Raw genomic sequence first — 56,290 nt, forward strand, 5'->3', positions numbered from 1 at the left:
GGATGCGTACGGAGGATGCCATTTATGGCGGGGAAATGAGCGCGCATCACTATTTTCGTGATTTTGCCTACTGCGACAGCGGGATGATCCCGTGGCTGCTGGTGGCGGAGCTGGTGTGCCTGAAGGGGCAGTCGCTGGGTGAACTGGTCTGCGACCGGATGGCGGCGTTCCCGGCGAGCGGGGAAATCAACAGCAGGCTGGCGGAGCCGGCGGCAGCCATTGCGCGGGTGGAAGCGCACTTTGCGGAAGAGGCGCAGGCGGTGGATCGCACGGACGGTCTCAGCATGTCATTCCCGGACTGGCGTTTCAACCTGCGCTCGTCGAACACCGAACCGGTGGTGCGCCTGAATGTGGAATCACGCGGCGATATTCCGCTGATGGAAGCGCGAACGAAAGAAATTCTTCAGCTACTCAATTCATAAAAAGCAGCCCTTCTTTATGGAGGGCTAACTTTTCGGATATTCTCTAACCAATTCGTAGTATAAAGCCAATAAATATTAAGTGTGTTTGATTGTTGTTGGTTTCCATTTCTAATAGATATAAGGCTTTCGCTATGTTCTTTTCGGACAGTATAAATAATCATTGATATAATTATTTATTTTACCTTCCTGGTAATATTAATTATTATGGGGCTAATAATAATTGATGTAATCCTGTAACTTCCCACGAATATTTATTTACTTTAAGTTTACATCCGGAAAGTAAAAATGCGAACTATAAAAGCGATTAACAACTTTAAAGTTGATTTATTTATTACTTTTTTTCTTATTGCGCTAGGATTTTATCTTCGAACTATATTTGTCTCTAAGATGGGCGCTGATTTAACAGGTGTGATGTTGTTATTTACACAACTGACTGCTTATTTAAATCTCGCCGAGCTTGGCATAGGGGTAGCTGCGGCAAGCCTTTTATACAAGCCGCTGAGTGAGGGGGATTATGCAAAAATAAAATACTTAACTTTATTGCTGTCTACAATCTATAGATATATCTCGTTTTTAGTTTTATTGATAGGTATAGTAATTGGCTTTGGTATTTACTTTTTCATCGATTCTGTTAATGCAGTAAGTCACGTTTTTATTTATTGGGCATTTTTTGTAATAAATACATCTTTAACTTATTCTTATGCAAAGCATTCAACTCTATTAACTGCAAATCAGCAATATTCAGTAGTCCGTAAAATACAGGGTGGCGGGAAAATATTAATTATTGCGCTGCAAATATTGTTATTAGTCACCACACATAATTTCTTACTCTATTTGCTCGTTGAAACTATTGGCGTGATAGTACAGTATTTTATATTTAAAAATATTATTAATAACGACATCCATTTTAAGGTAGTTCCACAATCTATTAGCGATGATGAAAAAACAACATTAAAAAATGAATTAAAAATAAAAATAAAAAACATGTTTTTTCATAAGATTGGTGGTGTGTTAGTTTTAAATACTGATTATTTGCTAGTTTCAAAATTTCTTAATTTAAGCTACGTCACGATTTATGGAAGTTATATGATGGTCTTCCAGGTTGTGACTGTGCTTATGTCCAGTTTTGTTAATGCTATTACAGCTAGTGTGGGTAATTTTTTAATCAATCAAAATGATGATGAAGTTACCAGTATTGCAAAGCAATTTAACACAGTATTTATAGCATTGGCTACCTTCATTTCTTTGAATATGTATTTTTTGGTTAATGACTTTATTACCAGCTGGATAGGCGAAAAATTCATACTAGGTAATGGTATTGTTATATTAATGCTTGTTAATGTATTTATAAGTGTCATTAGAATTCCTTGTGATATTTTTAAAAACGCAACTGGTTTTTTTGGGGATGTATATTATCCTTTGCTTGAGGGAGTGGTTAATTTATTTTTTTCCGCGCTCCTGGCTTTTTATATTGGTCTTCCCGGTATTATTATTGGCACGATTATATCTAATGTATTAATTACATTAATTGCAAAGCCATTATATCTATATGGTAAAATGTTTGGTAGATTTAATGCATTAAAAAAGTACTTGTCATTTGTACTGAAACCTTTAATATTCTCATTTGTTATTTTTGCTGTTTTTTATTTTACAAGAGAACAAATAATTTTCTTTAAAGTTTCCAACTGGTTTGACTTTATAAGTAAGCTTACTATTGTATCGCTGGTAAGTATGATTATAGTTTTTGCGGTTTTTTATGCAGATGCTAACTTTAGGTCTTTTGTTAAAAGAATTTTACGCGTGGTATTTTAAGTTAACCAAGCGGGAAAATATCCGCCGAACCACAATGTGCTATTAATGGACAAGTATTTAATATGCTTTACGCTGTAAAATTTGTAGCACATAATGGTGAAATATATGTAACTTCCACACCTGACAGGAGTATGTAATGTCCAAGCAACAGATCGGCGTCGTCGGTATGGCAGTGATGGGGCGCAACCTCGCGCTCAACATCGAAAGCCGTGGTTATACCGTCTCCGTTTTCAACCGCTCCCGTGAAAAGACCGAAGAAGTGATTGCCGAGAATCCCGGCAAAAAGCTGGTGCCTTATTACACGGTGAAAGAGTTTGTTGAATCCCTCGAAACGCCTCGTCGTATCCTGTTAATGGTGAAAGCGGGCGCAGGTACTGATGCAGCTATCGATTCGCTGAAACCGTATCTGGAAAAAGGCGATATCATTATTGATGGCGGTAACACCTTCTTCCAGGACACAATCCGTCGCAATCGCGAGCTGTCTGCGGAAGGTTTTAACTTTATCGGTACCGGTGTTTCCGGTGGTGAAGAGGGCGCGCTGAAAGGGCCATCTATCATGCCTGGCGGTCAGAAAGATGCCTATGAACTGGTGGCGCCGATCCTGACGAAGATTGCTGCTGTGGCGGAAGATGGCGAACCGTGCGTGACCTATATCGGCGCCGATGGTGCTGGTCACTACGTCAAGATGGTCCACAATGGTATTGAATATGGCGATATGCAGCTTATCGCTGAAGCTTACTCCCTGCTGAAAGGCGGCCTGAACCTCAGCAATGAAGAGTTGGCGAACACTTTTACCGAGTGGAATAACGGCGAGCTGAGCAGTTATCTGATCGACATCACTAAAGACATCTTCACTAAAAAAGATGAAGACGGAAACTACCTGGTGGATGTCATTCTTGATGAAGCCGCCAACAAAGGGACCGGTAAATGGACCAGCCAGAGCGCGCTGGATCTGGGCGAACCGCTGTCGCTGATTACCGAATCTGTCTTTGCGCGTTACATCTCTTCGTTGAAAGCGCAACGTGTTGCCGCATCTAAAGTGCTCTCCGGGCCGAAAGCGCAACCGGCAGGCGACAAAGCGGAATTTATCGAGAAAGTGCGTCGCGCGCTGTATCTTGGCAAGATCGTCTCCTATGCGCAGGGCTTCTCACAGCTACGCGCCGCGTCTGATGAATATCACTGGGATCTCAACTACGGCGAGATTGCTAAGATTTTCCGGGCGGGCTGTATCATTCGCGCTCAGTTCCTGCAGAAGATCACCGATGCTTACGCAGAAAACGCCGATATCGCTAACTTGCTGTTAGCGCCTTACTTCAAGAAAATTGCTGATGAGTACCAGCAGGCGCTGCGAGATGTCGTGGCTTACGCGGTGCAGAACGGCATTCCGGTGCCGACATTCTCTGCGGCAGTGGCCTACTATGACAGCTATCGCGCCGCAGTACTGCCAGCTAACTTAATTCAGGCGCAGCGTGACTACTTTGGTGCGCACACCTATAAACGTACTGATAAAGAAGGTGTTTTCCATACCGAATGGTTGGAATAATTTCTGCAAAATGTTTAAGCCCGGTTTAATACCGGGCTTTTTTTTATCTCTATTCTTATTGATTTATCGCTTTTGCTTAATATTAACTTAATAATCTGTGTTTATCGTAATGAAGATAATCTGAATTGTTTTCGTCTGCGTTGCACTTTATATACTCAGGCGTTAAAACTTTAATATCTTATCAGGATGCGAAATACATCATGATTCATAATTAAGTTAATTCTGAGAGCGAATAATGAAAATCACGATATCCGGGACGGGTTATGTTGGCTTGTCTAATGGTTTGCTTATTGCACAACATCATGATGTGGTGGCGTTAGACATTGTTCCTTCCCGTGTTGAACTGTTAAATGATCGGATATCTCCGATTGTTGATAAAGAAATTCAGCAATTTTTAAAGGAAGATAACATCAGATTCAGGGCAACGCTGGATAAGTTTGATGCGTACCAGAATGCAGATTACGTCATTATTGCTACGCCTACGGATTACGATCCCAAAACCAACTATTTTAATACGTCCAGTGTGGAATCGGTCATTCAGGATGTGATCAGCATCAACCCCGCAGCCGTGATGATTATTAAGTCTACGGTGCCGGTTGGCTTCACGGCGGCAATGCGTCAGAAGTTTGCGACAGAAAATATCATTTTCTCTCCGGAGTTTTTACGTGAAGGTAAAGCCCTTTACGATAACCTTTATCCCTCCCGTATCGTGATTGGGGAACAGTCTGAGCGCGCCAGAGAATTTGCCGCATTACTCCAGGAAGGCGCTATTAAACAGGAGATTCCAACGCTGTTTACGGACTCCACTGAGGCGGAAGCTATTAAACTTTTCGCCAATACTTATCTCGCTATGCGAGTCGCTTATTTTAATGAATTAGACAGCTATGCTGAAACGTTAGGATTAAATACCCGACAAATTATTGAAGGGGTGTGCCTCGACCCGCGTATTGGCAATCATTATAATAATCCCTCTTTTGGTTATGGCGGATATTGTTTGCCAAAAGATACCAAACAGTTGCTGGCCAATTATCAGTCGGTGCCTAATAATATTATCTCCGCTATCGTTGAAGCAAACCGTACGCGTAAAGATTTTATTGCCGACGCTATCCTCGCCAGAAAGCCTAAAGTGGTGGGCATTTATCGCCTGATTATGAAGAGTGGCTCCGATAACTTCCGCGCCTCATCGATTCAGGGGATTATGAAGCGCATTAAAGCGAAAGGCGTAGAGGTCATCATCTATGAGCCGGTAATGGAAGAAGATACTTTCTTTAACTCACGTCTTGAACGTGATTTGCACTGCTTTAAACAGCAGGCGGATGTCATTATTTCCAACAGGATGGCGGCAGAGCTTTTGGATGTCGCTGAAAAAGTGTATACCCGCGATCTTTTCGGTAGTGATTAATAAGGCAATCGGGGCTGATGAGTCCCGATGATTTATTGACCAAATGGAAATAATGTCTGATTTTTATCATTAATCCTATGGCATATATTTGCTTTATGACTACACTGTCTCCAGCTTCATCCTTTTTTTAGTTAGGGTATCTATGACAGTGGATAGTAATACGTCTTCCGGGCGTGGGAACGATCCGGAACAGATTGATTTGATTGAGTTATTGCTACAGTTATGGCGTGGGAAGATGACCATTATTGTAGCCGTTATTATCGCCATTTTGCTGGCCGTAGGCTACCTGATGATAGCCAAAGAAAAATGGACATCCACGGCGATTATTACCCAACCTGATGCCGCGCAGGTTGCCACCTATACCAATGCGCTCAACGTCTTGTATGGCGGGAATGCCCCCAAAATCTCTGAAGTGCAGGCGAATTTTATAAGCCGCTTTAGCTCTGCGTTTTCCGCATTATCGGAAGCGCTGGATAATCAGAAAGAGCCGGAAAAGCTCACCATTGAACAGTCGGTAAAGGGGCAGGCGCTGCCGCTCTCGGTTTCTTATGTGAGTACTACCGCTGAAGGCGCGCAGCGTCGGCTGGCGGAATATATCCAACAGGTGGATGAAGAGGTCGCTAAGGAACTGGAAGTTGACCTGAAAGATAACATCACGCTGCAAACTAAAACGTTGCAGGAGTCCCTTGAGACGCAGGAAGTTGTGGCGCAGGAGCAAAAAGATCTGCGTATTAAGCAAATCGAAGAAGCGTTGCGCTATGCGGATGAGGCAAAAATCACGCAGCCGCAGATTCAGCAAACCCAGGATGTTACCCAGGACACGATGTTCCTGTTGGGGAGCGATGCGCTAAAATCGATGATACAGAACGAAGCGACGCGTCCACTGGTCTTTTCTCCGGCCTATTTCCAGACGAAGCAGACACTGCTGGACATTAAAAATCTGAAAGTGACTGCCGATACGGTGCACGTCTATCGTTATGTGATGAAGCCGACGCTGCCGGTCCGTCGCGATAGCCCGAAAAAAGCCATTACCCTTGTGCTGGCTGTATTGCTGGGTGGGATGATCGGTGCCGGGATTGTGCTGGGACGCAATGCGCTACGTAGCTATAAGCCAAAAGCCTTGTAAGCTTCTTTGCCGGATGGCGGCACAAGTGCCTTATCCGGCTACGACAGGTAAAATTTCTCATTAAAAAACCGGGCATTGCCCGGTTTTTTTACGCTTATTGATGACGCTTACGAAGATTGTCGATCACGGTGGTGAGGTTGAGATCCTGATCCTGCAACAGCACCAGCAGGTGGTACATCAAATCAGACGCTTCATTGGTCAGCTCAACACGATCGTTAACGGTGGCCGCCAGCGCGGTTTCCACACCTTCTTCGCCAACTTTTTGCGCAATACGTTTAGTACCGCTGGCGTACAGTTTCGCCGTGTAAGAGCTGGCCGGATCGGCGGTTTTGCGCTCTGCCAGTAGCTGCTCCAGTTGATACAGGAATAACCACTGATGGCTGGCGTCGCCAAAGCAGCTGCTGGTACCTTTGTGGCAGGTCGGCCCGACAGGGTTTGCCAGCACCAGCAGTGTATCGTTGTCGCAATCCGGCGCAATGCTGACGACATTCAGCACATGGCCTGAGGTTTCGCCTTTGGTCCATAAACGCTGTTTCGTGCGTGAGAAGAACGTAACATGGCCGGATTCAATGGTTTTGTCCAGCGCTTGTGGGTTCATATAGCCCAGCATCAATACTTCGCCGGATACCGCATGTTGCACGATGGCTGGCATCAGGCCATCGGTTTTTTCCCAGTCCAGCTCGCGGCGTTGTTGCTCTGTTAACATATCCTGATCTCCACGCCCTGGCCTGCCAGGTACGCTTTTAATTCGCCAATATTGATGATTTGCTTGTGAAAAACGGAGGCGGCAAGCGCGCCGTCGACATCGGCATCACGGAATGCCTCAAGAAAGTGTTCCATCGTGCCCGCGCCGCCGGAGGCGATCAGCGGCACGCGGCAAACGTCACGGACTTTTTTCAACTGCGTCAGATCGTAACCGTTACGCACGCCGTCCTGGTTCATCATATTCAGGACGATTTCCCCCGCGCCGCGCTGTTGTACCTCTTGCACCCAGTCCAGCGTCTCCCACTGCGTCACGCGGGTACGGTTTTCATCGCCGGTATACTGGTTAACATGATATTTCCCCGTGGCGTCGTCAAACCAGGTATCAATCCCGACGACAATGCACTGTACGCCAAAACGGTCAGCCAGACGGGTAATCAGCGTTGGGTCAGCCAGCGCCGGGGAGTTGATAGAGATCTTATCCGCCCCGAAAGAAAGAATTTTGGCGGCGTCGTCAATTGACCGGATGCCGCCCGCTACACAAAACGGAATGTCGATCACCTCGGCAACGCGCGCCACCCAGCTTTTATCGACTACGCGACCATCGCTGGAGGCGGTAATGTCATAGAACACCAGTTCGTCCGCGCCTTCGTCGGCATAGCGTTTGGCCAGCGGAACGATATCGCCAATGATCTCATGGTTGCGAAACTGTACGCCTTTCACCACCTGACCATCACGAACATCCAGACACGGAATTATACGTTTTGCCAGCATTGGATGGCCTCCTTAACGGTAAATTTCCCTTCTAACAGAGCGCGTCCGACAATCACGCCGCGCACGCCGGTGCCGCGCAGGGCGGCAATATCATCGATATCGCCAATACCGCCGGAGGATTGAAAGGCGATCTGCGGATATCTGGCGCATACCTCTTCGTACAGCGAAACGTTAGAGCCCGCCAGCGTGCCGTCGCGAGAAATATCGGTACACAGTACATGTTTCAGGCCGACGGGGAGATAGGTCTCCACCAGTTGTTCCAGCGAGACGCCGGAATTTTCCTGCCAGCCGCTAACCGCCACCTGCTTGTTGCCGTGTTCGTCTATGCGAACGTCCAGCGCCAGCACCAGCGCCTGCGCGCCAAAACGTTCAAACCAGCCTTTCACCACGTCAGGGGATTTCACCGCCGTTGAACCGATGACCACACGGGCAACGCCAGCTTTCAGTAATGCCGCAACGTCTTCTTCGGTACGCACGCCGCCGCCGACCTGAACAGGCACGTTCACGCCCGCGACCAGGGTTTTAATCAGCGGTATCTGTCGCTTAGCCGGATCTTTAGCGCCGGTCAGATCTACCAGATGCAGCACCCCGGCGCCCTGGGCGGCGTAATCCTGCAAACGGGGCAGGGGATCGTTACCGTAATCCCGCTGCCGGGCGTAGTCGCCCTGGTGGAGACGCACCACGGTGCCGTCAATTAAATCTAATGCCGGAATAATCATTACATCTCCAGGAAGTTTTTCAGCAACTGTGCGCCCGCCGCGCCCGAACGTTCCGGATGGAACTGTACGCCGAAGAAATTATCTTTCTGTACCGCCGCGGTAAACGGCTCGCCGTAATTGCACTGGGCGATAGTCCACGGGTTGACCGGCATCGCGTAGCTGTGAACAAAGTAAAAATAGGCGCCATCTTCAATGCCCTGAAACAGCCGGTTGCCCGCCTGCGGATACACGCGATTCCAGCCCATGTGCGGCAGCGGCAGACCAAAGTCGGTCATTTTCGGCACGTCTTGTTCGATAATGTTCAGCAGATCCACGCCGCGCGTCTCTTCGCTGCGACGACCCAGCAGTTGCATCCCTAAGCAGATACCCAGTACCGGCTGAGTACACGCTTTAATTAAGTCTATCAGTTCACGTTCGCGCAGTTGATCCATAGCGGCCTGCGCCGTGCCGACGCCGGGCAGAAAGAGTTTGTCAGCGCGTAATACGATTTCCGCTTCGCGGCTGACCACCGGGGTGTAACCGTGGCGCGCCACGGCGGATTTTACCGAGCTTAAATTGGCGCAGCCGGTGTCAAGGATGACGACGTTCATCACAGCACTCCTTTCGAGGACGGTAATGTATCGCCCTCCACGCGAATAGCCTGGCGTAGCGTCCGACCAAAGGCTTTAAACAAACTTTCGACACGGTGGTGATCGTTTTTACCTTTAGTCTTGAGATGCAGAGTGACGCCCATCGTGTAAGAGAGTGAGCGGAAAAAGTGTTCAATCATCTCTGTGCTCAAATCGCCCACACGCTGGTAGGTAAATTCAGCTTTATATTCCAGATGCGGACGACCGGAAATATCCAGCGCGCAGCGCGCCAGACATTCATCCATCGGTAGTACAAAGCCAAAACGGCAGATACCGCGCTTGTCGCCGAGTGCCAGTTTTAATGCCTCACCGAGCGCCAGTCCGGTATCTTCTACCGTGTGGTGATCGTCGATATAGAGATCACCCTTAACGGTAATCTCCATGCGAAAGCCGCCGTGGGTGGCGATTTGATCGAGCATATGGTCAAAGAAGCCGACGCCGGTATTAATCTTGCTGTTGCCTTCGCGATCCAGCCAGACGCTGACATCAATCTGTGTTTCTTTGGTGTTGCGGACCACATGCGCATAACGATCGCGTTTCGTTAGCTGTTCGCCAATCATCGTCCAGTTCAGCGTTTCACGGTGATAGCGTAAACCAGTAATGCCCATATTATCAGCGAGCTGGATATCGGTCGCACGATCGCCAATCACATAGCTGTTAGCGCTATCCATCGCTTGTTCCGCAAGATAACGCTCCACCAGCTTCACTTTGGGCTTGCGGCAGTCGCAGTCGTCTGCGGGCAGGTGAGGGCAGATCAGCACCTCATCAAAGCATACGCCCTGAGAGGTGAAAATCTGCATCATCAGGTTGTGCGGTCCGTCGAAGTCCGCCTGCGGGAAGCTTTGCGTGCCAAGTCCATCCTGGTTAGTGATCATCACCAGCTTAAAACCGGCTTTTTGCAGCTTCAGCAATACGGGAATCACCTCTGGCTCAAAGGCCAGTTTATCAAAGCGGTCTACCTGAAAATCGCTCGGCGGTTCGGAAATTAAGGTTCCGTCCCGGTCGATGAAAAGATACTTCTGACTCATACTGGCTCCGCACGTAAGGCGTCAATGACGCGCTGGTTTTCCTGGCGGGTGCCGACCGTAATCCGCAGGCAGCCGCTTAAAGAAGGTTGTTTATTCTGATCGCGTAAGATAATGCCCTGATCCCATAAGGATTTAAACACGCTGCTGGAGGCGGTAAACCGCGCCAGAATATAGTTGGTTTCAGAGTCAAAGACGTGTTCTACGCAGGCGGTCTGTTGCAGGGCATTCACCAGATACTGACGTTCCTGCACTGTCTGCGCCACGCGATCGCGCATTGCGTTTATTCCCTGCGGGCTCAGCGCCTGGGCGGCGATATCCGCCACTGGCGTAGAAAGCGGATAAGGGGCGATCACTTTTAATAGCAGGTTGATCACCTCTTCATTAGCCAGCGTAAAGCCGCAGCGCAGACCCGCCAGCGCAAAAGCTTTCGACAATGTGCGCAGGATAACCAGATGAGGATATTCAACCAGCCAGCCTGTCAGCGTGGCCTGTGGGCAAAACTCAATATAAGCTTCGTCGGCGACGACTATCGCTTTACCGCGTGTCAACTCCAGCAGCGTGCGCAGATCCTGCGGGTTGATAAGTTGTCCGGTAGGATTATTGGGGCTACAAACGAACACCACTTTTGTGCCGTCAAGGTTGTCGGAAATCCCCTGTAGATCCAGCTGCCAGTTTTCAAGCGCGGGAACCGTCCGGCGCTCTACGCCAATGGTTTCGGCGCTGACGCTGTACATACCATAAGTGGGCGGACAGTAGAGAATGGCGTCTTTCCCCGGTTCGCAGAAGGCGCGGATCACCAGTTCGATCCCTTCATCCGCGCCGCGGCTGACCAGCACCTGCTCCGGCTTTACGCCAGCATATTGCGCGTAGTTTTCAATCACGGCCTTTGGCTGGCATTCCGGGTAGCGGTTAAGCGTTTGTTGGGTGAGCTGAAACTCCACCGCTGTCGGGAATTCATTCGCGTTCAGCCAGACATCGCCGTTACCGCCCAGACGGCGGGCGGACTGATACGGTACCAGGTTGCGGACATTTTCACGGGCTAAGTCAGCGACGCTGAGAGTGTTTTCAGTGCTCATGCTTGCTCCTTGAGGGCGTTTACGCGCAGGGTAACGGCATTTTTATGGGCGGTCAGACGTTCTGCCGCCGCCAATGTTTCAATGGTTGATGCCAGAGCGGAAAAGCCCGCTTTCGACAGTTCCTGAACGGTCATCCGTTTCTGGAAATCCGCTAACCCAAGGCTGGAACAGGTAGCAGTATAGCCATAGGTCGGTAAGACATGGTTGGTTCCGGAAGCGTAATCACCGGCGGATTCCGGCGACCAGTCGCCGAGAAATACCGAGCCTGCGCTGGTAATCGCATCCACCAAATCGCGCGCATTGCGCGTCTGGATAATTAAGTGTTCCGGCCCATACTGATTAGAGATGGCGACGCACTGCGCTAAATCTTTGGTCACAATCAGACGACTGGCGCTCAGGGCCTGCCGGGCGGTGTCCGCGCGCGGCAGCTCCGCCAGTTGACGTTCTACCGCCTCCGCCACCTTGCGGGCAATGTCAGCATCAGGCGTCAGCAGGATCACCTGCGAATCCGGACCGTGCTCAGCCTGGGAGAGCAGGTCAGAAGCGACGAAATCCGGTGTTGCGCCGCTGTCGGCGATCACCAGTACTTCAGACGGCCCGGCTGGCATATCGATAGCCGCGCCGTCGAGGCGCTGGCTGACCTGACGCTTGGCTTCGGTTACAAAGGCGTTGCCGGGGCCAAAAATTTTATCCACTTTCGGTACGGACTCGCTGCCGAAGGCCAGAGCGGCAATCGCCTGCGCGCCGCCGACGTTAAAGATTTCCTGCACGCCACACAGTTGCGCCGCATAGAGGATTTCATCAGCGATGGGCGGCGGCGAGCACAGAACCACGTTCTGGCATCCCGCAATGCGCGCCGGCGTCGCCAGCATCAGCACCGTTGAGAAGAGCGGAGCCGAGCCGCCGGGAATATACAGACCGACAGACGCGACGGGACGCGTAACCTGCTGGCAACGCACGCCTGGCTGGGTTTCCACATCTACAGGCGGTAGCGTCTGCGCGGAATGGAACGTTTCAATATTTTTGACGGCAGCGGCCATCGCCTGTTTTAATTCGTCGCTCAGACGCGCGCCGGCGGCGGCGATCTCTTCAGGGGTGACGCGTAGCGCTGTCACTTCTGTTTTATCAAATTTAGCGCTGTATTCACGCAGGGCATCGTCACCGCGCGTTTTTACATTATCCAGAATATCGCTGACCGTCCGGGTAATACTGTCAGAGGCGGAAATCGCCGGACGCGTCAGCAGCGCACGCTGCTGTTCAGGGCTACAGCTGTTCCAGTCAATCAGGGTATTGAAGCTCATGGTCTTTACTCCATCACAGGGTTCCGCCTTATCCGGCCTACTGAACCCAAAATATCAACGCATTACGTAGGCCTGATAAGCGCAGCGCCATCAGGCGTCAGATCACTCCATCATCTTCTCGATCGGCAGTACCAGAATCGAGCTGGCGCCAAGCGCTTTCAGTTTCTCCATGGTTTCCCAGAACAGCGTTTCGCTGCTGACCATGTGCATCGCCACGCGCTGTTGCTCGCCCGCCAGCGGCAGAATTGTCGGCCTTTCGGCGCCTGGCAGCAGGGCGATAACCTCTTCCAGGCGTTCACTTGGCGCGTGCATCATGATGTATTTCGATTCGCGCGCCTGAATCACACCCTGAATACGGGTCAGCAATTTATCGATCAGCTGTTGCTTGCTCTGTGCCATCTCACCGTCGCGCTGAATCAGACAGGCTTTAGAGCGGTAGATAACTTCGACTTCACGCAGGCCGTTAGCTTCAAGCGTCGCGCCGGTAGAGACCAAATCGCAGATAGCGTCGGCCAGCCCCGCGCGCGGCGCGACTTCGACAGAACCATTTAACAGACACGATTTAAAAGAGACGCCTTTCTGGTCGAGGTAGCGTTTGAGGAGGTGCGGATAAGAGGTAGCGATACGTTTACCGTCCAGCGCCGCCGGGCCGTCCCAGGCTTCGTCAACCGGCGTTGCCAGCGATAAACGGCAGCCGCCGAAGTCAAGACGGCGCAGGGTAAAATAGCGCGGATCTTCGCCCTGCGCGCGGCGGTTGAGTAGTTCTTCTTCCAGCACGTTCTCGCCGATAATGCCGAGATCGACCACGCCATCCATCACCAGACCCGGAATGTCATCATCACGCACGCGCAGGATATCAATCGGCATGTTTTCCGCCATCGCAATCAGGCGCTGAGTGTGTAAATTAATTTTTATGCCGCAGCGGGCCAGCAATTCTCGTGAATCATCGCTTAAACGGCCTGATTTCTGAATAGCTATGCGTAAGCGGGTGTTGTCTAACATTCTGCGTTCCTCTTTATCCTGTCTGAACCGGTCTGTATCGCGCGCCAAAAAAAAAGCCCCCGGAAGATGATCTTCCGGGGGCTTTCTCATGCGTTCATGCACCACTGGAAGATCTGAATGTCTTCCAGCACACATCGCCTGAAAGACTAGTCAGGATGATGGTGATGATGGTGGTGTTTAAATTGAACGCGTGTCATAAAAATTCCGATGAATGCTTATTCATTTGATACCTTTTAACCTAAACCACTTTTACGCCTTAAAGCAAGCGCTTTTTTCATTTCGCATTTATAGTATGAATTGTCAGTCACGGCGGGCTGGCGTAGCCTTATGTATAAGGCGTTAAAGTCAGGAGAAAATGGATGAAAAAGGTCGCAATTGTCGGTTTAGGTTGGTTAGGCATGCCGCTGGCAATGTCGCTGGCAGCGAGAGGCTGGCAGGTTACCGGCAGCAAAACCACCCTTGACGGGGTGGAAGCGGCCCGTATGAGTGGAATTGAAAGCTATCCGCTGCGTCTGGAGCCGGAGCTGGTCTGTGAGGCGGACGATCTTGACGCTCTGCTGGATGTCGATGCGCTGGTGATAACACTGCCCGCGCGCCGTAGCGGTCCGGGAGAGGATTTTTATCTGCAGGCGATGCAGGAGCTGGTCGACAGCGCGCTGGCTTATCGTATCCCGCGTATTATTTTTACCAGTTCGACGTCTGTTTACGGCGAGGCGCAAGGCGTGGTGAAAGAGAATACGCCGCGTAATCCGGTCACGGCCAGCGGGCGTACCCTGAAGGAACTGGAAGATTGGTTGCATAATCTGCCGGGCACGTCAGTGGATATTCTGCGGCTGGCGGGGTTGGTCGGGCCTGGACGCCATCCCGGTCGTTTCTTTGCCGGAAAAACCGCGCCGGATGGTCAACACGGGGTCAATCTGGTGCATCTTGAAGACGTGGTTGGCGCAATTACCCTCTTGCTACAGGCGCCGAAAGGAGGGCACATCTATAATATATGTGCGCCGGCGCATCCAGCCCGCAACGTGTTTTATCCGCAAATGACGCGCTTGCTGGGAATGGCGCCGCCGCATTTTCGTGACGCACCGGACAACGGCAAAGGGAAGATTATCGACGGTAGCCGGATTTGTAATGAGCTGGGATTTGAATATCAATATCCCGATCCGCTGGTGATGCCGATGGAGTGAGTCGCTGTCCAGCAGGTGGTCGCCATATAGCGCAAGGGGACGAGTATGAAACCACTGCTGGACGTTCTGATTATTCTTGATGCGTTAGAAAAAGAAGGCAGCTTCGCGGCGGCGTCGGCAAAATTATTTAAAACGCCGTCCGCCCTCAGTTATACCGTTCATAAGCTGGAAAACGATCTTAATATCCAACTGCTCGACCGTAGCGGGCATCGCGCGCGATTTACGCGAACCGGTAAAATGCTACTGGAAAAAGGCCGTGAAGTGCTGCACACCGTTCGCGAGCTGGAAAAGCAGGCGATTAAACTGCATGAAGGCTGGGAGAACGAACTGGTCATCGGTGTGGATGATACCTTTCCCTTTTCTCTTCTGGCCCCGCTTATCGACGCTTTTTATCAACGCCACAGCGTGACGCGCCTTAAATTTGTCAATGGCGTTCTCGGCGGTTCATGGGAGACGCTGACGCAGGGAAGGGCGGATATCATTGTTGGCGCCATGCGCGCGCCGCCGCCTGACACCGGCTTTGGCTTTGCAAGACTAGGCGATCTTGAACTGGTGTTTGCTGTCGCTCCGCATCATCCGCTGGTTCATGAAGAGGAACCGCTTAGCCGCCAGACGATCAAACGTTTTCGCGCGATTGTGGTTGGCGATAGCGTCCATTCCTCGCGATCAATAGGGTCTGAACTACTCGACGCTCAGGAAGCGATTACCGTGTTTGATTTTAAAACCAAGATGGAGCTGCAAATTAGCGGCCTGGGATGCGGCTATTTACCGCGTTATCTGGCGCAGCGATTTTTGGAAAGCGGCGCGCTTATAGAGAAGAAAGTGGTGGCGCAAATCGTCTATGAACCGGTGTGGGTTGGCTGGAATGAACAGACCGCCGGGCTGGCCAGCGGCTGGTGGCGGGATGAAATTTTAGCAAATAATGCTATTGCTGGGGTGTATGCAAAATCGCCGGTTTAAAAATCAATCGCTTATGAAAAATAATTTTTTGAACGCGCTCGCATTCTCTTGTCATTTCACTTCAATTTAGGGCAGAATACGCCGCTTGCAAAAAATGACACTAACCGACGTTTTAATACGCGTCGGTTATTTTTTTGCTTCAAACACATCATTCAATACCAAGAGGCCGGGCTTCGTACCGGATAGATACTTACTTAAAAATCGACAGTTGTTGTCGCTGAGGAATCCAGAAAATGGGGCAATTTTTTGCTTACGCGACGGCATTCGCCGTAAAGGAGAATGACCATGTCGCATAACGTTACTCCAAACACCTCTCGCGTGGAATTACGTAAAACGCTTACGTTAGTTCCGGTTGTAATGATGGGTCTTGCCTATATGCAGCCGATGACGCTGTTCGATACATTTGGTATCGTTTCAGGCCTCACTGACGGTCACGTACCGACGGCGTATGCATTCGCGTTAATCGCGATTCTGTTTACGGCGTTGAGCTACGGGAAACTGGTGCGTCGCTACCCTTCCGCGGGTTCGGCGTACACCTATGCCCAGAAATCCATCAGCCCGACCGTTGGCTTTATGGTGGGTTGGTCTTCTCTGCTCGATTATCTGTTCGCGCCGATGATCAACATTCTGTTGGCGAAAATTTATTTTGAAGCGCTGGTGCCCTCCATTCCGTCATGGGTGTTTGTCGTGGCGCTGGTGGCCTTTATGACGGCCTTTAACCTGCGCAGCCTCAAATCGGTCGCTAACTTCAACACCGTGATTGTAGTGCTACAGGTGGTGCTGATTGCGGTCATTCTGGGCATGGTGGTTTATGGCGTATTTGAAGGCGAAGGCGCCGGTACGCTGGCGAGCACCCGTCCGTTCTGGTCCGGCGATGCGCACGTTATCCCGATGATTACGGGAGCGACGATCCTGTGCTTCTCCTTTACCGGCTTTGACGGCATCAGTAACCTGTCGGAAGAGACCAAAGATGCTGAGCGCGTGATCCCGCGTGCGATTTTCCTGACCGCGCTGATTGGCGGCCTGATCTTCATCTTTGCAACCTATTTCCTGCAATTGTACTTCCCGGATATCTCTCGCTTTAAAGATCCGGATGCGTCTCAGCCGGAAATCATGCTGTACGTGGCGGGTAAAACCTTCCAGGTGGGCGCGCTGATCTTCTCTACTATCACCGTACTGGCTTCCGGTATGGCTGCGCATGCAGGCGTAGCGCGCCTGATGTACGTAATGGGGCGCGACGGCGTATTCCCGAAAAGCTTCTTCGGTTACGTTCATCCGAAATGGCGTACGCCAGCGATGAACATCATCCTGGTCGGGGCGATCGCGCTGCTGGCGATTAATTTTGACCTGGTGATGGCGACGGCGCTGATTAACTTTGGCGCTCTGGTCGCGTTTACCTTTGTTAACCTGTCGGTGATTTCGCAGTTCTGGATCCGTGAGAAGCGTAATAAAACGTTGAAAGATCACTTCCAGTATCTGTTCCTGCCGATGTGCGGCGCGCTCACGGTTGGTGCGTTGTGGGTTAACCTGGAAGAGAGCTCAATGGTACTGGGCCTGATCTGGGCGGGTATCGGGCTGATTTATCTGGCGTGCGTAACTAAAAGCTTCCGCAACCCGGTTCCACAGTACGAAGACGTCGCGTAATCGCACGTATTATCGGCAATAGTAAAACCGGAGGCACTGCCTCCGGTTTTTTGTTTGTCATCCAGCATGTTTACCTGATGGCGGCGTCACTCTTTATCCGCTCTGGATTAACAATGCTCGTCAGGCATTGGTCAATTACACAATCTCAGTTGCGTACTGCCACAGTGATTTCAGCAACCCCAGCTTCGTTTTATCTTCCGCATACTGCTGAGAAAGCATCTGCAATTCATTGGCATACTGTTGTAAAAACTCCGGCGTCAGCACCTGACGGCGATGCTCTAGCCAGCGCTGCTGCTCTGTGTCATCCAGCGTACCGGGAAAATTGCGTGCGCGGTAATTAAACAGCAGCTTCTCAATGCGCTTATCGACAAAGGTAATGTCCAGCGCGGGCAGGTTACGCGGCTCGGTTTCGAGTACGATTTTCATGGCTGCGCGATCGGCATCGCTGAAAAAACCATCATAGAGCTGGGCATCAACGTTATCCGAGGCGGCAAAAGGTTCGGCTTCGGCAAAAATCGCCACCACTTTGTCGCGGACCTGCGGGTTTTCACGCAACACTTTCAGGTTATCCAGGCAGTGCTGGCGGTTAATTCCCAGCCGGTCGGCATCCTCCGGGCGCAAGGTATTCGCCTGCGCCAGTACCGGACATTTATTGATATGCACCAGCTTTACCGGCACTGCGACGTGATCGCCAAGATCGGCTTTGGCCGTATAAAGCCGCTCGCGAAGGGTGTCGCTGTCCAGCTCAAGAAGAGGAGAAATATCGCCTGCTAAATCGACCATGATCACCGCGTTACGGTTTTCAGGATGCCACGCCAGCGGCGCGACCCAGCTTGTATTACCGCGCCACGCGCCAAACATGCCGGAGACATGCACCAGCGGCTTCATCTGCGGAACGTCAATCAGCGCCGCCAGTTTATGTTTACTGCGGTGGCTATAAAGATAATCAAACAGTCGCGGCTGGCGTGTTTTCACCAGTTGCGCCATCGCAATAGTGGCGTAGACATCCGCCATCGCATCATGCGCGTTGCTGTGTTCGATCCCGTTCGCCTGGGTTAAATGTTCCAGACGAAAGCTGGGCAGGCCGTCGTCGTTTTCCGGCCAGTTAATTCCCTCCGGGCGCAGCGCATAACAGGCGCGCATGACATCCAATAGATCCCAACGTGAATTATCATGCTGCCAGCTCCAGGCATAGGGATCGTAAAAGTTGCGATAAAAAATATTGCGCGTGACTTCATCATCAAAGCGCACATTGTTGTAGCCCACAACGCAGGTTTTAGGAACGGTAAACAGCGCATGAATGCGTCTGGCGAAAGCGGCTTCGTTTTCTCCTTTCTCACGCGCTTCCTGCGGCGTGATGCCGGTAATCAGCACCGCGCCGGGCTGCGGTAGATAATCATCGGCGGGTTTGCAATAAAACACCTCCGGCTCGCCAATAACGTTGAAGTCGTTATCCGTACGGAGCGCGGCGAATTGCGCAGGTCTGTCGAGGGCCGGATGCGTACCGAAGGTTTCGTAATCGTGGAAGAGGAATGTGCTCTGTATGCTGTCGTTTTTAACTGTCACTTGATGTACACGCCTGATGTTATCTGTATATGAAATATTTTATTCTTTTATTTTGTCGTTGATTGATTGTATTTGTACACCAATTGATATTGTTGCTAATGTTCGTACATGCGATGGTGAGTACATAAACATTAAAATCATTGAGTACAAAATACTAAAATGACCATCAGCGACACTAAACTACGCTCCCTCTATGGTAAACCATATTCCGGTCCATCTGAAATTACTGATTCTGATTTAGTACTGTATGGAATTTAGGCCAGGGGCAATCTGGCCGGGATCTCAAAAAATGCATGGACTAAAACGGGTCTATGTACAGAGGGACACAACGCTGTGTCCCTTAATTTCATGCGGGTTGAGGCTGGACTAGGCCCAGGCCAGTGGCAGGATGGATGACAGAACACTCGGGAAATATTTTCTGGCATGACGTTGCATACTATCCGCCACAACGCTGGTACAGGTAAAGGCGCCATGGAGGCCGTGAAAACGGTCGGACCAGTCGGTAAACTGTTCGCTGGACGGGAAGATCGCCGGAGACAGCTCCCAGGCTTTCTGCATCAGCGCCTCCGCATAGCCTCTCAGGGCCGGCGGAGAGTCATGCTCAGTGCCGAAAATGGCGCTGGAGGAATAGCGTGCGAATGCGGTACTGAGACAGAACAGGGTTTCCGCCTGCTTCTGTGGGGTGGCGTCAGTCAGGTGATAAGCACTGAGGATGTGCTGGTAGTGTGCCGGGCTGAGTTTGCCTTCAGGAAGCAAGGGGTCAAAAATGCTGGTCAGACGCGACACTGAGGCATCATCAATCAACTTTACGGTGGAATGTTTCTGGTTCGTGGCGGCAATAAACTGCTGGTTCAGTTCCCCGTGCTCTTCAGTGCTGAGGATGATATCAATCAGTTCCCCAAAGCGTCGCTGCACGGCCTGCTGATTAAATGCGGCGAGAAACACCGGAAAGTCATGACGGAATAACTCTACCGGAGAGATTTGCGCAGTGGAAACGTTCTCTCCGGCTCGCAGCAGGTAAAAGTTGTCCCATGTGGTGTCAGGAGTAGGGTTTAGCATTGTTAACAGCGTGTCAGTGGAGAGCATCATCGCCGTGTCTGAATCTTGGGAGGAAAGCAGCAGGAAATTATCTGCAGCGCGGGTTGTCCAGTCCGGGCTGCCGTCATAATTGCCGAAGAGCCCATTATGGATGTGGGGAGACACCGCCGGGTGAGCAAGATACTGTTCATAAAGCGCTGCAGCTTTCTGGCGGGTGCCATCAGTGCAGTCCACGCCTGTCATACAGTGTAAAATCACCTGATTAAAGAGTCCGCTGTGAGTGGTCATGGCGGCGCTGTTCCTGTCAAACGAATCCAGCAACACAGGCAGTATGCGCTGCTGATAATATGTGTCAGGAGCCGGCAGGGGAACGTCATTATAGGTCTGGCACTGGTGGGCAAAAAAACGTTCCTGAACAGGCCCGAGCCACTCGCTGATAAGCGCACTTTGCGTATAGGGGGGGTGGGCCAGTACGCTTACCAGCGAACTTTCAACTGGCCGGATACATGCCTCTGTTAAGCGGCCACCCCGCAATGACTTAACCAGGTTTTCCATTGCCTGGACTTTTTCCTGACTGTATTTATCGGGCAGGCTGTCAATGGTCATCAGAATACTTTTACCATTATTGTGCTCATGATTTAAAAATCCATCCACAGCGTTCTCAGTCCAAAGGAGTGGCATTTGCAGCCAGATATCACCTAGACGAATAAAATTTCCGCCCCCTGACACTGACGGAGGTGATGAATTATCCGGTTCATTTAAAATAACGCCAGAGAGGTTGGCTTTGTGACGTATAAGCGTATTTTTTAATGTTGTATCAATAAAAGAGGGCTGTTGTTGTGTAGTAATTGAATACTGTAAAACCACTTCATTCATGTCTGAATTACTAAATTTCGTATTACTGCAGACTACATCACTCAGTGTCGAGTAAGTGAATCGGCATTCGTCAAAATGTAAATGAGATATATCAGAATAAGTAAATTTTGAATTTGAAAAGTTGAACCCCTTAATAATATCGCCGTCTCGCTCCATGAAGCTGGGGGGCAATATTTTGCTGAATGTAATATTACGGAAATCTGCGTTTGAAAAATCGCGATCTGCGGCCGTAAGGGTTTCTCCGGCTTTCTGTCGTAAAACTGCATCCGTGAGTTTCTTAGCCCAGTCGGCAGGTGATGACGGGGAAGACGTAGCCTGAAGTGAGAGGGAGGGGGATACTGGTGGTGTTCTACCTTCAGAAACCGTGGGCCTGTTATTGGCTGATACAGAGACTCCACCGGGGAGCGGGGCCGCACCTGTCATTCTGTAATTATAATCACATGTTTGATTTGCAATATGCTTACGCATGAATGCTGCATTCATTTTTGAGACATCTTCTGCTGAAATATTTTTTCTTGCCTGCATTATTTGTATCTTTAATATTTTTAACAGTAATCAATGTTTTGTTTAAGGTGTTTTTATCTTTCGGCTGAAAGAAGTCTTTTATTTTTTGTGGTAACGCGAACTCAATCGGTGAGTCCTTTCCTGTTTTAAATTTTTCATTTAAAGATGTATGCGTGTTTTTAACACTGGTTATTTTTGAGGTGAGCCCGTTTTTCGTATGTTCACGAATAGAGGTAATTAATTTTTTAACCTGGTTAGGAATAGTAGAAAAATTAATTGCGCCTGATGATATCTTCATTAGAATTCCTTATCAACATCATTATGGAAAAACGGTCTGGATTTTTAACGCCTTAAAAGTAAGCTTCATATGTCGGTATGGCGATGGAGATCACAATTCACCATGTTATCTGGCAGGTTTCTTTCAGAAAGTGTCCATCCTGTCATCATGTCACCGTATTGTGGGACGCTGACGTATCTGCGGAAAAATCAAGGCATAAGGGAGCGGGTCGGGTAACGAAGCCCGTGTGCACGCAAAAGTAAACCCGCTTCGATGCGCAACCAGCGTTTTTCGCCGGCATTCGGGATATCGTCGGCGGACGTTCCGGCGCGTATGAGAAAGAACTGCGTAAAGCGCGTGAAATCGCTTTTCAGGAAATAATCGTTTTCTTTTAAATATTATTACGTGTTATTGGAATTGTATCATTTTTATAATTAACAGCGGGTTGTTTGGTAATTCTGCTGATTATTCAATGACAGTCCATGTGCGTGTTCAGGAAATGTAAAATATTTATAAAATAAAAGGTCTTATCGTGTTGGCGTGTTCATTTTAACAACTATTTCAAATTGTGATTGAAGCCGACATTTCATAATACAAATTAAATATAATCTTCAGCTATATCTAATAACAGGAGGTTATATGAGCATTAGTCGTCGTTCTTTTTTGCAGGGGGTGGGCATCGGCTGCTCTGCCTGCGCGCTGGGCGCTTTTCCGCCCGGGGCGCTGGCGCGCAACCCGATTGCCGGCATTAGCGGTAAAACCACGCTAACACCAAGCTTGTGCGAAATGTGTTCCTTTCGTTGCCCTATTCAGGCGCAGGTAGTCAATAACAAGACCGTTTTCATCCAGGGCAATCCTTCTGCGCCGCAGCAGGGGACGCGCATATGCGCCAGAGGCGGGAGCGGCGTCAGCCTGGTCAATGACCCGCAACGGATTGTAAAACCTATGAAACGCACCGGGCCACGCGGCGACGGTGAATGGCAGGTGATTAGCTGGCAACAGGCTTACCAGGAAATCGCGGCGAAAATGAATGCCATCAAAGCGCAGCATGGCCCCGAGAGCGTGGCTTTCTCTTCCAAATCGGGCTCGCTCTCCAGCCATCTTTTCCATCTGGCTACGGCCTTTGGTTCGCCTAATACCTTTACTCACGCCTCAACATGCCCTGCCGGGAAAGCCATTGCGGCAAAAGTGATGATGGGCGGCGATCTGGCGATGGATATCGCTAACACGCGCTATCTGGTTTCGTTTGGCCACAATTTGTATGAAGGGATTGAAGTTGCCGATACCCATGAGCTAATGACCGCGCAGGAGAAGGGGGCCAAAATGGTGAGCTTCGATCCGCGTCTGTCGATATTTTCCAGCAAGGCGGATGAGTGGCACGCTATTCGTCCCGGGGGGGATTTAGCGGTTCTGCTGGCGATGTGCCACGTCATGATTGATGAACAACTCTACGATGCGTCTTTTGTTGAGCGTTATACCAGCGGATTTGAACAGTTAGCACAGGCGGTAAAAGAGACGACGCCGGAATGGGCCGCCGCGCAGGCCGATGTCCCAGCCGACGTTATGGTCCGGGTGACACGCGAACTGGCCGCCTGCGCGCCTCACGCTATTGTCAGTCCTGGTCATCGCGCGACGTTCTCGCAGGAAGAGATCGATATGCGGCGTATGATTTTTACGCTTAATGTGCTGCTCGGTAATATTGAGCGCGAAGGCGGGCTATATCAGAAAAAAAACGCGTCTGTTTACAATAAACTGGCCGGAGAAAAGGTCGCGCCAACGCTGGCGAAACTCAACATTAAAAATATGCCGAAACCGACGGCGCAACGCATCGATTTGGTCGCACCGCAGTTTAAATATATCGCCGCTGGCGGCGGCGTGGTGCAAAGCATTATTGACGCGGTGTTAACCCAGAAGCCTTACCCGATAAAGGCGTGGATTATGTCGCGGCATAATCCTTTCCAGACCGTCACCTGTCGTTCGGATCTGGTAAAAACCGTTGAGCAACTGGATCTGGTGGTCAGCTGCGATGTCTATTTGAGCGAGAGCGCGGCGTATGCCGACTATCTGCTGCCGGAATGCACCTATCTCGAACGGGAAGAAGAGGTATCGGATATGTCGGGACTGCACCCGGCTTACGCTCTGCGCCAACAGGTCGTAGAGCCGATTGGCGAGGCGCGTCCAAGTTGGCAAATCTGGAAAGAGCTGGGCGAGCAGTTGGGATTAGGGCAGTACTATCCGTGGCAGGATATGCAGACGCGCCAACTCTATCAGTTGAACGGCGACCATGCCTTAGCGAAGGAACTGCGACAGAAAGGGTATCTCGAATGGGGCGTTCCGCTGCTATTACGCGAACCAGAATCCGTTCGCCAGTTTACGGCGCGTTACCCCGGCGCTATCGCGACGGACAGCGACAACACCTATGGCGAACAGCTTCGCTTCAAATCGCCCTCCGGCAAAATCGAACTTTATTCCGCAACTCTGGAGGAATTGCTCCCAGGCTACGGCGTTCCGCGCGTTCGTGATTTTGCGCTTAAAAAAGAGAATGAGCTTTACTTCATTCAGGGCAAGGTGGCCGTGCATACCAATGGCGCGACACAGTACGTACCTTTACTCAGCGAGCTAATGTGGGATAACGCGGTCTGGGTCCATCCGCAAACGGCGCAAGAAAAAGGTATTAAGACCGGAGATGAGATCTGGCTGGAAAATGCTACGGGTAAAGAGAAAGGTAAGGCGCTGGTGACGCCCGGTATCCGTCCGGACACGCTTTTTGTCTATATGGGATTTGGCGCTAAAGCTGGGGCCAAAACGGCGGCGACGACACACGGTATCCACTGTGGCAATTTACTGCCGCACGTGACGAGTCCGGTATCCGGTACGGTAGTGCATACCGCAGGCGTGACGCTGAGCCGGGCATGAGGGAGGAGGGAACCATGAATCATTTAACGAATCAGTACGTCATGCTGCATGATGAAAAACGTTGTATCGGCTGCCAGGCGTGTACCGTTGCCTGCAAAGTGCTTAATGACGTACCGGAGGGATTTAGCCGCGTACAGGTACAAATTCGCGCCCCTGAACAGGCATCCAACGCACTAACCCATTTTCAATTTGTCCGCGTCTCCTGTCAGCACTGTGAAAATGCGCCATGTGTCAGCGTTTGTCCTACCGGAGCGTCATATCGTGATGAAAACGGGATCGTGCAGGTGGATAAATCGCGCTGTATTGGCTGCGATTATTGTGTTGCCGCATGTCCTTTCCATGTGCGCTATTTGAATCCGCAAACCGGTGTCGCCGACAAGTGTAACTTCTGCGCCGACACGCGGTTGGCGGCTGGCCAGTCTCCGGCGTGCGTATCCGTTTGCCCAACGGACGCGCTGAAATTCGGCAGACTGGATGAGAGCGAGATCCAGCGCTGGGTCGGTCAGAAAGAGGTCTATCTCCAGCAGGAGGCGCGTAGCGGCGCGGTCAGTCTGTACCGTCGTAAAGAAGTCCATCAGGAGGGTAAAGCATGAATACTATCTGGGGAGCGGAACTACATTATGCGCCAGATTATTGGCCGCTGTGGTTAATTTACGCAGGCGTCGTGGTGCTGCTCATGCTTGTTGGGCTGGTTATCCATGCGTTATTGCGCCGGATGCTGGCGCCAAAAACGGCAGGCGGCGAAGAGCATCGTGACTATCTCTACTCGCTGGCGATTCGCCGTTGGCATTGGGGAAATGCGTTACTGTTTGTTTTATTACTGTTAAGCGGTTTATTTGGCCATTTTTCTCTCGGCCCTGTAGCGCTAATGGTACAAGTGCATACCTGGTGTGGTTTTGCCTTACTGGCTTTCTGGGTCGGGTTTGTGCTGATCAACCTCACCACAGGTAACGGGCGTCACTATCGGGTAAATTTTTCCGGACTGGTAACGCGCTGCATACGCCAGACGCGTTTTTACCTTTTTGGCATTATGAAAGGGGAAGCGCATCCGTTCGCGGCAACAGAGCAGAATAAGTTCAATCCACTGCAACAACTGGCATATCTGGCGATTATGTACGCGCTGGTACCGCTGTTAATCATCACCGGTTTGCTGTGTCTCTATCCGCAGGTTGCGGGTCTGGGCCCTGTGATGCTGGTGCTGCATATGGCGCTTGCTATCATCGGCTTACTGTTTATTTGCGCGCATCTCTATCTGTGTACTCTTGGCGACACGCCGGGACAAATTTTCCGTAGCATGGTTGACGGCTATCATCGTCATCGTACCGCGCCGCGCGGGGATAAGTCCGCCGTCTGAGCGTATCCATAAAATAAAGTCAGCAAGAAAATGTGCCTTGTGTCACATTTTCTTGCAATTTATCCATGTTTGTTTAACTGAACTTCCGTAAAAAGAACGGCAAATAGAGACCATCCTGAGGACATGCTGTTGAAACGCCGTTTGTTTATTGCCGCTTCTTTATTCGCGATGCACCTTTCTCCTGCGCTTGCGGCCGATGCCGTAAGTTTTGCTCCCCAACCGCCAGCCATTGATGCAGGCGCCTGGGTGTTGATGGATTACACTACGGGACAGGTTCTTACCGCCGGTAATGAACACCAGCAACGTAATCCCGCCAGTCTCACCAAGCTAATGACGGGCTACGTCGTCGATCGCGCCATCGATAGTCATCGTATCAGCCCTGACGATATCGTCACCGTTGGGCGAGATGCCTGGGCGAAGGATAATCCGGTGTTTGTCGGCTCCTCGTTGATGTTTTTAAAAGAAGGAGATCGCGTGTCGGTGCGTGATTTAAGCCGTGGCTTAATCGTGGATTCCGGTAACGATGCCTGTGTGGCGCTGGCGGATTATATCGCGGGCGGGCAGCCGCAGTTTGTGGCGATGATGAACAGCTATGTGAAAAAACTCAATTTGCAGGATACCCATTTTGAAACCGTCCACGGTCTGGATGCGCCGGGACAACATAGCTCCGCGTATGATCTGGCTGTACTCTCCCGGGCGATTATTCACGGCGAACCTGAATTTTATCACATGTACAGCGAGAAAAGCCTGACCTGGAACGGCATCACGCAGCAGAACCGCAACGGCTTGTTATGGGATAAGACCATGCATATCGATGGGCTTAAAACCGGACACACATCGGGGGCGGGATTTAATCTTATCGCATCGGCGGTGGACGGGCAGCGCCGACTTATCGCCGTCGTGATGGGAGCGAAAAGTTCGAAAGGTCGTGAGGAACAGGCGCGAAAACTGTTGCAGTGGGGCCAGCAAAACTTTGCGACGGTGCAGATTTTGCACAGCGGTAAAAAAGTGGGCAGCGAGCGAATCTGGTATGGAGACAAAGAAAAGATTGCGCTGGGTACGGAACAGGATTTCTGGATGGCGCTGCCCAAAGCGGAAATTCCGCATATCAAAGCAAAATATGTGCTGGATAGAAAAGAGCTGGAGGCGCCAATCGCCGCTCATCAACAGGTAGGTGAAATAGAGCTCTACGATCGGGATAAACTGATCGCTCAGTGGCCGCTGGTCACTCTGGAATCGGTGGGTAAAGGCAGTATGTTCTCTCGTCTGAGCGACTATTTTCAGCATAAAGCGTAAGCCGTTGTCACACACCGTTCACCGTCATCTGAGGTGTCAAAAGGGCGGGATTGCGAGGTTGCTCACAAAATGATCACGCTGTCCTTGTGACCGTAAAAGGCTGTAATTATACTGTACATTCATACAGTGTAGTAAAGTGACGGAGGCAGCATGGATTACGAAATCAGGCAGGAACAAAAACGCAAGATAGCCGGTTTCCACATGGTCGGTCCATGGGAACACACCGTGAAGCAGGGTTTTGAACAACTGATGACATGGGTGGATCGACAGCGGATCGTGCCAGTTGAATGGATTGCCGTCTATTACGACAATCCAGATGTCGTACCTGCGGAAAAACTCCGCTGCGATACCGTGGTGTCCGTGGCAGAGAATTTCATCCTGCCGGACAATAGCGAAGGCGTAATCGTGACCGCCATTGAAGGCGGCGAATATGCCACTGCTGTCGCGCGAGTGGAAGACCGTGACTTTGCGAAGCCGTGGGAACGGTTTTTTGACGTCCTCGAGCAGGATAGCGCTTATCAGATAGCCTCTGCACCCTGTTTTGAAACCTATCTGAATAACGGCATGGAAGATGGATACTGGGATATTGAAATGTATATTCCGGTACAGCGGCAGTGATCGACTGGTTTCCTGGCTGAAAAGAGCGGACGGATAATGTGTTCCGTCCGCCAGTGCGCTATTTTTGCTATAAAGCAGGTACAATGCATTTTTTGCCATTCCCGTAAGGAGCGCAAGCGTGCGTGCCGATAAGTCATTAAGCCCTTTTGAAATACGGTTGTACCGTCATTATCGCATCGTGCATGGCATACGTATCGCCCTGGCGTTCATTCTTACCTTTCTGCTGGTTCGTCTGTTTTCTATTCCCGAGGGCACATGGCCGCTAATCACGTTAGTGGTGATTATGGGGCCCATCTCATTCTGGGGAAATGTAGTGCCTCGTGCTTTTGAGCGCATAGGCGGTACGATCCTGGGCGCGGCGTTAGGGCTGGTGGCGCTACGCCTGGAGCTCTTTTCCTTACCGCTGATGCTGGTGTGGTGTGCGATAGCGATGTTTTTGTGCGGCTGGCTGGCCTTAGGGAAAAAACCGTATCAGGCGCTACTGATAGGCATAACGCTCGCCGTTGTTGTCGGCGCTCCCGCTGGTGATATGAATACGGCATTATGGCGTGGCGGGGATGTGATTTTGGGGTCGCTACTGGCGATGTTGTTTACCGGCATCTGGCCCCAGCGCGCCTTTTTGCACTGGCGCATCCAACTGGCGCATTGCGTCACGGCGTATAATCGGGTGTATCAGGCAGCGCTGTCGCCGAATTTGCTGGAGCGCCCCCGGTTGGATAAACATTTGCAACGGTTGCTGAACGATGTCGTCAAAATGCGCGGGCTGATAACGCCCGCCAGTAAAGAAACCCGGATACAAAAATCTATTTTCGAGGCCATTCAGACCATCAACCGCAATCTGGTTTGTATGCTTGAATTACAAATCAATGCCCACTGGGCGACGCGCGCCAGCCATTTTGTGATGCTTAACGCGCACACATTGCGTGAAACCCAGCAGATGACGCAGCAAACCTTGCTAACGATCGCCCACGCGTTGTTTGAAGGCAACCCGCAGCCGGTACTGGCAAACACCGGTAAACTGAATGATATTGCTGCCGAGTTGCGGCAGCTAATGAACGAGCAGCAGGGCGACGCGGTGGCTGAAACCCCCATCCACGGCTATGTTTGGCTAAGTATGGAAACGGCCCGACAGTTGGAACTGCTTTCACATTTGATCTGCCGGGCTTTGCGCAAATAAAAAGCAGATGGGGCGAATGAATTTGTTGCTGCTTCGATTCAGCAAAGATTAAGAGTATGATACTAATATAAGGATAAAATGAGTGCTACTGGCAACGATTTTATCCCCGAACCTTCAGGTTTCCCCAGACGGCGACGTAACGGTGTTTCCTCTGGCGGCTTGAAGTATGACGGGGATAAACGTAATGTTTATCCACTAGCAGTTGCTTAACGAATCCGAATCTCACATTATCAGGGGTGTAAAAATGGAAACAACCAAGCCTTCTTTCCAGAACGTGCTGGAGTTTGTTCGTCTGTTCCGTCGCAAAAATAAACTGCAGCGTGAAATTCAGGACATTGAGAAGAAGATCCGTGACAACCAGAAGCGTGTGCTGCTGCTGGACAACCTGAGCGACTACATCAAGCCAGGTATGAGCGTTGAGGCGATTCAGGGTATCATCGCCAGTATGAAAAGCGACTATGAAGATCGCGTTGATGACTACATCATTAAAAATGCCGAAATCTCCAAAGAGCGTCGCGACATTTCCAAAAAGCTGAAAGCGATGGGCGAAATGAAACACGCCGATGTAAAAGCCGAATAATGTGCTACGGCAGTGGGAGCGTATATCAGGCTCTCACTGCAGTTTGACCCCGCCAGTGACCATCTTGAGTAAATGTTGTTTTGGCCAGTGTCGGGTAAGTTTTTTCTCTGCCAGCTTACCTTTCAGGCGCGCAATATCATGACGTTTCCGGTCCAGCATCAGACCCACCACGCTACCGCTATGTGCCACGTTCAATCCGTATAAATCACACTCTTCGACCAGCGACAACAGGGCGGTAAATCCTGGCTTAGGTAACAGCGTCTGGCTGGCGATAGCGCTAAGCGTAGCCGCCTCACCCAGTCGGAGCGGATTTTGCGTTATACAGGCTTCCTGCACCAGATTCCAGGCCTGCTGCAAGGTTGCTGAACTTGCTATTAATTTCTGCTGGCGAGGGAGACAGTGGTAATCTTGCGTGCGCAGTGTGACCGGACTTTCCAGTACCAGCAAATCGATTGGCGGCGGTGGCTCGCAGGCGATTTGCGTGACCGCATTATTATGATCAAACAGCGTTAACTGATGAAAAACGGTGCTATCAGTGGGTTCGATTGAGACGCAAAGCTGTGCAAGGGTGGTTTCATCCAGCGAATGGCCAAGATGATGCGCCGTTGCCACCGCCGTAGCGGCAATATCTGCGGTGCTGCTGGCCATGCCTTTGGCAACGGGAATTGACGAACGCACATCGACGCGAATCTCGTTACTCCAGTGCGCAGGATACTGCCAGTGCGCCAGAACGCGCTCCACCATCGCCCGCGACAATGGGCGCTCGTTTACCAACGGCGGCGCAGCCGTGACTGCTACGGTGCTGTACCAGTCAACGGGGCAGGAGACCAGTTTCTCACTGCCCAGAATCCATCCCTGGATAAGTTCTCCGCATGAGGCGGGGCATTGCGCAACAGCCACGTTATCACCTTTCAGGTACGAATAGTGTGCGCGCATAGTGTCATGGTAAAAGCGTTATTACCATGACTTGCCGCAATGCGTCGTATAACCCTCTCAGGCTGGTACACAAAGCCCTTCCGTGGCCGGTAGCGCAATGCGCATAACGTCTTGTGCGATCATTAACTCTTCGTTGGTGTTGATGACGGCGACTTTCACCAGGGCGTTCTCCGTCTGGATAAATGTCGCATTACGTTGATTTTTCTCTTCATCAACGGCTAAGCCCAAAAATTGCAAATTATGGCACACCGCCGATCTGGCGCGCGCTGAGTTCTCGCCAATTCCCCCAGTGAATACCAGCGCATCCAGTCCTCCCATTTGCATAATATAGCTGCCAATGGTGGCGCGAATGCGTTCGGCAAACAGAGTGAGAGCGAGTTTAGCCTGCCGGTTACCGGTATTGGCTGCCTGTTCGACATCGCGGTAATCAGACGACACGCCAGAAACGCCCAGCAAGCCTGACTCATTATTTAATAACTGATTCAACTGTTGCGGCGTTTTGCTTTCGCGCTGGGCTATCCACGGCAGAATAGAGGGATCAATATCTCCGCTACGGGTGCCCATCATCACGCCTGACTGCGGCGTAAAGCCCATCGACGTATTGACCGAACGCCCGTTCTTGATGGCGCAGATGCTGCTACCGTTTCCAAGATGACAACAAATCACCCGTAATGCGCTGAGTGGTACGCCCAGCTTTTCCGCCAGAACGCCGCTGACATACTTATGGCTGGTGCCATGAAAGCCATAACGGCGAATCCCCAGTTCCGCGTAATAATGCCAGGGAAGCGGGTAAATATAGGCGGGTTCATCCAGCGTCTGGTGAAATGCCGTATCAAACACGGCTACGGAAGGGGCATCAGGCAACAGTTGACGAAAAACGTGAATACCCAACGCGTTTACCGGGTTGTGAAGCGGGGCCAGTTCAGCAAGACGTTCGATTTGCGCTAACGTTTCATCCGTGACCAGCGTCGAGTCTTTAAAAAACTCACCGCCGTGCGCCACACGATGGCCCACCCCGTCAATGTCCCGCAGACTGTTAATGATTTGATAACCCAGCAGCTTTTCCAGAAGCAGCGTTACCGCATCGCGATGATCGGCAACGGGGACGGTTTCCTGCCATTTTTGGCTGTGCGTCTTAATTGTCACCTGCGCATCCGTCATACCGATACGCTCAATCAGCCCCTGACAGAGCATGTCGCCCTGCGGCATCTCCAGCAGCTGAAATTTTAACGATGAGCTACCGGCGTTAATGGCCATTATTTTGTAAGACATAAAGGTTCCTTCGAATTCAGAAAATCCAGCACGGCGTCGAGACCCGAGTTATTCAGCGCGCTGGTAATAAAAATCTGCTGTGCGCCAGCCTGCGTAAGCCATTCCGCAACCAGCGAAATACGCTGCGGCTCGGCGAGATCGGCCTTGGTGACCAGGCCAATCGTCGGGCGGTTCATCGGGGCGGTAAACCCCGGAGAAAAGGGCGACCACTGGGCGTCGGCATTTAACACCAGGGCGATAACGTCGGCCTCGCAGGCGCTGGTTAGCAGGGCGCTGTACAGGCAGCGGTTCTCCAGGTATTCGCCCGGCGTGTCGATGGCCATCGGCGACCATTCAATGGCCTGGGTTTTCTTATAATGGAGCGCTTCGCCGCGCAGGCTTTGGGTCAGCGAGGTTTTTCCGCACTGGCTGGGGCCGATAAACATCAAACGCTTCATGACGTTACGTCCGGGTGATCGAACAGGTGGTGAACTGCATCATTTCGCCCAGCGTGTGCGTTACCTGCTTGAGGGCATACTCGACGGCGGAAACGTCGCCGGTCAGCACCACGGCACCGGTAAAGCGATCGAGAAAACCAATTTCCACCGCGCCGGATTTAGTGGCGATATCGCAGGCGATAATCGATGCTTCGCTCGGCGTGATGGTAAGGATGCCAATGGCGGACACTGCATCCGGCAGGCCCAGCTTCTTAAAGAGATCTTTCCCTGGATTAGCAATCAGGTGCGCGAGAGTGACCTGTTTCCCCGGCACGTATTCCTGAATCATGCGATCCGTTGTCGGTTGTCTTTCCATTATCCCTCCACCATCTGTCGCCACATGGCTTCATGCGGGCGCGGGATCACCGAGCGGTAAACCAGCAACCCTTTCTCGCCCGCGCTTTCGCTGGCAACCGTCACGGCGTTATTGACGTCAGAAACGTCGCCCGCCACCACCATGTAGCATTTACCGCCGATGCCGAAGGCCATATGCACCCGCACCAGGGTGACGTTTGAGCCTTTCACCGCCCGGTCTGCGGCGCTAATGCAGGCCGCCACGCTCCAGGTTTCGACGATACCTACCGCCTGGCGCTTATCGACGCTGTTCAGGCCGCTGATGGCCGGAAGTACGCTGGGATGAATATTGGCCAGCACCAGGCTGTCGACGAGCATCTCGCCGGCCTGCGACGTACCGGTTTCAATGGCCTGCTGGATAGCGCCGATATCGCCGCCCAGCATCAGTAAAAACTTACCTGGGCAGATGGTCTTACTGACCAGCAGATTAACGTTGGCGCTTTTCAGCATGGCATCACCAAGCTCCATGCCTTTGGCGATGCTGGTGAGTTCTAAAATTCCTATAGCCTGAGACATGGTTAACCTCTTACAACCGTGATGGCCTGTTCGCTGATGGCCGATACAACGCCGTCGATGCTGGCGTGAATCGGCGCGCCTAATGCACCTGCCGGGACATCGGCAACGCATTGCCCGCGCGTCACGCGCTCGCCGACGGCAACAGTCGGTACTGCGCTGGCACCAATATGCTGGCGCAGCTGCAAAGTGACTTTTTCTACTGACGGCTCTTCTTCAACCAGCGGCGCTTCCTGGTACCAGGGGCTTAGTCCCAGTTTGGCGATCAGCCGCTTCACCGGCACCAGGCGATATTTCGCCATTTCGTCGGCTGGGTTCAGCGGCCCTACGTAGCGCTGGTTTTGCGCCCGCAGCTCGCGTTTTAACATGCGGTTGATGCGCATCGGCGAGATCCCCACCGGGCAGGCCACGCTTTCGCAAACGTTGCATTCCGAGCAGGTAAGGGCGCTCAGCAGCAGCTGCGGCGTGGCGGCCTGGTGAAAGTTCACTGCCCGCACCAGCAGGTGCGGGGAGAGTTCGTGGCCGATCAGATGCCGTGGGCAGAGATCGGTACACAGTCGGCACTGTTCGCAGACGGTACGCGCGACGGAAAGCACCGTGCGCTCGTCCTGCATTCTGCGCTGGATAAGCAGATGGCTTTTGGGGAGCACCAGCAGGCCGCCGGTAGTTTTCGTCACCGGGTTATCAAGAGAGGTAATCAGGCCACCCATCATCGGGCCGCCGTTAATAAAACCAGGGTCGTCGACCGTTGCGCCGCCCGCCAGCGCCAGCACTTCATGCAGTGACATGCCGATAGGAACGGTAACGGTCAACGGTCTGGCGACCGCGCCGTTCACGGTCAACGTGCGACGAGTGACCGGAAACTGCTGCTCGACCGCCCGGGCAATATTGAGCACCGTTTGCACGTTATTGACGACCACGCCGACGCTGGCCGGTAGCGCAGCCGGGGCGACCCGGCGGCCGGTTGCCATCCAGATAGTCAGCACCTCATCGCCCGCGGGATATACATCCGGCAGGATATGCAGGCGGATACCGTCTGGCAGCAGTGGAGTGAGGGCGTCGATGGCCCGGCGGTATTTTTCTTTCAGGGCTATCACCCCTTCGCGCGCGCCGGTTGCCGTCATCGCGTACTGCACGCCGCGAACAAGACGCGCGGCCTGCTGCCACATCAGTTGCTGGTCAACTTTGAGCATCGGTTCACACTCGGCGGCGTTCACCAGAAAAATCTCTACCTGCGCCTGTAGTTTGACGTGAGCGGGAAAACCTGCGCCGCCCGCACCCACAACGCCCGCTGCGCGAACGCGCTCGCGAATTTCATCGGCGCTATGGGATATTTCAACGCTATTGATGGCGGCGCTCATAGCAGTTCCTCCAGCAGCTCGCGAATTTCCTCGGCGCTGGCCGGGCGCGGGTTGGTGCGCAACGTGACGTCCGCCAGCGCAGCCTGCACCATCGCCGGAATGCGTGCGGAAAAGTCGGATCTTCCTTCTTTAAGCGCAACGGCCAGTGAGGGAAGGGCACAGCGTTGCTTAAGCAGTTCGATTTGCTGAATCAGCGCATTGATCGCCGCAACGTCATTGGCTTCTGCCGGGCAAAAGCCGCAGGCTTTGGCCATCCGCGCGTAGCGTTTGGCGGCGCGCGGGTCACCCGCGTTAAAGCGGATCACCGTCGTGAGCAGCAGCGCATTGGCCAGCCCGTGCGGCAGATGGAACTGTCCGCCGAGCTGGTGGGCTATCGCGTGGTTAAGACCCAGTCCCGCCTGGCTGAATGCCATCCCCGCCAGCGTTGAAGCATTGTGCATTTTCCCGCGCGTCGCTACGCAGTCGCCTTTTTCCACCGCCGTGGGCAGATACTGGAACACCAGTTTGGCGGCCTTTTCCGCCAGCGCGTCGGTAAAGTCGCTGGCGTGCGGTGAAACCCACGCTTCCAGGGCGTGGGTCAGCACGTCCATGCCGGTGTTGGCGGTAATCTGCGGCGGTACGCTGACCACCAGCTCCGGGTCGAGGATCGCCATATCCGGATACAGCGCATTGTTGAACAGCGGATACTTGATGCCTTTATCCGGGTCGCTAATTACGCAGGCGCTGGTGACTTCCGAACCGGTGCCGCTGGTGGTCGGGATCGCCACGCAGGTTTCGATGTTGATCCCGCTCTGCTGGCTAAACCAGACAATCGCTTTCGCCGCGTCCATTGCCGAGCCGCCGCCAAAACCGATCACCACCTGCGGTTGCAGAGCCTGCATTTGCGCAATGCCCTGAACCACGGTGTGGATGGTGGGGTCCGGCGTTATCTCGCTAAAGACGCTGATGCGGTTATCTGCGGGCAGCGCGTTACGCAGGGTATCCAGCAGCGGAGAGCGAGCCAGAAAGCCATCGCAGATTATCCAGATGTGCTTATTGGTAAAGCGCTTGAGCACCGCCAGGCTGCCCTGACCGCTGTACAACCGCGTTTGTAGTGAGAAGGTATTCATCGCGACCTCGGTTAGCGAATAGAAAAGCCGTTGGTCAGTACGCAGCGCCGGGAGCGGGCAAAAGTACGCGCTGACGTGGTCCCTTCACCGGTTGGTGTGGCAATAGTAAAGGTGGTAAAGCCTTCGCCGCCGACGCCGATCCCGGCATAAGAGGGGCCGTTTTTGACGAATATCGAGGTTTGCAGCGTGCGGGCCGCGAGGTTCAGGCGCGACACGTTCTGCGAGTGCATAATGGCGGTATGATGCAGCCCCTCTTCAACCTTCAGGGCCAGCGCCAGCGCGCTATCGAAATCGCTGACTTTTACCACCGGCAGCATCGGCATCAGCTGTTCGCTGGTGACCCACGGATCGTCGGCGTTGACAACGGCAATCAGCAGACGCGGCGCTTTTGCAGGGACAGCGATCCCGGCGGCTTCCAGCATGGCCGATGGGCTCTTGCCGACCAGTTTTTTATTCGCCTGGCCTTCAGGCAGGCAGACGGCGCGGAGTTTGTCGGTATCGGCAGGGCTTAGCAGCAGCGCGCCGAAGGTTTGCATTTGCTGCACCAGACGCTCGGCGACGCTCTCCACTACGATCAGGCTCTTCTCGGCAATGCAGGGCAGGTTGTAATCGAATGACGCGCCGCTGATGATATCTTCCGCCGCTTTCACCAGGTCCGCTGTTTCATCGACGATGCAGGGCGGGTTGCCCGCGCCAGCGCCAATCACCTTCTTACCGCTCTTCATGCCCATTGCCACAATGCCGGGACCACCGGTAATCGCCAGTACTGCGATGCGCGGGTGGGCCATCATCTGCTGGGTCGCTTCGAAAGTCGGTTCAGCCACGGTCACCACCAGATTGCGGATGCCGCAGCAGCGGAAGGCAATCTCTTCAATCAGGCTAATCAGCTTCAGAGAGACCTTTTTCGCGCCCGGATGCGGGCTAAAGTAAATACTATTGCCCGCCGCCAACATGCTGATGCTGTTATTGATGATGGTTTCCGTCGGGTTGGTGCTTGGGGCGACCGAACCGATGACGCCAAACGGCGAGTATTCAAAGAGCACCATGCCGCCGTCACCGGTCAGCGCGGTGGTGGTGAGGTCTTCTACGCCCGGCGTGTTGTCCAGCGCAGCCTTGTTCTTGAGGAATTTATCTTCTTTGTTGCCCATCCCCGTTTCATTGGCGCTCTCTTCCGCCAGGGGTGCCAGTAGCGGCGTCAGCTCCTGACGCATCGCGCTGATAATGGCGCTGCGGGTTTTTAGCGGGCACTGCTGATAACGTAAGAACGCCTGGTGCGCGGCGTCGATGGCCTCGCTCACGGACTGGAAAATCCCTTTGCCCTGAGGCTGGGCCGGCGTTTGCGCCGGCGTGGTTAATTGCTCGCTAAGAATGGTGCGAATCAGGGTTTCGAGTTCAGAATTATTCATTGATGAGTTCCCACGTTAATAGCCGCGATGGCGGTCTGTGCTATGTCCATGTCCTGCTCAACGCTGCCGCCGCTGATGCCAAGACCCCCAATTAATATGCCGTCGCGCCACAGGGCGTAACCGCCGCCAAAGGTGACCACTTTTCCCTGTAAATGACTTTCCAGGCCATAAAGCGCCGCGCCTGGCTGAACAACATCGCTCAGCTCATGGGTCGCCGTTTTCATTGCCACTGCGGTCCATGCCTTTTTCGGCGCCAGTTCGCTGCTGACCAGCAGGGCGTCCGGCATCCGCCAGGTCACAGTTTCCGTGCCGTGCGCGTCAACGATGCTGACGACTACCGGAACCTGCAGTTGCTGCGCGCGTTCAACGGCGGCGCGGGTGAGCTGGTGCAGATCGTGGAATGAGAGGGCCACGGACGTTGTCTCCTTGCTGCGGGGCGGCTGGCAGGCAGCCAGATAGCGCTTGCTAACTTCACGGATGATGTTGGCCTGGTGCGCATCGCTATCTTCCGCGCGGGCCAGGGCGTACAGGCAGTCCGATAAGCGGTTGATGTAGCGCATCAGCACCTGGCGTACGTTGACTTCAGTTGCCAGTTCAACCAGACGGCGTTCGGCGCGGCGCGCCAGTGTGCGGGCAAAATGTAAGCGGCTCGCGGCTTCGCAGCGTCCGGGTAAAATAAAGCTGTGCAGCGGTTCGACGCGGGCCATTGCCCGATCGATAGCGGCTTCCAGGGCCGAAATCTCTTCGCTGCTGATGTAGCGCTGTTTGGGCGACGGCTGCTCGCTGTCGCTGGCCAGCTCTGCGCTAAACCAAAAAAGTTGCTGCTGGATGGCCTCGAGTAAGGCGCGGTGGTTTTCATCCGCAGCGGCGCAGGCGCACAGGCTCAGCGCGGCATTCAGCTCATCCAGCGTGCCGTAGGCTTCAACCCGCGGGTGGGTTTTGCTCACCCGCTGGCCGGTAAACAGTGATGTGGTGCCAGCGTCACCTGTTCGGGTATAAATCGCCATAACCGCCCCTTAACGTGAAAGCGTATCTACAATGCCGACAACGGCGAGGTCGATGGCCTCATTTGGCCCGGAAAAAACGTGCCTGGCGCTGGAGCCGCCGCTGAGCAAAACCAGTTCGCCGACGCCTGCGCCGACGGAGTCCACGGCCACTTCATCGCCGGAGGTAGGCGAGGCGGGGAGTTCGCCATCGGCGCTGACCCGACGCACCAGCAGCAGCTTTTTCCCAATCAAAGAAGGTGATTTTTGCGTGGAGACAACCGCGCCCGTGACTCGTGCCAGATGCATGATTTACTCCTGCTTAATTAATTGAATATTCCGCGCATTGGCCGCGTCACGCGCCATGGCGGTCACGATGCATTTGCGGTGGACAACCACACGTCCCCGGCTTAGCAGCGCGACATCGCGATAGCTCAGCACCGAACCCGCATGCAGAACCAGCGGCAGTCCGTGCTCGTCGGTGAATACCAGCGGCAGACGAGCCAGTTTTTTTACCGGGATAACCGGCAGCAGCTGGCTGTGCAGGCTGAGCTGTACGCAGATGCCAAACGCCAGCGCGTCGTGAATTTTCCGGGCGGCGGCATCGTCGGTTTCTGCATCCGCAAGCTGACCCAGCAGCGGCAGGTCGACGAGCAGGATGCGCAGCGACGCGTGCTGACAGAACAATGCTGGACAGTCGGCATCGCGAAGTTGCGTAACGCTCAGCGTCGCCGTGCTCTGGGCACGGCGATGCAGTCGGGAGACAATCTCCTCGACAATGCGCTGCAGAATTTCGCCGTTCATCGCGGGCCTACCAGCCGGGCAAAGGCATGCGGGTTATCGGCACCAGCGGCGTTGGCTTCATCGGTATCAATGTGCATTTCGAGGCGCATGTCCGGTGAAACGCGAATCGCCACGTTGTTGAAAATCAGCCCGCGATCGTCGCCTTCAATCGCCACGGAGACCATATCGCCGTGGGAAACCCGCAGGATCAGCGCATCAAGCGGCGACATATGGATATGCCGCTGCGCGACGATAACCCCGGAAGGCAGCTCCAGTTCGGCAAAGGGGCTGACCAGGCGGATGCCCGGCGTCCCCTTCAGGTTGCCGGACATTCTCAGCGGCGCGGCAATCCCCAGCGTTCTCGCATCGGTACGCGAAATTTCCACCTGGCTTACCGAGCGCAGCGGGCCGAGCAGGCGCACATTTTTGAGCTGCCCTTTCGGTCCCACCAGAGTGACGGTTTGCTCCGCGGCGTATTGTCCCGGCTGCAGCAGCGCTTTTTTCTCGCTGATGGGATGGCCGGGAAACAGCCGCTCATAATCCTGTGCGGACAGGTGGATATGACGGTTTGAGACGCCCAGCGGAATAGGCCGCTGGCGCATCTCGTCGAGAACTTTACTGACCGTTGATTGCAGAAGCTCTTTATCCATTACGCTTCACCTCGCTTGCCGGAATGAATGCAAAGCGTACGAGGTTCGCCCTTCTGGCGCGGACATTTTGGATCCAGACACAGATTGCAGCTGACCAGTTCTGATTCCTGCGGGGCATCTTCGGCTGGCGCTTCAGAAACGACATCGGCCATCTCTGACGCTTCAGGCTCAGGTTCTATGACGGAGGGGGAGGGAGCCTCTGCGAGCAGGATCCCTTCTCCGGGCCTGGCGATAACCTTGTGGGCCACCAGGCCATTCCGCTGTTCGGCGAAATGCGCACCGGTGGTGATAGCCGCCTGCACGGAGGCCACATCACCGGTAATTTTAATCACCATCCAGCCTGAACCATTGGTCTTTTCGAGGGCGAGCAGCGTGATAGAAGCGGATTTCGCCATGATATCGGCGCAGCTGATAGCCAGTGCCAGACCACAAACTTCAAGTAATCCCAGTGATTGCTTCACGCGGTGCTCCTTATTCGCCATCGATTAGGCTGATTTCGGTAAAATGGCCTCAACATCACTGTGCGGACGCGGGATAACGTGGCAGGATTTCACTTCACCCACGACGCTTGCCGCCGCGCTGCCTGCATCTACGGCTGCTTTAACCGCGCCGACATCGCCGCGAACCATGACGGTAACCAGGCCAGAACCAATTTTTTCGTAGCCCACCAGCTGTACGTTGGCGGATTTAACCATTGCATCGGCGGCTTCAATGGCGCCGACCAGCCCTTTTGTTTCAACCAGTCCCAGTGCGTTATTCATACTGCAGTTCTCCTGTTGCTTAGCTATTCAGATCCCGGAAAGGGATCCCTTTGACCAGCCGTGCCGCGTTATTACCGGTATTGCGATGGGCCTGACTGTCCTGATGATGCATCAGCGTAAAAAGCGGCGCCGATGCGGGTAAATTCTTGTAATGCACGACCAGCGAGTGTCGATCGCAGGCAATGCCGACCAGCAGCGGCGAGCTGCGCGCCGCCTGCCAGGCGCTGTCAACGACATCTCCAGCCGGGTGATGCTGAAGCAGGAAAGGGATGCCTTCCTCTTCGATACCCAGCAGCACTTCGTGCCAGAGGCTGGCGCAGTCGTTGATAACGGTAATGACGATGGCCGGGGCGCTGTGATTACTGTCCATATGCAAATTCCTTGTGCCAGGAGAGAATCAGGCCGGTGGCCACCGCGTTTCTTGGGCCTTCGCTGCCGCGAATATTTCCTCGCCCGGCGACCAGACGGTAGTGCGCCAGCGCATCGGTGACCAGCTGCGGAACTTCGAAATCCAGCGACGAACCGCCGACCAGCACCACGAACGGAATATCGCGAATGTTGCCGGTTGGACTGACCTGGCGCAGCGCGCGCAGGGCGTTGGTGACAAAGACGCGTTCTTTAGCGCTGCGGCGAATAGCACGCACTTTTTCCAGCGCTAAGTCGCCGGGAAGCGGCACCAGTTCGTCCGGTTTCACCACGCAGACGCGGGCGAACACGGCGGGAGGCAGCGGCGTCGGGAAGAACTGGACGCTGCCGTCCTCGTGGCGTAAGTGGAACAGACTTTCGACCTTAGCCAGCGGGTATTTTTTGATCTCTTCCGCCAGATAGCGGTCTTCCAGTCCCAGTTCGCGGGCAATAATCATCGTGACCATGTCGCCTGCCCCGGCGAGATGGGTGGCGATGATTTCACCTTTAGGGTTGATGATGGAGGCATCGGTGGAGCCCGCGCCGAGGTCGAGGATCGCCAGCGGTCGGGTGGTACCCGGCGTGGTCAGCGCGCCCAGAATGGCGGCTTCAGCCTCAGCGCCGCCGATCTGCACGTCGATATTAAGCTTCTGCTCAATTTCACGGGCAATCATCGCCATCTGCAGACGGTCTGATTTCACCATCGAGGCGATGCCGACGGCCTGCTCCAGCGAGAACTCCCCGGCCAGACCGCCGGTGACGCTCACCGGAACCGAGGTGTCAACGGCCAGAAGATCCTGAATGAAAATCTCGCTGCTGGGCTTATTGGTTAGCTCGGCCATGGTCTGGCGTACGTGCTCCAGCATGCCGCCGATATTGGTCCCGGCCTCGCCGGTGACGTTGTCGAGCTTGCCGCAGCCGTCCACCGCTTTCATGATAGCTTCGGCACCGGCGGCAACATCCACGCGCACGGTACGACCCTGCGCCTGCAGCTCCAGGTTACCGGCGGGTATTGCGCGCGCTTTGACGTCGCCGGATGGCGTTTTAACCACTACGGCGGAACGGTTGCCAATCAGCGCGCGCGCCATCGGGACGATGTTTTTCGTCTCATCGGCGTTGAGGTTGAATACGGTGGCGATGCCGTAAGGGTTGGAGAGGGTCTCGATAACCTTCCCCGGCACGGCGACTTCAATCGCCGCCAGCATCCCCAGAGGAATGCGGTCGATGTACAGAACCTCGTCAACGATCGGCAGCGATTTTTCCAGCCGGTTGCTGACTAGTACGCCATCGTCGCGCTGCAAAATGACGCCGGTAATCTGGTATCCGGCACGCATTGAGGCGTTGATAACATTGGCGATGTCGGCAAAATCGAATGCCGATGACACCACCAGAATATAGGACGAGTCCGCCGGGCGGGTTAACAGCTCCTCCGGCGTAATCGTGATACCCACACCAAGGCCTACTCCGCCCGGCGTTTTTGGGTTATGGCCGATCATTGTCGATTCGGTGATGATGGTTTCGGTAATGGTTTCCATCGCCACATCGCCAATCACCGGCGTGGCTTCGTTAATGCGGATGAGCGAAATATCGCTGACATTGATCCCCGCGCGCTTTGCGACGAGGGCGAGCGCTTCCTGAATGCCGAACACGTTACGCAACGTGCCTTTGATCCCGGTGGTTTCCGCCAGCGCGCTGTGCGTAATCGTCAGTGCGCCAGTCTCATCTTGCCGCGCCAGTGCGACTTCCGTTGATGAGTTACCGATGTCAATGCCAGCTATATATCGCATTGTCTACCCCTAAAGTTAATCGTCGCCTTTGAGTTTTTTACGCTCGACATACAGCGTTGCCGCTTCGCGAACGAAAGCTGCGCAGATCTTCGCCTGATAGCGGTTTTCGAGATCGTCGGCGATAGCCATCAGCTCTTCTTTCGTCGAGCGATAGGGGCGAAGGGCGTTGTAGATTTCAAGAATGCGATCGTCCGGTACCGCGGTCAGTTCGGCGGCGCGTTCAAAGTTCATCGCCAGCCGGTCGCGGCCCGCATCTTTGGCGATAGACGCCTGTAAGCGCAGGGTTTCCGGGGTAATACGCATATCCTGAGCGGTGACTTTATTGCTCAGCACGTTTTCCAGCGTAAAGTCGTCCAGCGTTTTATTGGTGGCGGTTTTCACCCATTCCGGGTGTTTGTTCGCCAGCGGGTAGTCGCTGACCTTTGCGCTGCGGGACGTGCCGCCTGCCGCAGGAGCCGCTGCTGGCGCATCGCCCTGCAGGCTGTTCATACGGCTCAATACGTCCCGGACCATCGATTCAATTGCGTCGGTATTCATGGAGTTATCCTTTATCAAAGCGCCACGCGCAGTTCCTGCGGGTTTTTGCCCGTCACGACGTACTTGGTCTCTTTAATGTGCAAAATGGCCGACTTTGCCTGGTACTTCGGGCGTGCCATCTGGTCATTCAGCGTAGGGACCGGCTGCGGTGATTCGCGTTTCGCATAGCGGGCGGCGTTTTTACCAATCTGACGGTAGGTTTCCAGCGTCAGCAGCGGCGCCTGTGGGAACAGCTCCAGGTTGGAGAGCGGCGGTAGCCCCTGCTGGTGGATAACCGTAGTGCCTTTCGACTGGATGCCGATGGAGATGCCGGAGCCGCTCAGGCGGTTACCTTCCACGGCGACGAACGCCACGTCGGAAGATTTAAAGCAGCGAATCACGCGCGCCCTGATACCTTCTTCTTCAATACCGGCAATGACTTCGCGCAAAATGCTCTTATGCGGTAAGCCGACGATATTGACGGTTTGCGCCAGGCCAAATGCCGGGCCGACGGCGATAATGACTTCGTCCTGCTGAGTGCCCTGGCGCGCTTCGCCCACTTCGGTCAGAAAGCCGTCGCCCGCAGGCGCAGCGGTCTGTGGTGCTGTGGATACCGCAGGCGCATTAAACGAGACGGGTTTATCGCTGCCCTTCATATCGCGAAGCACGTCTTCAATTATCTGGCGCAGCAATTTTTCATTAATTTCCATTTCTCACCCCTTAATCAATCTCGTTGGGATCAAGAGCGCCAGGGATGTTTTTAATCTCTTCCCAGCGTTCTCCCTGCAGGCGATAACCTGTTGCCGGACCGGCATAGTCATTGACGTCATTAACCGCAGAGAGCACTTGTCCGTCGCCGACGATAATGGCGGAGGTGTGCAAATAGTCGCCGGTTAGCTTGGCTTTCTGGATGTTGAGCATGTCCTGGGCCACGTCGGTAAACCCGCCCTGCGCCAGCGCTTTAACGACTTCCAGACCGTTGCGGTTTTTATTGATGATTTCCTGGGCGAACTTGATGTCTTCGACGATGTTACGCTCCGGCATATCTTTCGAACCGTGGGCATAGGTCGCAGCTTCAACTTCTTCATCGGTAATCGGCGGCAGTCCCATTCCGGCAAACACGGCCTGCAGCGCGCGGGCGGCTTTGTTACGGATGGCGATAACGTCCTCTTCGCGAACCGGGCGCAGACCACCGTCCACTTTCAGGTCACGCTGGATAACGTTGTAGTCGTCAAAGTCTTCCGCATCTTCGTTGGAACCGGCGAACATGTTGTCGTAGTTCGGCACCGCGGAATAACCAGAGGAGATAAAGTCGGTACCCGGCAGGAACTGCATCAGCAGGCGCGCGGTACGACGCATATCGGAGTGGGTGAAGGTCTGGTCGTTACTGGAGGCGCATTCCAGATCCAGCGAAGAGCAGATCAGGTTTTCCGCCAGCACGGCACGAATGCCTGACGGCACGGCAGACGGTACGCCGATGCAGCTTACGGAGCCGTTTTGCAGCCCCTGAACGCCCGCGGCTTTGGTGATATAGATGCAGCGCGCTTCCAGATACAGCATGGATTTGCCTTCGGCGTAGCCCATCTGCACTTCGGAGCCGGAGCCGGAGGTGAAGCGCATTTTCAGGCCGCGAGAGGCGTAGGAAGAGGCTAAGAAGCCCTTCGACCATGGGGTATCGTCACCGTCGGTGAAGACCGGCTCGGTGCCGTAAACGGAGATGGTTTCGGCGTAGCAGGTGTGGCCCAGCATGCCGAGCTTCAGCTCGGTGGCTTCTTCCAGCGAGCATTGAGTCAGTACCCCCGGACGACCTACCTGAGAACCAACCAGCAGCGCGATGGCGTTGAACGGCGCATAGCGCGCTACCGCAACCGTCGTCTCTTGTTCGTCAAACCCGCGCCATGCGCCTTCGGCGGCATCGGCGGCAATTTGCACCGGGTTGTCTTTAACGTTGGTGACGTGCGCCTGTTGAGATGGAGTACGGCGGGCGCGCATTTTCTGCATCGCCATCATCATCTCAACCACGTTCATATGCGAAACCACTTCGACAATTTTCGCTGGGGTCATCGCGGTGGTTAGCGGAACGATTTCGCTGCGCTTGACGTTCGGATCGCACAGCATGTTAGCCAGCTTGACCGAATCCATCGCCATCACTTCTTCGGCGCGGTTCAGGTTGATGCCGTAGCGGGCGATAAAGTGGTCGATCAGGTCGAATTCGCTAACCGGTTTTCCGTCCAGCTCGGTTACCGCGCCGTTAACGATTTTTATCGACGGTTTTGGGTCGTTCGGGCTTTCCATCGCGATAAAGCCTTCTTCGATCCACTCCTTAACAAAGCCGTCCTGATTCACAGGGCGTTTCGCCAGTGCTTCAAATCTTTTCGATCTCATGAATCAGCCTCGTGGGTATCAGATGTAGGACGGGCGATCGTTTTTCGGTTCAGAACCGAGGGTCGCAAGGACGGTTTTGCCGATTTCGCGGGCGGAGGTCACCGCCTGACGGACCGCGCCGGAGTCGCCGGAAATCACCAGAATAGCTTCGTTACTAAAGCTGGTGCCGTGCGCCGGAGAGCTGTACGCCACGACTTCAACGTTGGCTGACTTCAGGGCGGTATCGGCCATCAGTACGCCGACGGAAGCCGGAGCGCCGACGATGACGCCGCAGGCACGGCCAATCGGCGCGCCGAACGCTTTTTCCAGCGCGTAGCTGGCGCGAGCGGTGTACTGCAGCTCGATATGCCCGGCTTCGTTGCCGTAAACATCACCGAAGGTGCGGTCCAGCTCTTTCAGCGCGACTTCGATACCGCGCTTGACGTCGGATACATCGTTACCGCCTAAAATAATCAGCGAACCGTGGCCCGCTCCGCCTTTGGTATCGCGCGGCAGCTCAATGCTGACCACTTCGGTGTTGGTGGCTTTCACCGCTTCGTCCGCCGCCATAATGTGCGGGCCTGCGCCGGTGCGGGCGCCGAGAATGCCGATGGAACGATAGCGCTTTTCAAGCTTCATCGCGTCCAGCAGGGCGGTATCGACGTTGGCGATAACCAGGCCCAGGGTATCGCCAATGGCGGTCCCGACAAATTCCGTTAAACTGCAGCTTTTTTCTGCCATAGCCGTCTCTCGTATAGGTTGGGGTTGACCAGGGATGGCCTGTTGTTCCGGCGTTGACACACGGGCAATCACCTGCGCCATGATCTGTTCCACCAGCTCATTGCTGCTCATTGGCTAATTCCCTTCGGTAAGATTTTTTCTACATCGGTGTGAGGGCGTGGGATGACGTGTACGGCTTTCACTTCACCCACGTTGCGTGCGGCTGCGGCACCTGCATCGGTGGCCGCTTTGACCGCGCCAACATCGCCGCGCACGATGACGGTTACCAGCCCGGAGCCAATCTTTTCATAGCCCACTAACATCACATTGGCTGACTTAACCATTGCATCAGCGGCCTCTATGGCTGCGGTTAAGCCTTTGGTTTCTACCATTCCTAGTGCTTCTTGTTGCATAAAGACCTCGCATGGAGTGTTCCGATAGTTGGGACTATAAGAAGATGCGAGGAAAAAGAATGGCTGACTTGCTATTGAGCATCAGAAAATAATGGGAAAGCAATATGACTAAATTGTCTTTTGCTTTTTTAACTTATTGATAAATTACATTTAATTTATTATTGTCTATATGATTATTTTGTTTTTATTATTTCATTTTTACATTTTTGTTAGTGACGAGAGTATTTTTATTTGATATGGCGAAAGACGCAAAATGTGATTCTTATTCGAAATTGATAAGTTGGCTTGTGCAATATTTTATTATTTCCACAGGCGTATTTTATAGCTCAAATTTCCCGTGTGATGGGCTGATAAAAATATCGGAAAAGCAAAATTTTGCTATCGCAACACGATTTTTCCGGAAGGCAGGCCCGCAGGTTGCCAACAATTTACAGGCGGCACTTTTTATAGTGAGGTTAGCTGTACACTACCGCCAGCCGAAACTTGCGCTGGCCAGGACACGAACTTTGCTCAGAAGGTGTCACATGAATGATTCTCTAAAGGCGCAATGTGGTGCGGAATTTTTAGGCACCGGACTCTTTTTGTTTTTTGGTATCGGTTGTTTGAGCGCGCTCAAAGTCGCAGGCGCCAGCCTCGGATTATGGGAGATTTGCATTATTTGGGGGCTTGGGATTTCACTGGCCGTTTACCTTACGGCCGGCATCTCCGGCGGACATCTTAACCCTGCGGTGACGATTGCGCTGTGGCTCTTTGCCTGCTTTCCCAAACAGAAAGTATTGCCTTATATTATTGCCCAGTTTGCTGGCGCTTTTGGCGGCGCTCTGCTGGCGTATGTGCTTTATAGTAGCCTTTTTACTGAATTTGAGACTGCGCATCATATGGTGCGCGGTAGCGTCGAAAGTTTGCAATTAGCCAGCATTTTCAGTACCTATCCGGCCGCAGCGCTAAATGTATGGCAGGCTGCGTTGGTGGAAGTGGTCATTACGTCGATTCTGATGGGCATGATCATGGCATTGACGGATGATGGCAATGGCATTCCTAAAGGGCCGCTTGCGCCTTTGCTTATTGGGATATTGGTTGCCGTTATCGGCGCGTCTACTGGACCCCTTACCGGTTTTGCAATGAACCCGGCGCGTGATTTCGGTCCCAAACTGTTCACATGGTTAGCGGGGTGGGGGAACATGGCGATGAGCGGTGGGCGAGAGATCCCTTATTTTATCGTGCCGATTGTCGCGCCTGTTATCGGCGCCTGTGCCGGAGCAGCCATATATCGCTATTTTATTGGTAAGAATTTACCTTGTAACCGCTGTGAACTGTAAGAAAATGCGAACCAGATTCACAGCAATGATGTATCGTAAAAACAGGTGAGATAATTTCGTGATCTGCTTTCACGAACTGATCAAAACGTCTCCCAGCAATGGGAGACTTTTGATATTGTCATTGTACTTTTTATCAGGGCCAGGATAATGCTAATAAAAAGTGAATGTAAATAATGTGTTTTGTTTATAACAATAAATTAACTGAGGGGTTTTATCATGATTTCTGCGAGCGCTCTGAACTCAGAACTCATTAATAAAATCGCACAGGATTTTGCACAAGCCACCGGTCTGGCGGTTGTGGTTGTCAATATTCATGGTGATGAAATATCTGAGCTATTCAATTTCACGCCGTTTTGTCAGTTGATGCGGCAGCATCCCCAGCATAGTACACGTTGTCGTATGAGCGATCGCTGCGGGGGACTGGAGGCATCGAAGTCCGATCAACCCTGTATTTATCGTTGTCATGCCGGTCTAACGGATTTTTCTATTCCGCTGGTAATCGCAGGGTATTTAGTTGGCTTTGTTTTATGCGGGCAGGTTCGTTTAAGTAATGACGTGGAGCTGGTAAACATTCTTAATGTCGACGATCGCTGGCAGGCTGACCCTGAGCTCTTGAATGAATTTCGGAATGTGCCAGAGATGGACTATTCACGCGTTATCGCTTCCGCCGATCTTCTTAAACTGATTGTTGAGAATTGCCTGAAAAAACAGCTCAATTTCGTGGTTATCAAAGACAATCCGCAGCAATCGGAGGCAAATAAAACCACTCGTGGTCCCACTCCGCATGACAGTAAAATGAAAAAAGCGCTTCGCTATATTGATGCGCATTTGTCCGACGATCTTCGTCTTGAGGATGTCGCCTCACATGTCTATCTCAGCCCCTATTACTTCAGTAAACTATTCAAGAAATATCAGGGAATCGGATTTAATGCGTGGGTAAACCGCCAGAGAATGGTTAGCGCCAGAGAATTGCTTTGCCATAGTGACTGGAGTATTGCCAGTATTGCGCGTAATTTAGGCTTTTCGCAAACCAGCTATTTTTGCAAAGTCTTCCGCCAGACCTATCAGGTTACGCCGCAGGCTTATCGCCAGCAGATAAATGAGAATTCTCATCCTCCATCGTTATGAATAGCAATATTTTGCTATTGCCGATTTTTGATAGTCTTTTGTATCTTAATCATTTCAGAAAGAAAATTTATCTGGTGTCACAATAAATTGTCATAGCGCAACAAAATAATAAAATTTAGGGCATAAACTGCACCAGTTTTTATTTTTGTGATGAAGTACAGTGTCAGGAAAGATAAGTTTTATTACGCTTTGTCGATACGTTTTATCGTCAATATACCGATAAGGATGAGTAGATTAACGTCAGATGAGCAACCGCTCAGGCTATTGCTCACAGAAATGTAAAACGTAGCACATTATTAATTGCCGTTATGGGTGTGCCGTACAGCCATAACGTAAACCAACAGGTTTGCCACATTTGTGGTAGGGAAGGGGGTGAAAATCCCCCGCAGCCCCCGCTGCTGTGATGCTGACGACCCCGTAAAGACCACTGATCGCAAGATTGGGAAGGACGGGCGAGGAGGACGCTAAGCCAGAAGACCTGCCTGTCGGTGATAACCAACAACTTCGGTGGGAAGTGGGTTGCGAAGACGCGTACAGTCGAAAGACTGAACATGCGCGTACCTGTATACCCCTACCACCCTGAACAGGATCAGGGTAATGGCGGCAAGGCATCACGCATTTATTCTTGCAGGCACAGGAAGCGGTTGCGGCAAAACCACGGTGACGCTTGGTTTGTTGAGGCTGCTGCAAAAACGCGCGCTGCGCGTACAGCCGTTTAAAGTTGGGCCAGATTACCTTGATACCGGCTGGCATACCGCTATCTGTGGCGTGGCGTCCCGTAATCTTGACAGTTTCATGCTTCCTCCTCCTGTTCTCAACGCCTTATTTTGCGAACAAATGCGGCAGGCGGATATCGCTGTCATTGAAGGGGTCATGGGGCTGTATGACGGCTATGGCGTCGACCCCAATTACTGCAGCACAGCCGCGATGGCCAAACAGCTTGGTTGCCCGGTCATCCTACTGGTGGACGGCAAGGCTGTTTCAACGTCGCTTGCGGCTACCGTTATGGGATTTCAGCACTTCGACCCGACCCTCAACCTCGCGGGCGTGATTGTGAATCGCGTCACTAGCGACGCCCACTATCAGCTCCTCAAAAATGCCATTGAACATTATTGCTCACTGCCGGTACTGGGGTATGTCCCTCCTTGCGACGGCGTCGCATTACCTGAACGCCACCTGGGGTTGATTACCGCCAGAGAATCCCTCGTCAATCAGCAATCATGGCATGATTTTGCCGCCTCGCTGGAACAAACAGTGGATGTGGATGCGCTACTCTCGCTGAGCGTGTTATCAGCGCTTCCGACGGGAATGTGGCCTGAGCGCCCCGATAACACAGCGGGGGCAGGGCTGACGCTTGCTCTGGCGGATGATGAGGCCTTTAACTTTTATTATCCCGATAACATCGATTTGCTGGAGCGTGCCGGCGTTAACATTGTGCGTTTTAGCCCACTGCATGACCGCGCATTGCCTGATTGCCAGATGATCTGGCTGGGCGGTGGATATCCTGAATTATACGCCGCGGATCTGGCGGCAAATACGGCGATGTTAAAACATTTGCGGGCGGCGCATCAGCGCGGCGTGGCGATTTACGCGGAGTGTGGCGGTCTGATGTATCTGGGGAGCACTCTGGAAGATAGCGGCGGGGAAATTCATCAGATGGCGAATATTATCCCCGGTCACAGCAAAATGGGTAAGCGACTTACCCGCTTTGGTTACTGTGAGGCGCAGGCTATGCAGCCAACGCTATTGGCGGCGCCTGGCGAGATAGTGCGCGGCCATGAATTTCACTACTCAGATTTTATTCCCGAAACACCCGCCGTTATGACCTGTCGTAAGGTTCGCGATGGCCGCGTGTTACAGGAATGGACTGGCGGCTGGCAGACAGGCAACACGTTTGCCAGCTATCTGCACGTCCATTTCGCCCAGCGTCCGGAAATGTTGCAGCACTGGCTGGCGGCGGCGAGGCGCGTATTATGACGATCCTTGCCTGGTGTATCGCCTGGGTGCTGGATTTTATCATCGGCGACCCTCAACACTGGCCCCATCCGGTACGCTGGATAGGTCGTTTAATCACGTTTGTGCAGCGTATTGTGCGTCGCTATTGTCCCGGCGATAAAGCGCTGCGGATTGGCGGCGGCGTAATGTGGGTTGTGGTTGTCGGGGCGACCTGGGGCGCGGCATGGGGCGTACTGGCGCTGGCGCAGCGGATTCACCCCTGGTTTGGCTGGAGCGTCGAAGTCTGGATGATCTTTACCACGCTGGCCGGACGCTCTCTGGCCCGCGCCGCGCAGGAGGTTGAACGACCGTTGCGGGAGAACGACCTTGCGGAAAGCCGAATAAAACTCTCCTGGATCGTCGGGCGCGATACGTCGCAACTTCAGCCAGCGCAGATCAATCGCGCCGTGGTGGAAACGGTTGCAGAAAACACCGTTGACGGCATTATCGCGCCGCTCTTTTTCCTCTTTCTCGGCGGCGCGCCGCTGGCGATGGCCTACAAAGCCGTCAATACCCTGGATTCAATGGTGGGCTACAAACATGAAAAATACCGGGCGATTGGTATGGTCAGCGCCCGTATGGACGACGTAGCGAACTATCTTCCTGCCCGACTGAGCTGGCTGTTGCTGGGCATTGCGGCAGGACTGTGTCGCCTGAGTGGTTGGCGGGCGCTGCGTATTGGCTGGCGTGACCGTTATAACCACAGTAGCCCAAATTGCGCCTGGTCGGAAGCGTGTGTGGCCGGCGCCTTAGGAATCCAGCTCGGCGGCCCAAATAACTACTTTGGCGAGCGTGTGGACAAGCCCTGGATCGGCGACGCGCAGCGCGATATTTCCGTGGACGATATTTCCCGAACGATTCGATTGATGTGGGTCGCTTCAACCCTGGCGCTGGCGCTGTTTATTGCGGCGCGGTGCGGGTTATCTGGCGTGGCCTGAGGACGACAGTATGCATTATATCCAGCAGCCCCAAACCATTGAGGCCAACAGTTTCACCATTATTAGCGACATTATTCGCGAAACGCGTCCTGATTACCGTTTCGCCAGTCCGCTCCATGAGGCCATTATCAAGCGGGTTATTCATACCACCGCCGATTTCGACTGGCTGGACATTTTGTGGTTCTCTGCCGATGCGCTGGAACAGCTTTGTGATGCGTTACGCCATCCGTGCATTATTTATACCGATACCACGATGGCGCTGTCCGGCATTAATAAAAGATTACTGGCGACGTTTGGCGGCGAGTGTCGCTGTTATATCAGCGATCCGCGCGTGGTGCGCGCCGCAAAAACGCAGGGGATTACCCGTTCAATGGCCGCCGTCGATATCGCTATCGCCGAGGAGGAGAAAAACAAGCTCTTTGTTTTCGGTAATGCGCCGACGGCCCTGTTCCGTTTGCTTGAACATAACGTGACGGTGAGCGGCGTGGTGGGCGTACCGGTAGGCTTTGTCGGCGCGGCGGAGTCCAAAGAGGCGCTCACCCATAGCCATTTCCCCGCGGTTGCCGCGTTAGGGCGTAAAGGCGGCAGTAACGTGGCTGCCGCTATCGTCAATGCGCTGCTCTATCATCTCCGGGAGGCCTGATGAGCGAGCTTTCTTTTGACGCGCCGGTCTGGCACCACGGTAAAGCGTTACGTAAAGGATATACCACCGGTTCCTGCGCGACGGCGGCGGCAAAAGTCGCCGCGCTGATGGTATTGCGTCAACATCTGATTCATCAGGTCTCCATCGTCACGCCGTCGGGCGTCACGCTATGCCTGAACGTGGAGTCGCCGCACATTGAAGGCCAGCAGGCGATAGCCGCAATTCGTAAAGATGGCGGCGATGATGTGGATGCCACGCACGGAATGCTGATTTTTGCCCGCGTTACGCTCAACGACAGCGGTGAGATTACGCTCACTGGCGGCGAAGGTATTGGTACGGTAACGCGTAAAGGGATTGGACTGCCGCTCGGGAGCGCCGCCATCAATCGTACGCCGCGCCATACCATTGAGTCAGCGGTGCGCGAAGCGATAGGCCCGGCGCGTGGGGCCGATGTGGAGATTTTTGCCCCGGAAGGCGAAGTGCGGGCGCAAAAAACGTATAACTCGCGGCTTGGCATCCTTGGCGGCATTTCCATTATTGGCACTACCGGCATTGTGACGCCGATGTCGGAAGAAAGCTGGAAACGCTCACTATCGCTGGAACTGGAGATCAAACGGGCGTCAGGATTAACGCGGGTGATACTCGTGCCGGGCAACCACGGCGAACGGTTTGTTCGCGAACAAATGGGCGTCGACACACAGGCAGTCGTCACCATGAGCAATTTTGTCGGCTACATGATTGAAGAGGCGGTACGGCTGGGATTTTGCCAGATAGTGCTGGTGGGGCATCCTGGAAAACTGATCAAAATCGCCGCCGGGATCTTTCATACCCATAGCCATATTGCCGATGCGCGCATGGAAACGCTGGTCGCGCATTTAGCTTTACTGGGCGCGCCGCTGGAGTTACTCACCCTGGTCAGCGATTGCGATACCACCGAAGCGGCAATGGAGCACATTGAAGCATATGGCTTCGGGCATATCTATAACCATCTTGCCAGGCGTATTTGTTTGCGAGTCATGCAGATGCTGCGTTTTACCAAAACGCAGCCTGTCTGCGACGCCATCCTGTTTTCTTTTGATAACCATATTCTCGGCAGTAATCGTCCCGTCGACGAGATTGCTAAGGAGCTGCAATGCTAACGGTCGTGGGAATGGGGCCCGCTGGACGGCATTTGATGACGCCTGCGGCGCTGGAAGCGATAGACCACGCCGATGCGCTGGCAGGCGGTAAACGGCATTTGGCGCAGTTTCCGGCGTTTGGCGGCGAACGATTTACGCTGGGCGCGGATATTGGCGCGTTGTTGTCATGGATTGCCGCCCGTCGGGATAAAGGGATCGTGGTGCTGGCCTCCGGCGATCCGCTGTTTTATGGCATCGGTACACGCCTGGTGGCGCATTTTGGTATCGAACAGGTTCGCATTATCCCTGGCATCAGCGCCGTACAGTATCTGTGCGCACAGGCTGGAATTGATATGAATGACATGTGGTTGACCAGTAGCCACGGTCGTTGCGTCAGCTTCGAGCAGTTAGCGAGCCATCGCAAAGTGGCGATGGTCACGGATGCCCGCTGCGGGCCGCGAGAAATCGCGCGGGAACTGGTCGCGCGGGGCAAAGGGCATCGCTTAATGGTGATTGGTGAAAATCTGGCGATGGAAAATGAGCGGATCCACTGGCTACCCGTCAGTGCGGTCAACGCCGACTATGAAATGAATGCAGTGGTGATCCTGGATGAAAGATGAGCTTTTTCTGCGCGGCGAGAACGTGCCAATGACCAAAGAGGCGGTACGGGCGCTGGCGCTGTCGAAACTTGAGCTCCACCGCGCCAGTCATCTGATTGACGTCGGGGCGGGAACGGGAAGCGTCTCAATTGAAGCGGCGCTGCAATTTCCTTCGTTGCAGGTGACGGCTATCGAGCGTAATCCTGCCGCGCTACGGCTGCTTGATGAGAATCGTCAGCGCTTTGCCTGCGGCAATATCGATATTCTCCCCGGCGAAGCGCCAATGACCATAACCGGGAAAGCCGATGCGGTGTTTATGGGCGGCAGCGGCGGGCATCTGACGGCGCTGATTGACTGGGCGATGGGCCATCTGCATCCCGGTGGCCGTCTGGTGATGACCTTTATCTTGCAGGAAAACCTTCATAGCGCGCTGGCGCATCTTGCCCACATCGGCGCATGTCGAATGGACTGTGTACAGCTTCAGCTTTCATCGTTAACGCCGCTGGGGGCGGGACACTATTTCAAACCGAACAATCCTGTTTTTGTTATCGCCTGTCAGAAGGAAGAAAACCATGTCAGAGACATTTGATCCACGCTGTGTATGGTTCGTCGGCGCCGGGCCGGGCGATCGCGAGCTGATCACGCTTAAAGGCTACCGCCTGCTGCAACAGGCGCAGGTAGTTATCTATGCCGGTTCGCTGATCAATACCGAACTGCTGGATTACTGCCCCGCGCAGGCAGAACGCTACGACAGCGCCGAACTGCATCTTGAGCAGATTATCGAGCTGATGGCGGCGGGCGTGAAGGCGGGAAAAACGGTGGTGCGTTTGCAAACGGGCGATGTCTCGCTGTACGGCTCCGTACGTGAGCAAGGCGAGGAGTTAACTCGCCGTGGTATCGACTGGCAGGTAGTGCCTGGCGTCAGCGCGTTTCTCGGCGCTGCGGCGGAGCTGGGTGTGGAATATACCGTACCGGAGGTATCGCAGAGTCTCATTATTACCCGTCTGGAAGGGCGTACGCCAGTACCGGCGCGCGAACAACTGGAGGCGTTCGCCAGTCACCAGACGTCGATGGCGATTTATCTCTCCGTTCAGCGTATTCACCGAGTGGCGGAACGTCTCATTGCCGGCGGTTATCCGGCAGCTACGCCTGTCGCGGTCATCTATAAGGCTACCTGGCCGGAAAGCCAGACCGTTCGCGGCACGTTAGCGGATATTAGCGACAAAGTACGTGATGCTTGCATCCGTAAGACGGCGCTGATTCTTGTCGGGAATTTTCTGGGTAAGGAGTATCACTACTCAAGACTTTATGCAGCGGACTTTAGCCATGAATACCGTAAAGCCTGAATCCATTGCGTTGTTTTGCCTGACGCCCGGCGGCGTGGCGCTGGCAAAGAGACTCTCCGCGATGCTGCCGTTAACCTGCTTTACCAGTGAAAAACTGCGGGAAGAGGGATTTATTCCCTTCGATGGCGGATTCGCTAATACCGCCCGGCAGGCTTTTACCACTTATACCGCGCTTATTTTTATCGGCGCGACCGGCATTGCCGTTCGTGTCCTGGCGCCGTTAGTGAACGACAAGTTCAGCGATCCGGCGGTGGTCGTCATTGATGAACGTGGTCAGCATGTCATTAGCCTGCTTTCCGGTCATGCGGGCGGGGCCAATGCCTTGACGCGCTACCTGGCAGGAATGTTAGGCGCCGATCCGGTGATTACCACGGCAACGGATGTCAATGAGATGTCCGCGTTGGACACCTTAGCTTTCCAGCTTAACGCCCGCATGTCCGATCTTCGCACGGCGGTAAAAACCGTTAACCAGATGTTGGTCAGTCATCAACGGGTGGGGTTATGGTGGGATGCCGAACTAACGGAAGAGATCGGCCAGTGCGATATTCGTGGTTTTATCCCTGTTGATGATTTGCAGCGATTGCCTGAACTGGATGCGCTTATCTGCGTCTCTTTGCGTAATGACCTCCCTGAGCTTCCCGTACTGCACTGGAAACTGGTGCCCCAGCGTGTGGTGGCGGGAATTGGCTGTCGCCGCGATACGCCATTTCCCCTGTTAGCGACATTACTGGCGCGCCAGCTTGAAGCGCAGAAACTCGATCCGCTGGCGTTAAAAGCGATTGGCAGCGTCACGCTCAAAAAAGGGGAGCCGGGGCTTATTCAGCTCGCCTCCTGCTGCCGCGTGCCTTTTAAAACCTTTACCGCCGAAG

Annotated in this window: 56 protein-coding genes, 4 pseudogenes, 1 riboswitch and 1 other annotated feature (1 of these 62 running past the window's edge); of the genes and pseudogenes, 28 read left to right on the forward strand and 32 right to left on the reverse strand. The window is 53.3% G+C overall.

Annotated elements, in window-relative coordinates:
* The 5 genes and pseudogenes from cpsG to wzzB all read left to right on the forward strand — a co-directional run.
* A pseudogene (gene cpsG, locus ACH0VJ_RS18090) lies at positions 1 to 422 on the forward strand (colanic acid biosynthesis phosphomannomutase CpsG); the annotation flags it as partial.
* Between the two features lie 285 nt (positions 423 to 707).
* Positions 708 to 2,234 (forward strand): hypothetical protein, encoded by a 1,527-nt coding sequence (locus ACH0VJ_RS18095; protein ID WP_001259152.1) that lies wholly within the window; start codon positions 708 to 710, stop codon positions 2,232 to 2,234.
* A gap of 136 nt (positions 2,235 to 2,370) precedes the next feature.
* Positions 2,371 to 3,777, forward strand: a complete 1,407-nt coding sequence (gndA, locus tag ACH0VJ_RS18100) for an NADP-dependent phosphogluconate dehydrogenase (protein ID WP_000043531.1) — start codon at positions 2,371 to 2,373, stop codon at positions 3,775 to 3,777.
* A 235-nt stretch (positions 3,778 to 4,012) separates the two neighbouring features.
* On the forward strand, positions 4,013 to 5,179 hold the full coding sequence (gene ugd / locus ACH0VJ_RS18105) for a UDP-glucose 6-dehydrogenase (protein ID WP_000704825.1): 1,167 nt from the start codon (positions 4,013 to 4,015) through the stop codon (positions 5,177 to 5,179).
* A 142-nt stretch (positions 5,180 to 5,321) separates the two neighbouring features.
* Positions 5,322 to 6,305, forward strand: coding sequence for an LPS O-antigen chain length determinant protein WzzB (wzzB, locus tag ACH0VJ_RS18110; RefSeq protein ID WP_000215250.1), 984 nt, complete (start codon positions 5,322 to 5,324; stop codon positions 6,303 to 6,305).
* Between the two features lie 94 nt (positions 6,306 to 6,399).
* Here wzzB and hisIE read toward each other — a convergent pair whose 3' ends face one another.
* The 9 genes from hisIE to hisL form a co-directional block, all read right to left on the reverse strand.
* Positions 6,400 to 7,011 carry a bifunctional phosphoribosyl-AMP cyclohydrolase/phosphoribosyl-ATP diphosphatase HisIE gene (gene hisIE, locus ACH0VJ_RS18115; RefSeq protein WP_000954847.1) on the reverse strand — a complete coding sequence of 204 codons (612 nt, stop codon included), beginning with the start codon at positions 7,009 to 7,011 and terminating at the stop codon, positions 6,400 to 6,402.
* Positions 7,005 to 7,781, reverse strand: coding sequence for an imidazole glycerol phosphate synthase subunit HisF (hisF, locus tag ACH0VJ_RS18120; RefSeq protein ID WP_000880125.1), 777 nt, complete (start codon positions 7,779 to 7,781; stop codon positions 7,005 to 7,007). The genes hisIE and hisF overlap by 7 nt, the downstream gene beginning before the upstream one ends.
* On the reverse strand, positions 7,763 to 8,500 hold the full coding sequence (hisA, locus tag ACH0VJ_RS18125; RefSeq protein WP_000586406.1) for a 1-(5-phosphoribosyl)-5-[(5-phosphoribosylamino)methylideneamino]imidazole-4-carboxamide isomerase: 738 nt from the start codon (positions 8,498 to 8,500) through the stop codon (positions 7,763 to 7,765). The genes hisF and hisA overlap by 19 nt, the downstream gene beginning before the upstream one ends.
* A complete protein-coding gene (gene hisH / locus ACH0VJ_RS18130; protein ID WP_001103591.1) occupies positions 8,500 to 9,090 on the reverse strand; it encodes an imidazole glycerol phosphate synthase subunit HisH in 591 nt (196 codons plus the stop codon). The genes hisA and hisH overlap by 1 nt, the downstream gene beginning before the upstream one ends.
* Positions 9,090 to 10,157 carry a bifunctional histidinol-phosphatase/imidazoleglycerol-phosphate dehydratase HisB gene (hisB, locus tag ACH0VJ_RS18135; RefSeq protein ID WP_000080044.1) on the reverse strand — a complete coding sequence of 356 codons (1,068 nt, stop codon included), beginning with the start codon at positions 10,155 to 10,157 and terminating at the stop codon, positions 9,090 to 9,092. The genes hisH and hisB overlap by 1 nt, the downstream gene beginning before the upstream one ends.
* Entirely contained in the window at positions 10,154 to 11,233 is a 1,080-nt protein-coding gene (hisC, locus tag ACH0VJ_RS18140; RefSeq protein ID WP_000102715.1) for a histidinol-phosphate transaminase, read from the reverse strand. The genes hisB and hisC overlap by 4 nt, the downstream gene beginning before the upstream one ends.
* On the reverse strand, positions 11,230 to 12,534 hold the full coding sequence (hisD, locus tag ACH0VJ_RS18145) for a histidinol dehydrogenase (RefSeq protein ID WP_000009622.1): 1,305 nt from the start codon (positions 12,532 to 12,534) through the stop codon (positions 11,230 to 11,232). The genes hisC and hisD overlap by 4 nt, the downstream gene beginning before the upstream one ends.
* Before the next feature lie 102 nt (positions 12,535 to 12,636).
* On the reverse strand, positions 12,637 to 13,536 hold the full coding sequence (gene hisG / locus ACH0VJ_RS18150; RefSeq protein WP_000886600.1) for an ATP phosphoribosyltransferase: 900 nt from the start codon (positions 13,534 to 13,536) through the stop codon (positions 12,637 to 12,639).
* A 47-nt stretch (positions 13,537 to 13,583) separates the two neighbouring features.
* Positions 13,584 to 13,707 (reverse strand) — a sequence feature (His leader region).
* On the reverse strand, positions 13,683 to 13,733 hold the full coding sequence (gene hisL, locus ACH0VJ_RS18155) for a his operon leader peptide (RefSeq protein ID WP_001364200.1): 51 nt from the start codon (positions 13,731 to 13,733) through the stop codon (positions 13,683 to 13,685). Its footprint overlaps the feature before it by 25 nt.
* A gap of 162 nt (positions 13,734 to 13,895) precedes the next feature.
* On the opposite strand from hisL, the gene ACH0VJ_RS18160 reads away from it, so the two are divergent.
* The 4 genes from ACH0VJ_RS18160 to plaP all read left to right on the forward strand — a co-directional run bounded on the left by ACH0VJ_RS18160 (position 13,896) and on the right by plaP (position 17,324).
* Positions 13,896 to 14,720, forward strand: coding sequence for an SDR family oxidoreductase (locus ACH0VJ_RS18160; RefSeq protein WP_000754718.1), 825 nt, complete (start codon positions 13,896 to 13,898; stop codon positions 14,718 to 14,720).
* A gap of 45 nt (positions 14,721 to 14,765) precedes the next feature.
* Positions 14,766 to 15,680 carry a LysR family transcriptional regulator gene (locus ACH0VJ_RS18165; protein WP_000803321.1) on the forward strand — a complete coding sequence of 305 codons (915 nt, stop codon included), beginning with the start codon at positions 14,766 to 14,768 and terminating at the stop codon, positions 15,678 to 15,680.
* 233 nt (positions 15,681 to 15,913) lie between these two features.
* Positions 15,914 to 15,976: a membrane protein YoeI gene (gene yoeI / locus ACH0VJ_RS18170; RefSeq protein ID WP_096335044.1), complete on the forward strand. Its 63-nt coding sequence runs from the start codon at positions 15,914 to 15,916 to the stop codon at positions 15,974 to 15,976.
* Positions 15,966 to 17,324 (forward strand): putrescine/proton symporter PlaP, encoded by a 1,359-nt coding sequence (gene plaP / locus ACH0VJ_RS18175; RefSeq protein ID WP_001519005.1) that lies wholly within the window; start codon positions 15,966 to 15,968, stop codon positions 17,322 to 17,324. The genes yoeI and plaP overlap by 11 nt, the downstream gene beginning before the upstream one ends.
* Positions 17,325 to 17,459: 135 nt before the next feature.
* On the opposite strand, the gene sbcB is transcribed toward plaP, so the two are convergent.
* A complete protein-coding gene (sbcB, locus tag ACH0VJ_RS18180) occupies positions 17,460 to 18,890 on the reverse strand; it encodes an exodeoxyribonuclease I (RefSeq protein WP_000216705.1) in 1,431 nt (476 codons plus the stop codon).
* A gap of 159 nt (positions 18,891 to 19,049) precedes the next feature.
* Here sbcB and ACH0VJ_RS18185 point away from each other — a divergent pair.
* Positions 19,050 to 19,127, forward strand: a pseudogene (locus ACH0VJ_RS18185) (hypothetical protein); the annotation flags it as partial.
* Between the two features lie 129 nt (positions 19,128 to 19,256).
* On the opposite strand, the pseudogene sopA reads toward ACH0VJ_RS18185, so the two are convergent.
* Positions 19,257 to 21,606, reverse strand: a pseudogene (gene sopA / locus ACH0VJ_RS18190) (SPI-1 type III secretion system effector HECT-type E3 ubiquitin transferase SopA).
* A gap of 266 nt (positions 21,607 to 21,872) precedes the next feature.
* Between sopA and ACH0VJ_RS18195 the strand changes: the two are divergent.
* The 8 genes and pseudogenes from ACH0VJ_RS18195 to ACH0VJ_RS18230 form a co-directional block, all read left to right on the forward strand.
* Positions 21,873 to 21,965, forward strand: a pseudogene (locus ACH0VJ_RS18195) (heavy metal-binding domain-containing protein); the annotation flags it as partial.
* Between the two features lie 259 nt (positions 21,966 to 22,224).
* Positions 22,225 to 24,501, forward strand: a complete 2,277-nt coding sequence (gene phsA / locus ACH0VJ_RS18200) for a thiosulfate reductase PhsA (protein ID WP_000028236.1) — start codon at positions 22,225 to 22,227, stop codon at positions 24,499 to 24,501.
* 14 nt (positions 24,502 to 24,515) lie between these two features.
* Positions 24,516 to 25,094 (forward strand): thiosulfate reductase electron transport protein PhsB, encoded by a 579-nt coding sequence (gene phsB, locus ACH0VJ_RS18205; RefSeq protein ID WP_001016233.1) that lies wholly within the window; start codon positions 24,516 to 24,518, stop codon positions 25,092 to 25,094.
* Positions 25,091 to 25,855, forward strand: coding sequence for a thiosulfate reductase cytochrome B subunit (phsC, locus tag ACH0VJ_RS18210; RefSeq protein WP_001092553.1), 765 nt, complete (start codon positions 25,091 to 25,093; stop codon positions 25,853 to 25,855). The genes phsB and phsC overlap by 4 nt, the downstream gene beginning before the upstream one ends.
* A gap of 123 nt (positions 25,856 to 25,978) precedes the next feature.
* Complete coding sequence (gene dacD / locus ACH0VJ_RS18215) at positions 25,979 to 27,151, forward strand: serine-type D-Ala-D-Ala carboxypeptidase DacD (RefSeq protein WP_000925043.1); 1,173 nt, start codon at positions 25,979 to 25,981, stop codon at positions 27,149 to 27,151.
* 150 nt (positions 27,152 to 27,301) lie between these two features.
* Positions 27,302 to 27,769, forward strand: coding sequence for a DNA gyrase inhibitor SbmC (gene sbmC, locus ACH0VJ_RS18220; protein WP_000384327.1), 468 nt, complete (start codon positions 27,302 to 27,304; stop codon positions 27,767 to 27,769).
* A 118-nt stretch (positions 27,770 to 27,887) separates the two neighbouring features.
* On the forward strand, positions 27,888 to 28,946 hold the full coding sequence (locus ACH0VJ_RS18225; protein WP_001200858.1) for an FUSC family protein: 1,059 nt from the start codon (positions 27,888 to 27,890) through the stop codon (positions 28,944 to 28,946).
* A 244-nt stretch (positions 28,947 to 29,190) separates the two neighbouring features.
* Entirely contained in the window at positions 29,191 to 29,526 is a 336-nt protein-coding gene (locus tag ACH0VJ_RS18230; RefSeq protein ID WP_000450411.1) for a DUF496 family protein, read from the forward strand.
* Between the two features lie 33 nt (positions 29,527 to 29,559).
* On the opposite strand, the gene pduX is transcribed toward ACH0VJ_RS18230, so the two are convergent.
* From pduX to pduA, 21 genes are all read right to left on the reverse strand, one after another.
* Positions 29,560 to 30,426, reverse strand: coding sequence for an L-threonine kinase PduX (pduX, locus tag ACH0VJ_RS18235; RefSeq protein WP_031622164.1), 867 nt, complete (start codon positions 30,424 to 30,426; stop codon positions 29,560 to 29,562).
* 93 nt (positions 30,427 to 30,519) lie between these two features.
* Positions 30,520 to 31,734, reverse strand: coding sequence for a propanediol utilization propionate kinase PduW (gene pduW, locus ACH0VJ_RS18240; protein WP_000120658.1), 1,215 nt, complete (start codon positions 31,732 to 31,734; stop codon positions 30,520 to 30,522).
* A complete protein-coding gene (pduV, locus tag ACH0VJ_RS18245) occupies positions 31,719 to 32,171 on the reverse strand; it encodes a propanediol utilization protein PduV (protein WP_000826277.1) in 453 nt (150 codons plus the stop codon). The genes pduW and pduV overlap by 16 nt, the downstream gene beginning before the upstream one ends.
* Positions 32,172 to 32,175: 4 nt before the next feature.
* The gene (pduU, locus tag ACH0VJ_RS18250) at positions 32,176 to 32,526 is read right to left on the reverse strand and encodes a propanediol utilization microcompartment protein PduU (RefSeq protein WP_000441099.1); all 351 of its coding nucleotides are present in this window, start codon (positions 32,524 to 32,526) and stop codon (positions 32,176 to 32,178) included.
* Positions 32,526 to 33,080 (reverse strand): propanediol utilization microcompartment protein PduT, encoded by a 555-nt coding sequence (pduT, locus tag ACH0VJ_RS18255; RefSeq protein ID WP_000075777.1) that lies wholly within the window; start codon positions 33,078 to 33,080, stop codon positions 32,526 to 32,528. The genes pduU and pduT overlap by 1 nt, the downstream gene beginning before the upstream one ends.
* Positions 33,081 to 33,082: 2 nt before the next feature.
* Complete coding sequence (gene pduS, locus ACH0VJ_RS18260; RefSeq protein WP_001271290.1) at positions 33,083 to 34,438, reverse strand: cobalamin reductase PduS; 1,356 nt, start codon at positions 34,436 to 34,438, stop codon at positions 33,083 to 33,085.
* Positions 34,435 to 35,547, reverse strand: coding sequence for a 1-propanol dehydrogenase PduQ (gene pduQ, locus ACH0VJ_RS18265; protein WP_001091456.1), 1,113 nt, complete (start codon positions 35,545 to 35,547; stop codon positions 34,435 to 34,437). The genes pduS and pduQ overlap by 4 nt, the downstream gene beginning before the upstream one ends.
* Positions 35,548 to 35,558: 11 nt before the next feature.
* Entirely contained in the window at positions 35,559 to 36,953 is a 1,395-nt protein-coding gene (gene pduP / locus ACH0VJ_RS18270; RefSeq protein ID WP_079833560.1) for a CoA-acylating propionaldehyde dehydrogenase PduP, read from the reverse strand.
* Positions 36,950 to 37,960 carry a two-domain cob(I)yrinic acid a,c-diamide adenosyltransferase PduO gene (pduO, locus tag ACH0VJ_RS18275; protein WP_001029476.1) on the reverse strand — a complete coding sequence of 337 codons (1,011 nt, stop codon included), beginning with the start codon at positions 37,958 to 37,960 and terminating at the stop codon, positions 36,950 to 36,952. Before pduO ends, pduP begins: the two co-directional genes overlap by 4 nt.
* Positions 37,961 to 37,969: 9 nt before the next feature.
* The gene (gene pduN, locus ACH0VJ_RS18280; RefSeq protein WP_000549825.1) at positions 37,970 to 38,245 is read right to left on the reverse strand and encodes a propanediol utilization microcompartment protein PduN; all 276 of its coding nucleotides are present in this window, start codon (positions 38,243 to 38,245) and stop codon (positions 37,970 to 37,972) included.
* A 3-nt stretch (positions 38,246 to 38,248) separates the two neighbouring features.
* Positions 38,249 to 38,740, reverse strand: coding sequence for a propanediol utilization microcompartment protein PduM (gene pduM / locus ACH0VJ_RS18285; protein WP_001012835.1), 492 nt, complete (start codon positions 38,738 to 38,740; stop codon positions 38,249 to 38,251).
* A complete protein-coding gene (locus ACH0VJ_RS18290) occupies positions 38,737 to 39,369 on the reverse strand; it encodes a phosphate propanoyltransferase (protein ID WP_000356732.1) in 633 nt (210 codons plus the stop codon). The genes pduM and ACH0VJ_RS18290 overlap by 4 nt, the downstream gene beginning before the upstream one ends.
* Positions 39,369 to 39,851, reverse strand: coding sequence for a propanediol utilization microcompartment protein PduK (pduK, locus tag ACH0VJ_RS18295; protein ID WP_001284379.1), 483 nt, complete (start codon positions 39,849 to 39,851; stop codon positions 39,369 to 39,371). The genes ACH0VJ_RS18290 and pduK overlap by 1 nt, the downstream gene beginning before the upstream one ends.
* A gap of 3 nt (positions 39,852 to 39,854) precedes the next feature.
* Positions 39,855 to 40,130, reverse strand: a complete 276-nt coding sequence (gene pduJ, locus ACH0VJ_RS18300) for a propanediol utilization microcompartment protein PduJ (RefSeq protein WP_001057755.1) — start codon at positions 40,128 to 40,130, stop codon at positions 39,855 to 39,857.
* Positions 40,131 to 40,149: 19 nt separating this feature from the next.
* Positions 40,150 to 40,500, reverse strand: a complete 351-nt coding sequence (gene pduH / locus ACH0VJ_RS18305; RefSeq protein WP_000377967.1) for a propanediol dehydratase reactivase beta subunit PduH — start codon at positions 40,498 to 40,500, stop codon at positions 40,150 to 40,152.
* The gene (gene pduG, locus ACH0VJ_RS18310; protein WP_001268884.1) at positions 40,490 to 42,322 is read right to left on the reverse strand and encodes a propanediol dehydratase reactivase alpha subunit PduG; all 1,833 of its coding nucleotides are present in this window, start codon (positions 42,320 to 42,322) and stop codon (positions 40,490 to 40,492) included. The genes pduH and pduG overlap by 11 nt, the downstream gene beginning before the upstream one ends.
* 15 nt (positions 42,323 to 42,337) lie before the next feature.
* Positions 42,338 to 42,859 carry a propanediol dehydratase small subunit PduE gene (gene pduE / locus ACH0VJ_RS18315; RefSeq protein ID WP_001090600.1) on the reverse strand — a complete coding sequence of 174 codons (522 nt, stop codon included), beginning with the start codon at positions 42,857 to 42,859 and terminating at the stop codon, positions 42,338 to 42,340.
* 14 nt (positions 42,860 to 42,873) lie between these two features.
* Positions 42,874 to 43,548 (reverse strand): propanediol dehydratase medium subunit PduD, encoded by a 675-nt coding sequence (gene pduD, locus ACH0VJ_RS18320; RefSeq protein ID WP_000405052.1) that lies wholly within the window; start codon positions 43,546 to 43,548, stop codon positions 42,874 to 42,876.
* Positions 43,549 to 43,558: 10 nt separating this feature from the next.
* On the reverse strand, positions 43,559 to 45,223 hold the full coding sequence (pduC, locus tag ACH0VJ_RS18325; RefSeq protein WP_001256896.1) for a propanediol dehydratase large subunit PduC: 1,665 nt from the start codon (positions 45,221 to 45,223) through the stop codon (positions 43,559 to 43,561).
* 18 nt (positions 45,224 to 45,241) lie between these two features.
* On the reverse strand, positions 45,242 to 46,054 hold the full coding sequence (pduB, locus tag ACH0VJ_RS18330) for a propanediol utilization microcompartment protein PduB (protein ID WP_000097504.1): 813 nt from the start codon (positions 46,052 to 46,054) through the stop codon (positions 45,242 to 45,244).
* Positions 46,051 to 46,335 (reverse strand): propanediol utilization microcompartment protein PduA, encoded by a 285-nt coding sequence (pduA, locus tag ACH0VJ_RS18335; protein WP_001183618.1) that lies wholly within the window; start codon positions 46,333 to 46,335, stop codon positions 46,051 to 46,053. Before pduA ends, pduB begins: the two co-directional genes overlap by 4 nt.
* 524 nt (positions 46,336 to 46,859) lie before the next feature.
* Between pduA and pduF the strand changes: the two genes are divergently transcribed.
* The 10 genes from pduF to cbiG all read left to right on the forward strand — a co-directional run.
* Positions 46,860 to 47,654, forward strand: coding sequence for a propanediol diffusion facilitator PduF (gene pduF / locus ACH0VJ_RS18340; protein ID WP_001000023.1), 795 nt, complete (start codon positions 46,860 to 46,862; stop codon positions 47,652 to 47,654).
* A 216-nt stretch (positions 47,655 to 47,870) separates the two neighbouring features.
* Complete coding sequence (gene pocR / locus ACH0VJ_RS18345; RefSeq protein WP_079833559.1) at positions 47,871 to 48,782, forward strand: regulatory protein PocR; 912 nt, start codon at positions 47,871 to 47,873, stop codon at positions 48,780 to 48,782.
* 325 nt (positions 48,783 to 49,107) lie between these two features.
* A riboswitch (cobalamin riboswitch) is annotated at positions 49,108 to 49,283 on the forward strand.
* A gap of 96 nt (positions 49,284 to 49,379) precedes the next feature.
* Positions 49,380 to 50,759 carry a cobyrinate a,c-diamide synthase gene (locus tag ACH0VJ_RS18350; RefSeq protein ID WP_000741254.1) on the forward strand — a complete coding sequence of 460 codons (1,380 nt, stop codon included), beginning with the start codon at positions 49,380 to 49,382 and terminating at the stop codon, positions 50,757 to 50,759.
* Positions 50,756 to 51,715 (forward strand): adenosylcobinamide-phosphate synthase CbiB, encoded by a 960-nt coding sequence (cbiB, locus tag ACH0VJ_RS18355; protein ID WP_000153643.1) that lies wholly within the window; start codon positions 50,756 to 50,758, stop codon positions 51,713 to 51,715. Before ACH0VJ_RS18350 ends, cbiB begins: the two co-directional genes overlap by 4 nt.
* Positions 51,716 to 51,725: 10 nt before the next feature.
* Positions 51,726 to 52,358: a cobalt-precorrin-8 methylmutase gene (locus tag ACH0VJ_RS18360; protein ID WP_000558987.1), complete on the forward strand. Its 633-nt coding sequence runs from the start codon at positions 51,726 to 51,728 to the stop codon at positions 52,356 to 52,358.
* Entirely contained in the window at positions 52,358 to 53,497 is a 1,140-nt protein-coding gene (gene cbiD, locus ACH0VJ_RS18365) for a cobalt-precorrin-5B (C(1))-methyltransferase CbiD (protein WP_001292911.1), read from the forward strand. The genes ACH0VJ_RS18360 and cbiD overlap by 1 nt, the downstream gene beginning before the upstream one ends.
* Complete coding sequence (locus ACH0VJ_RS18370) at positions 53,491 to 54,096, forward strand: cobalt-precorrin-7 (C(5))-methyltransferase (RefSeq protein WP_000958835.1); 606 nt, start codon at positions 53,491 to 53,493, stop codon at positions 54,094 to 54,096. Before cbiD ends, ACH0VJ_RS18370 begins: the two co-directional genes overlap by 7 nt.
* A complete protein-coding gene (locus ACH0VJ_RS18375) occupies positions 54,086 to 54,664 on the forward strand; it encodes a decarboxylating cobalt-precorrin-6B (C(15))-methyltransferase (RefSeq protein WP_000650985.1) in 579 nt (192 codons plus the stop codon). Before ACH0VJ_RS18370 ends, ACH0VJ_RS18375 begins: the two co-directional genes overlap by 11 nt.
* Entirely contained in the window at positions 54,648 to 55,421 is a 774-nt protein-coding gene (locus tag ACH0VJ_RS18380; protein WP_000004866.1) for a cobalt-precorrin-4 methyltransferase, read from the forward strand. The genes ACH0VJ_RS18375 and ACH0VJ_RS18380 overlap by 17 nt, the downstream gene beginning before the upstream one ends.
* Positions 55,402 to 56,290 carry the 5' portion of a cobalt-precorrin 5A hydrolase gene (gene cbiG, locus ACH0VJ_RS18385; protein ID WP_001098927.1) on the forward strand. 167 nt of this gene lie beyond the right edge of the window, so the window shows 889 of its 1,056 coding nt (coding positions 1-889); it begins with the start codon at positions 55,402 to 55,404; its stop codon lies off the right edge, out of view. Before ACH0VJ_RS18380 ends, cbiG begins: the two co-directional genes overlap by 20 nt.

Origin of the sequence: Salmonella sp. 2020_1459 (assembly GCF_043847915.1) — a bacterium.
Taxonomy (GTDB): Bacteria; Pseudomonadota; Gammaproteobacteria; order Enterobacterales; family Enterobacteriaceae; genus Salmonella; species Salmonella enterica.

Excerpts from the sequence above, each read along its gene's own strand:
- ACH0VJ_RS18095 (WP_001259152.1), top strand. The coding sequence starts at position 708 with ATGCGAACTATAAAAGCGATTAACAACTTTAAAGTTGATTTATTTATT.
- phsA (WP_000028236.1), top strand. The coding sequence starts at position 22,225 with ATGAGCATTAGTCGTCGTTCTTTTTTGCAGGGGGTGGGCATCGGCTGC.
- ACH0VJ_RS18380 (WP_000004866.1), top strand. The coding sequence starts at position 54,648 with ATGTCAGAGACATTTGATCCACGCTGTGTATGGTTCGTCGGCGCCGGG.
- ugd (WP_000704825.1), top strand. The coding sequence starts at position 4,013 with ATGAAAATCACGATATCCGGGACGGGTTATGTTGGCTTGTCTAATGGT.
- pduB (WP_000097504.1), bottom strand. The coding sequence starts at position 46,054 with ATGAGCAGCAATGAGCTGGTGGAACAGATCATGGCGCAGGTGATTGCC.
- pduO (WP_001029476.1), bottom strand. The coding sequence starts at position 37,960 with ATGGCGATTTATACCCGAACAGGTGACGCTGGCACCACATCACTGTTT.
- pocR (WP_079833559.1), top strand. The coding sequence starts at position 47,871 with ATGATTTCTGCGAGCGCTCTGAACTCAGAACTCATTAATAAAATCGCA.
- pduH (WP_000377967.1), bottom strand. The coding sequence starts at position 40,500 with ATGGACAGTAATCACAGCGCCCCGGCCATCGTCATTACCGTTATCAAC.
- pduA (WP_001183618.1), bottom strand. The coding sequence starts at position 46,335 with ATGCAACAAGAAGCACTAGGAATGGTAGAAACCAAAGGCTTAACCGCA.
- plaP (WP_001519005.1), top strand. The coding sequence starts at position 15,966 with ATGTCGCATAACGTTACTCCAAACACCTCTCGCGTGGAATTACGTAAA.
- ACH0VJ_RS18360 (WP_000558987.1), top strand. The coding sequence starts at position 51,726 with ATGCATTATATCCAGCAGCCCCAAACCATTGAGGCCAACAGTTTCACC.
- cbiD (WP_001292911.1), top strand. The coding sequence starts at position 52,358 with ATGAGCGAGCTTTCTTTTGACGCGCCGGTCTGGCACCACGGTAAAGCG.
- ACH0VJ_RS18370 (WP_000958835.1), top strand. The coding sequence starts at position 53,491 with ATGCTAACGGTCGTGGGAATGGGGCCCGCTGGACGGCATTTGATGACG.
- sbmC (WP_000384327.1), top strand. The coding sequence starts at position 27,302 with ATGGATTACGAAATCAGGCAGGAACAAAAACGCAAGATAGCCGGTTTC.
- pduP (WP_079833560.1), bottom strand. The coding sequence starts at position 36,953 with ATGAATAATTCTGAACTCGAAACCCTGATTCGCACCATTCTTAGCGAG.
- pduS (WP_001271290.1), bottom strand. The coding sequence starts at position 34,438 with ATGAGCGCCGCCATCAATAGCGTTGAAATATCCCATAGCGCCGATGAA.
- pduU (WP_000441099.1), bottom strand. The coding sequence starts at position 32,526 with ATGGAAAGACAACCGACAACGGATCGCATGATTCAGGAATACGTGCCG.
- hisG (WP_000886600.1), bottom strand. The coding sequence starts at position 13,536 with ATGTTAGACAACACCCGCTTACGCATAGCTATTCAGAAATCAGGCCGT.
- dacD (WP_000925043.1), top strand. The coding sequence starts at position 25,979 with ATGCTGTTGAAACGCCGTTTGTTTATTGCCGCTTCTTTATTCGCGATG.
- pduJ (WP_001057755.1), bottom strand. The coding sequence starts at position 40,130 with ATGAATAACGCACTGGGACTGGTTGAAACAAAAGGGCTGGTCGGCGCC.
- pduF (WP_001000023.1), top strand. The coding sequence starts at position 46,860 with ATGAATGATTCTCTAAAGGCGCAATGTGGTGCGGAATTTTTAGGCACC.
- phsB (WP_001016233.1), top strand. The coding sequence starts at position 24,516 with ATGAATCATTTAACGAATCAGTACGTCATGCTGCATGATGAAAAACGT.
- pduN (WP_000549825.1), bottom strand. The coding sequence starts at position 38,245 with ATGCATCTGGCACGAGTCACGGGCGCGGTTGTCTCCACGCAAAAATCA.
- cbiB (WP_000153643.1), top strand. The coding sequence starts at position 50,756 with ATGACGATCCTTGCCTGGTGTATCGCCTGGGTGCTGGATTTTATCATC.
- hisD (WP_000009622.1), bottom strand. The coding sequence starts at position 12,534 with ATGAGCTTCAATACCCTGATTGACTGGAACAGCTGTAGCCCTGAACAG.
- pduM (WP_001012835.1), bottom strand. The coding sequence starts at position 38,740 with ATGAACGGCGAAATTCTGCAGCGCATTGTCGAGGAGATTGTCTCCCGA.
- hisB (WP_000080044.1), bottom strand. The coding sequence starts at position 10,157 with ATGAGTCAGAAGTATCTTTTCATCGACCGGGACGGAACCTTAATTTCC.
- hisH (WP_001103591.1), bottom strand. The coding sequence starts at position 9,090 with ATGAACGTCGTCATCCTTGACACCGGCTGCGCCAATTTAAGCTCGGTA.
- hisF (WP_000880125.1), bottom strand. The coding sequence starts at position 7,781 with ATGCTGGCAAAACGTATAATTCCGTGTCTGGATGTTCGTGATGGTCAG.
- phsC (WP_001092553.1), top strand. The coding sequence starts at position 25,091 with ATGAATACTATCTGGGGAGCGGAACTACATTATGCGCCAGATTATTGG.
- pduE (WP_001090600.1), bottom strand. The coding sequence starts at position 42,859 with ATGAATACCGACGCAATTGAATCGATGGTCCGGGACGTATTGAGCCGT.
- ACH0VJ_RS18230 (WP_000450411.1), top strand. The coding sequence starts at position 29,191 with ATGGAAACAACCAAGCCTTCTTTCCAGAACGTGCTGGAGTTTGTTCGT.
- pduK (WP_001284379.1), bottom strand. The coding sequence starts at position 39,851 with ATGGCGAATAAGGAGCACCGCGTGAAGCAATCACTGGGATTACTTGAA.
- pduG (WP_001268884.1), bottom strand. The coding sequence starts at position 42,322 with ATGCGATATATAGCTGGCATTGACATCGGTAACTCATCAACGGAAGTC.
- hisA (WP_000586406.1), bottom strand. The coding sequence starts at position 8,500 with ATGATTATTCCGGCATTAGATTTAATTGACGGCACCGTGGTGCGTCTC.
- gndA (WP_000043531.1), top strand. The coding sequence starts at position 2,371 with ATGTCCAAGCAACAGATCGGCGTCGTCGGTATGGCAGTGATGGGGCGC.
- pduT (WP_000075777.1), bottom strand. The coding sequence starts at position 33,080 with ATGTCTCAGGCTATAGGAATTTTAGAACTCACCAGCATCGCCAAAGGC.
- pduC (WP_001256896.1), bottom strand. The coding sequence starts at position 45,223 with ATGAGATCGAAAAGATTTGAAGCACTGGCGAAACGCCCTGTGAATCAG.
- ACH0VJ_RS18160 (WP_000754718.1), top strand. The coding sequence starts at position 13,896 with ATGAAAAAGGTCGCAATTGTCGGTTTAGGTTGGTTAGGCATGCCGCTG.
- pduV (WP_000826277.1), bottom strand. The coding sequence starts at position 32,171 with ATGAAGCGTTTGATGTTTATCGGCCCCAGCCAGTGCGGAAAAACCTCG.
- pduW (WP_000120658.1), bottom strand. The coding sequence starts at position 31,734 with ATGTCTTACAAAATAATGGCCATTAACGCCGGTAGCTCATCGTTAAAA.
- hisIE (WP_000954847.1), bottom strand. The coding sequence starts at position 7,011 with ATGTTAACAGAGCAACAACGCCGCGAGCTGGACTGGGAAAAAACCGAT.
- pduQ (WP_001091456.1), bottom strand. The coding sequence starts at position 35,547 with ATGAATACCTTCTCACTACAAACGCGGTTGTACAGCGGTCAGGGCAGC.
- ACH0VJ_RS18350 (WP_000741254.1), top strand. The coding sequence starts at position 49,380 with ATGGCGGCAAGGCATCACGCATTTATTCTTGCAGGCACAGGAAGCGGT.
- hisC (WP_000102715.1), bottom strand. The coding sequence starts at position 11,233 with ATGAGCACTGAAAACACTCTCAGCGTCGCTGACTTAGCCCGTGAAAAT.
- pduD (WP_000405052.1), bottom strand. The coding sequence starts at position 43,548 with ATGGAAATTAATGAAAAATTGCTGCGCCAGATAATTGAAGACGTGCTT.
- ACH0VJ_RS18165 (WP_000803321.1), top strand. The coding sequence starts at position 14,766 with ATGAAACCACTGCTGGACGTTCTGATTATTCTTGATGCGTTAGAAAAA.
- wzzB (WP_000215250.1), top strand. The coding sequence starts at position 5,322 with ATGACAGTGGATAGTAATACGTCTTCCGGGCGTGGGAACGATCCGGAA.
- ACH0VJ_RS18375 (WP_000650985.1), top strand. The coding sequence starts at position 54,086 with ATGAAAGATGAGCTTTTTCTGCGCGGCGAGAACGTGCCAATGACCAAA.
- ACH0VJ_RS18290 (WP_000356732.1), bottom strand. The coding sequence starts at position 39,369 with ATGGATAAAGAGCTTCTGCAATCAACGGTCAGTAAAGTTCTCGACGAG.